The sequence below is a fragment of the Escherichia sp. KCJ4928 genome, from assembly GCF_004352695.1.
GTDB lineage: Bacteria > Pseudomonadota > Gammaproteobacteria > Enterobacterales > Enterobacteriaceae > ECMA0423.
The window spans coordinates 1-41,785 of sequence record NZ_SJWV01000021.1 but is presented as its reverse complement, the minus strand read 5'-3'; the positions used below and the strand labels follow the sequence as shown (position 1 = coordinate 41,785).

36 protein-coding genes are annotated in these 41,785 nt (G+C 52.2%); 16 read left to right on the top strand and 20 right to left on the bottom strand.

The window, feature by feature from the left end:
- Positions 1 to 246 precede the first annotated feature (246 nt).
- Both mgtA and mgtL read right to left on the bottom strand, forming a co-directional pair.
- Positions 247 to 2,943, bottom strand: coding sequence for a magnesium-translocating P-type ATPase (gene mgtA / locus E0D98_RS05625; RefSeq protein WP_000471866.1), 2,697 nt, complete (start codon positions 2,941 to 2,943; stop codon positions 247 to 249).
- A gap of 140 nt (positions 2,944 to 3,083) precedes the next feature.
- Positions 3,084 to 3,137 carry a mgtA regulatory leader peptide MgtL gene (gene mgtL / locus E0D98_RS05620; protein ID WP_001387276.1) on the bottom strand — a complete coding sequence of 18 codons (54 nt, stop codon included), beginning with the start codon at positions 3,135 to 3,137 and terminating at the stop codon, positions 3,084 to 3,086.
- 184 nt (positions 3,138 to 3,321) lie between these two features.
- Here mgtL and treR point away from each other — a divergent pair, with 184 nt between their 5' ends.
- The 5 genes from treR (at position 3,322) to nrdG (ending at position 10,669) form a co-directional block, all read left to right on the top strand.
- Positions 3,322 to 4,269 carry a trehalose operon repressor TreR gene (treR, locus tag E0D98_RS05615; RefSeq protein WP_001181332.1) on the top strand — a complete coding sequence of 316 codons (948 nt, stop codon included), beginning with the start codon at positions 3,322 to 3,324 and terminating at the stop codon, positions 4,267 to 4,269.
- Between the two features lie 118 nt (positions 4,270 to 4,387).
- The gene (treB, locus tag E0D98_RS05610) at positions 4,388 to 5,809 is read left to right on the top strand and encodes a PTS trehalose transporter subunit IIBC (protein WP_001297258.1); all 1,422 of its coding nucleotides are present in this window, start codon (positions 4,388 to 4,390) and stop codon (positions 5,807 to 5,809) included.
- A 49-nt stretch (positions 5,810 to 5,858) separates the two neighbouring features.
- Positions 5,859 to 7,514 carry an alpha,alpha-phosphotrehalase gene (gene treC / locus E0D98_RS05605; RefSeq protein WP_001298928.1) on the top strand — a complete coding sequence of 552 codons (1,656 nt, stop codon included), beginning with the start codon at positions 5,859 to 5,861 and terminating at the stop codon, positions 7,512 to 7,514.
- A gap of 393 nt (positions 7,515 to 7,907) precedes the next feature.
- A complete protein-coding gene (gene nrdD, locus E0D98_RS05600; protein WP_000187778.1) occupies positions 7,908 to 10,046 on the top strand; it encodes an anaerobic ribonucleoside-triphosphate reductase in 2,139 nt (712 codons plus the stop codon).
- Between the two features lie 158 nt (positions 10,047 to 10,204).
- Positions 10,205 to 10,669 carry an anaerobic ribonucleoside-triphosphate reductase-activating protein gene (gene nrdG / locus E0D98_RS05595; protein ID WP_001106238.1) on the top strand — a complete coding sequence of 155 codons (465 nt, stop codon included), beginning with the start codon at positions 10,205 to 10,207 and terminating at the stop codon, positions 10,667 to 10,669.
- A 44-nt stretch (positions 10,670 to 10,713) separates the two neighbouring features.
- Here nrdG and cybC read toward each other — a convergent pair whose 3' ends face one another.
- Together cybC and pmbA are read right to left on the bottom strand one after the other, a co-directional pair.
- On the bottom strand, positions 10,714 to 11,100 hold the full coding sequence (gene cybC / locus E0D98_RS05590) for a cytochrome b562 (protein WP_001232240.1): 387 nt from the start codon (positions 11,098 to 11,100) through the stop codon (positions 10,714 to 10,716).
- Between the two features lie 182 nt (positions 11,101 to 11,282).
- Positions 11,283 to 12,635 carry a metalloprotease PmbA gene (gene pmbA / locus E0D98_RS05585; protein WP_001162171.1) on the bottom strand — a complete coding sequence of 451 codons (1,353 nt, stop codon included), beginning with the start codon at positions 12,633 to 12,635 and terminating at the stop codon, positions 11,283 to 11,285.
- A gap of 93 nt (positions 12,636 to 12,728) precedes the next feature.
- Here pmbA and yjgA point away from each other — a divergent pair, with 93 nt between their 5' ends.
- Positions 12,729 to 13,280, top strand: a complete 552-nt coding sequence (gene yjgA / locus E0D98_RS05580; protein WP_000166270.1) for a ribosome biogenesis factor YjgA — start codon at positions 12,729 to 12,731, stop codon at positions 13,278 to 13,280.
- 150 nt (positions 13,281 to 13,430) lie between these two features.
- On the opposite strand, the gene mpl is transcribed toward yjgA, so the two are convergent.
- The gene (gene mpl, locus E0D98_RS05575) at positions 13,431 to 14,804 is read right to left on the bottom strand and encodes a UDP-N-acetylmuramate:L-alanyl-gamma-D-glutamyl-meso-diaminopimelate ligase (protein WP_001219792.1); all 1,374 of its coding nucleotides are present in this window, start codon (positions 14,802 to 14,804) and stop codon (positions 13,431 to 13,433) included.
- A gap of 175 nt (positions 14,805 to 14,979) precedes the next feature.
- Between mpl and fbp the strand changes: the two genes are divergently transcribed.
- Positions 14,980 to 15,978, top strand: a complete 999-nt coding sequence (gene fbp / locus E0D98_RS05570) for a class 1 fructose-bisphosphatase (protein ID WP_000853753.1) — start codon at positions 14,980 to 14,982, stop codon at positions 15,976 to 15,978.
- Positions 15,979 to 16,010: 32 nt separating this feature from the next.
- Here fbp and yjfF read toward each other — a convergent pair whose 3' ends face one another.
- From yjfF to ytfQ, 4 genes are all read right to left on the bottom strand, one after another.
- Positions 16,011 to 17,006 carry a galactofuranose ABC transporter, permease protein YjfF gene (yjfF, locus tag E0D98_RS05565; RefSeq protein ID WP_000596015.1) on the bottom strand — a complete coding sequence of 332 codons (996 nt, stop codon included), beginning with the start codon at positions 17,004 to 17,006 and terminating at the stop codon, positions 16,011 to 16,013.
- Positions 16,993 to 18,015, bottom strand: a complete 1,023-nt coding sequence (ytfT, locus tag E0D98_RS05560) for a galactofuranose ABC transporter, ATP-binding protein YtfT (protein ID WP_001296689.1) — start codon at positions 18,013 to 18,015, stop codon at positions 16,993 to 16,995. The genes yjfF and ytfT overlap by 14 nt, the downstream gene beginning before the upstream one ends.
- A gap of 13 nt (positions 18,016 to 18,028) precedes the next feature.
- Positions 18,029 to 19,531: a galactofuranose ABC transporter, ATP-binding protein YtfR gene (ytfR, locus tag E0D98_RS05555; RefSeq protein WP_000210553.1), complete on the bottom strand. Its 1,503-nt coding sequence runs from the start codon at positions 19,529 to 19,531 to the stop codon at positions 18,029 to 18,031.
- Positions 19,532 to 19,670: 139 nt separating this feature from the next.
- A complete protein-coding gene (ytfQ, locus tag E0D98_RS05550) occupies positions 19,671 to 20,627 on the bottom strand; it encodes a galactofuranose ABC transporter substrate-binding protein YtfQ (protein ID WP_000265933.1) in 957 nt (318 codons plus the stop codon).
- Between the two features lie 309 nt (positions 20,628 to 20,936).
- Here ytfQ and ppa point away from each other — a divergent pair, with 309 nt between their 5' ends.
- Positions 20,937 to 21,467 (top strand): inorganic diphosphatase, encoded by a 531-nt coding sequence (gene ppa, locus E0D98_RS05545; protein WP_000055072.1) that lies wholly within the window; start codon positions 20,937 to 20,939, stop codon positions 21,465 to 21,467.
- 79 nt (positions 21,468 to 21,546) lie between these two features.
- Here the strand turns inward: ppa and chpB are convergent, their stop codons facing one another.
- From chpB to tamA, 5 genes are all read right to left on the bottom strand, one after another.
- Positions 21,547 to 21,897: an endoribonuclease toxin ChpB gene (gene chpB / locus E0D98_RS05540; RefSeq protein ID WP_000239579.1), complete on the bottom strand. Its 351-nt coding sequence runs from the start codon at positions 21,895 to 21,897 to the stop codon at positions 21,547 to 21,549.
- The gene (gene chpS, locus E0D98_RS05535; protein WP_001223208.1) at positions 21,891 to 22,142 is read right to left on the bottom strand and encodes a type II toxin-antitoxin system antitoxin ChpS; all 252 of its coding nucleotides are present in this window, start codon (positions 22,140 to 22,142) and stop codon (positions 21,891 to 21,893) included. Before chpS ends, chpB begins: the two co-directional genes overlap by 7 nt.
- Positions 22,143 to 22,353: 211 nt before the next feature.
- Positions 22,354 to 22,695, bottom strand: a complete 342-nt coding sequence (locus E0D98_RS05530) for a gamma-glutamylcyclotransferase (protein ID WP_001219160.1) — start codon at positions 22,693 to 22,695, stop codon at positions 22,354 to 22,356.
- Positions 22,696 to 22,697: 2 nt separating this feature from the next.
- Complete coding sequence (tamB, locus tag E0D98_RS05525) at positions 22,698 to 26,477, bottom strand: autotransporter assembly complex protein TamB (RefSeq protein ID WP_000060927.1); 3,780 nt, start codon at positions 26,475 to 26,477, stop codon at positions 22,698 to 22,700.
- A complete protein-coding gene (gene tamA / locus E0D98_RS05520) occupies positions 26,474 to 28,207 on the bottom strand; it encodes an autotransporter assembly complex protein TamA (protein WP_050877177.1) in 1,734 nt (577 codons plus the stop codon). The genes tamB and tamA overlap by 4 nt, the downstream gene beginning before the upstream one ends.
- A gap of 205 nt (positions 28,208 to 28,412) precedes the next feature.
- On the opposite strand from tamA, the gene msrA reads away from it, so the two are divergent.
- Entirely contained in the window at positions 28,413 to 29,051 is a 639-nt protein-coding gene (gene msrA, locus E0D98_RS05515; protein ID WP_001295196.1) for a peptide-methionine (S)-S-oxide reductase MsrA, read from the top strand.
- A gap of 322 nt (positions 29,052 to 29,373) precedes the next feature.
- On the top strand, positions 29,374 to 30,717 hold the full coding sequence (locus E0D98_RS05510) for a hemolysin family protein (protein ID WP_000935042.1): 1,344 nt from the start codon (positions 29,374 to 29,376) through the stop codon (positions 30,715 to 30,717).
- A 78-nt stretch (positions 30,718 to 30,795) separates the two neighbouring features.
- Here the strand turns inward: E0D98_RS05510 and E0D98_RS05505 are convergent, their stop codons facing one another.
- Complete coding sequence (locus E0D98_RS05505; protein ID WP_000689228.1) at positions 30,796 to 31,002, bottom strand: DUF1107 domain-containing protein; 207 nt, start codon at positions 31,000 to 31,002, stop codon at positions 30,796 to 30,798.
- Positions 31,003 to 31,326: 324 nt separating this feature from the next.
- Here E0D98_RS05505 and E0D98_RS05500 point away from each other — a divergent pair, with 324 nt between their 5' ends.
- Positions 31,327 to 31,884, top strand: a complete 558-nt coding sequence (locus tag E0D98_RS05500) for a YtfJ family protein (protein ID WP_000175289.1) — start codon at positions 31,327 to 31,329, stop codon at positions 31,882 to 31,884.
- Here the strand turns inward: E0D98_RS05500 and cysQ are convergent.
- On the bottom strand, positions 31,874 to 32,614 hold the full coding sequence (gene cysQ / locus E0D98_RS05495) for a 3'(2'),5'-bisphosphate nucleotidase CysQ (RefSeq protein ID WP_000886909.1): 741 nt from the start codon (positions 32,612 to 32,614) through the stop codon (positions 31,874 to 31,876). The genes E0D98_RS05500 and cysQ overlap by 11 nt on opposite strands.
- Before the next feature lie 189 nt (positions 32,615 to 32,803).
- Between cysQ and cpdB the strand changes: the two genes are divergently transcribed.
- Positions 32,804 to 34,747, top strand: a complete 1,944-nt coding sequence (gene cpdB, locus E0D98_RS05490; RefSeq protein WP_050877178.1) for a 2',3'-cyclic-nucleotide 2'-phosphodiesterase — start codon at positions 32,804 to 32,806, stop codon at positions 34,745 to 34,747.
- A gap of 128 nt (positions 34,748 to 34,875) precedes the next feature.
- Here the strand turns inward: cpdB and E0D98_RS05485 are convergent, their stop codons facing one another.
- On the bottom strand, positions 34,876 to 35,256 hold the full coding sequence (locus tag E0D98_RS05485; RefSeq protein ID WP_000084622.1) for a helix-turn-helix domain-containing protein: 381 nt from the start codon (positions 35,254 to 35,256) through the stop codon (positions 34,876 to 34,878).
- 88 nt (positions 35,257 to 35,344) lie between these two features.
- On the opposite strand from E0D98_RS05485, the gene qorB reads away from it, so the two are divergent.
- The 3 genes from qorB to ytfE all read left to right on the top strand — a co-directional run bounded on the left by qorB (position 35,345) and on the right by ytfE (position 38,048).
- Positions 35,345 to 36,205, top strand: a complete 861-nt coding sequence (gene qorB / locus E0D98_RS05480; protein WP_000560563.1) for an NAD(P)H:quinone oxidoreductase — start codon at positions 35,345 to 35,347, stop codon at positions 36,203 to 36,205.
- 107 nt (positions 36,206 to 36,312) lie between these two features.
- Complete coding sequence (locus E0D98_RS05475; protein ID WP_001296686.1) at positions 36,313 to 37,278, top strand: DMT family transporter; 966 nt, start codon at positions 36,313 to 36,315, stop codon at positions 37,276 to 37,278.
- A gap of 107 nt (positions 37,279 to 37,385) precedes the next feature.
- Positions 37,386 to 38,048, top strand: a complete 663-nt coding sequence (gene ytfE / locus E0D98_RS05470; protein ID WP_050877179.1) for an iron-sulfur cluster repair protein YtfE — start codon at positions 37,386 to 37,388, stop codon at positions 38,046 to 38,048.
- Positions 38,049 to 38,092: 44 nt separating this feature from the next.
- Here the strand turns inward: ytfE and cycA are convergent, their stop codons facing one another.
- Positions 38,093 to 39,505: a D-serine/D-alanine/glycine transporter gene (gene cycA / locus E0D98_RS05465; protein ID WP_000228346.1), complete on the bottom strand. Its 1,413-nt coding sequence runs from the start codon at positions 39,503 to 39,505 to the stop codon at positions 38,093 to 38,095.
- 308 nt (positions 39,506 to 39,813) lie between these two features.
- Entirely contained in the window at positions 39,814 to 40,434 is a 621-nt protein-coding gene (gene fklB, locus E0D98_RS05460; RefSeq protein ID WP_000211225.1) for an FKBP-type peptidyl-prolyl cis-trans isomerase, read from the bottom strand.
- A 218-nt stretch (positions 40,435 to 40,652) separates the two neighbouring features.
- Between fklB and E0D98_RS05455 the strand changes: the two genes are divergently transcribed.
- Positions 40,653 to 41,282, top strand: a complete 630-nt coding sequence (locus E0D98_RS05455; protein ID WP_001119492.1) for an OapA family protein — start codon at positions 40,653 to 40,655, stop codon at positions 41,280 to 41,282.
- Here the strand turns inward: E0D98_RS05455 and E0D98_RS05450 are convergent.
- On the bottom strand, positions 41,283 to 41,785 hold a 503-nt coding region (locus E0D98_RS05450; RefSeq protein WP_131890549.1), incomplete at its 5' end, for a TetR/AcrR family transcriptional regulator.

Genomic DNA, 41,785 nt, shown 5'->3' with positions numbered 1-41,785 from the left:
TAATCCGGTAGCGGCGTAAAAATCGCGGAAGGGATGAAAAAAACAGCGCCTGACGGCGCTGTGTCTGGCATGCCTGCAATCCGGGAAACCGGACCAGGAAAAAACTTGCAGGCCATAACAGTATCTACGTGATTCCTGCAATTTATTGAATTTGTTGGCCGGATAAGGCATTTACGCCGCATCCGGCATGAACAAAACTCACTTTGTCTGCAATTCGAATCCAGGCCACCATGCCCAGTTGATTCTTTATTGCCAGCCGTAACGACGGCTATAAAATCCTTTCACCAACTGGGTTAATGTCATATACCCTGCCAGAATCGCAACCAGCCACGGGAAATAGCTTAACGGCAGCGCCTGCAGTTGCAGATAACTGGCCAGCGGTGAAAACGGCAATGCGATCCCGACAATCATCACGATCACGGTCATGATCATTAACGGCCACGATGCACAGCTCTGAATAAACGGCACACGGCGGGTGCGGATCATATGCACAATCAGCGTTTGCGACAGTAAGCCCACCACAAACCATCCCGACTGGAACAGCGTTTGCGTTTCCGGCGTGTTGGCATGGAATACCCACCACATCAGGCAAAACGTCAGAATATCGAAGATCGAGCTGATCGGTCCGAAGAAGATCATAAAGCGCCCCAGATCCGCCGGATTCCAACGCTGCGGCTTTTGAATTTGCTCGTCGTCGACGTTATCAAACGGGATCGCCACCTGTGACACATCATACAGCAGGTTCTGAATAAGCAAGTGTAACGGCAACATCGGCAGGAAGGGCAAGAAAGCACTCGCCACCAGCACGCTGAACACATTACCGAAGTTGGAGCTCGCCGTCATTTTGATGTATTTCAGCATGTTGGCGAAAGTGCGACGTCCTTCAATAACCCCCTCTTCCAGCACCATCAGGCTTTTTTCCAGCAGGATGATATCAGCCGCTTCACGGGCAATATCTACCGCGCCGTCCACAGAAATGCCGATATCCGCAGCGCGTAAGGCGGGCGCATCATTAATACCATCGCCCATAAAGCCAACCACATGCCCTTCGCGCTTCAGTAAGGTCACAATGCGTTCTTTATGCATCGGCGTCAGGCGGGCAAACAGCGTGGTGCGCTGTGCGAGATTTGCCAGTTCGTCGTCAGATAGCGTTTCAATATCACTACCAATGACCACCTCTCCCGCGTCCAGCCCCACTTCATGGCACACTTTCGCTGCAACTAACTCACTGTCGCCAGTAAGGATTTTTACGGTGATTCCACTCGCTTTTAATGCCTTCAGTGCCGGAGCGGTTGTCTCTTTTGGCGGATCAAGGAAAGCAATATATCCTTCGAGGATCAGGTCGGATTCATCCGCCCGCTGGTAATCTCCTTCACGCGCTGGCAGGTATTTCGTCGCCACCGCAACCACGCGCAGCCCCTGACGATTAAGCGTATCAGTAACCCGCTTAATCTTACGCAGCATGATGTCATCGAGCGGCACAATCTCGCCATTGTGACGCACCTGCGAACACACATTGAGGATTTCCTGCAATGCACCTTTGCAAACCAGCTGATGGTGCTCGGTATTTTCTGCCACTACCACCGACATCCGGCGACGCTCGAAATCAAACGGAATCTCATCAATTTTTTGCCAACGACTGGCCAGCGAGCGCGCTGACTCTTCATCCGTACCTTCGAGCACCGCTGTATCGAGCAGGTTTTTAAGTCCGGTCTGATAATGACTGTTCAACCACGCGCTATGCAGCACGCGTTCGCTGGTTTTACCGGAGATATCGGTATGATTCTCCAGCACAATTTTGTCCTGTGTCAGGGTGCCAGTTTTATCAGTGCACAGAATATCCATTGCGCCAAAGTTCTGAATAGCATCCAGATGTTTGACGATCACTTTCTGTTTCGACAGCTTTACTGCGCCGCGCGCCAGCGTCGAGGTAACAATCATCGGCAACATTTCCGGCGTTAAGCCTACCGCGACCGAAAGCGCAAACAGTGCCGCTTCCCACCAGTCGCCTTTGGTGTAACCATTGATTAACAGCACCACCGGAGCCATCACCAGCATAAAGCGAATCAGCAGCATACTGACGCGGCTGATCCCTTGCTGAAAGGCATTCGGCTCGCTTTCCTGCTCACTAACACGCCCCGCCAGTTGACCAAACCAGGTATTGGCACCTGTAGCAATCACCATTGCTTGTGCCGTGCCGCTCACCACGGTGGTGCCCATAAAACACAGGGTGTCACACTCCAGCGGATTGCTGTGCTCCGGCTGGCGAGTGGTAGCGGCTTTTTCTACGGGCAGAGACTCACCGGTTAACGACGCCTGAGCGACGAACAGATCCCGCGCCTGCAAGATACGTAAATCTGCCGGGATCATATCCCCCGCCGCCAGTTTTATTATATCGCCGGGCACCAGCTGGTCGATCGGGATCTCCAGCCAGCCATTTTCGCCTTTGTCGTTAATTACGCGCAGAACCGTCGCTGTATTGCTGACCATCGCTTTCAGGGCATCTGCCGCTTTAGTGGAACGTGCTTCCTGAATAAAGTTCAGCAACGTAGAAATAGCGACCATTAGCGCGATAACGCCCGCGGCAAATAAATCTTCCGTGGCGTAAGAAATAGCGCCGAGAATGGTGAGTAAAATATTAAAGGGGTTGCGATAGCAGACCCATAAATGTACCCACCACGGCGACGGTTGTTGTGCGGGTAATTTATTTTCACCATGTTGTTCGCGGGCAGATTCCACTTCCGCCTGATTTAACCCTTCCGGATGGGTGTCGAACGTTTTCCATAATTCTTCTTCGGGCATCACCGCCATTTTCAGGCAATGCGCACTTAAGGACGGCGGGACCGCCGTATTCACTGTCTGCTGCGCGCCAGGCAATGGATCGCGATGAACCAGACGGGAAGGTAAATGGCGAATGAGCCGGGTAAAAATTTCTTTAAACATAAGGAGTCCCTCCGCACTGTCTGAAACAGTACAGAAATGTCTTCAGGCGTGGCGAAGCCTTACCTGAAGGTAATAAAGCTGAGCAGGGACGTTAAAACGTCACGGCCTTACGCATCCGGTAACGCCGTGAAAAGACGGGCTTACCGGAAAAGTTTTAATCTCCGTCGAGGGAGAGGCGTGGGATCAGGTTCCATATAACCTCCGGTAAGTGAAAAAAGCGCCGCAAATAATAAGGAGAATCCAATAATATTCGTAGCATCTATGGCGATATAATACCTGCTGGCAACTAAACCAACGATAAACCAGACTTTACCCATTGCTGAATGCACGGGTAAAGTTAGGCTCAAATAATTAAACAACACGTTACAGGACAACAGGATGCAAAATCGGCTGACCATCAAAGACATCGCACGCTTAAGCGGCGTGGGGAAATCTACAGTTTCCCGGGTGCTGAATAACGAAAGCGGCGTGAGCCAGCGCACCCGCGAGCGTGTTGAAGCAGTGATGAATCAGCATGGATTTTCCCCTTCCCGCTCTGCGCGCGCTATGCGTGGGCAAAGCGATAAAGTGGTCGCCATCATTGTTACCCGCCTGGATTCGTTGTCAGAAAATCTCGCCGTTCAAACCATGCTGCCAGCGTTCTATGAACAAGGTTACGACCCAATCATGATGGAAAGTCAGTTTTCCCCGCAATTAGTTGCCGAACATTTGGGGGTGCTGAAACGGCGTAATATCGACGGCGTAGTGCTGTTCGGTTTTACTGGCATAACAGAAGAAATGTTAGCCCACTGGCAGTCATCGCTGGTTCTGCTGGCGCGTGACGCAAAAGGTTTTGCTTCGGTCTGTTATGACGACGAAGGGGCAATCAAGATCCTGATGCAACGGCTGTATGACCAGGGGCATCGTAATATCAGTTATCTCGGCGTGCCGCATAGTGACGTGACGACCGGGAAGCGACGTCACGAAGCCTACCTGGCGTTCTGCAAAGCGCATAAACTGAATCCCGTTGCCGCTCTGCCAGGCCTTGCTATGAAGCAAGGCTATGAGAACGTAGCAAAAGTGATTACGCCTGAAACTACCGCCTTACTGTGCGCAACCGACACGCTGGCACTTGGCGCAAGTAAATACCTGCAAGAGCAACGCATCGACACCTTGCAACTGGCGAGCGTCGGTAATACGCCATTAATGAAATTCCTTCATCCGGAGATCGTCACCGTAGATCCCGGTTACGCCGAAGCTGGACGCCAGGCGGCCTGCCAATTGATCGCACAGGTAACCGGGCGCAGCGAACCGCAACAAATCATCATCCCCGCCACCCTGTCCTGATCGTTTCCTGAACGATAAATTGTGATCTTCGCTGTGTTTCGGGAACGTTCCCGTTTTTAAATTTTTCCGCGCAATATATTCTGCAGCCAACCAAAAATGTCATCTGCCATGGGGCTTTATGATGAGCAAAATAAACCAAACGGATATCGATCGGTTGATTGAACTGGTCGGCGGGCGCGGCAATATTGCGACAGTGAGCCACTGTATTACTCGCCTGCGCTTTGTCCTCAACCAACCGGCCAATGCCAGACCGAAAGAAATTGAGCAACTCCCCATGGTGAAAGGCTGTTTCACCAATGCCGGGCAATTTCAGGTGGTGATTGGCACCAATGTGGGTGATTACTATCAAGCACTAATAGCGTCAACCGGACAGGCGCAGGTTGATAAAGAGCAGGTAAAAAAAGCCGCCCGGCAGAATATGAAATGGCATGAGCAGTTGATCTCTCATTTCGCGGAGATCTTCTTCCCGTTGCTGCCCGCGTTGATTAGCGGCGGTTTGATCCTCGGTTTTCGCAATGTGATCGGCGATTTGCCCATGAGCAACGGTCAAACGCTGGCGCAAATGTACCCTTCCCTGCAAACGATCTACGATTTTCTGTGGTTGATCGGTGAAGCGATCTTCTTCTACCTGCCGGTCGGGATTTGCTGGTCAGCGGTGAAAAAAATGGGCGGCACGCCGATCCTTGGTATCGTGCTTGGCGTGACACTGGTTTCCCCCCAGCTGATGAACGCTTATCTGCTCGGGCAGCAGCTGCCGGAAGTGTGGGACTTTGGCATGTTCAGCATCGCCAAAGTGGGCTATCAGGCGCAGGTGATCCCGGCACTGTTAGCCGGGCTGGCGCTGGGCGTTATTGAAACTCGCCTTAAACGCATCGTACCGGATTACCTCTATCTGGTGGTGGTGCCCGTCTGTTCGCTGATCCTCGCGGTGTTCCTCGCCCATGCGCTGATTGGTCCGTTTGGTCGCATGATTGGCGATGGCGTTGCCTTTGCGGTACGTCACCTGATGACCGGCAGCTTTGCTCCGATTGGTGCGGCATTGTTTGGCTTCCTGTACGCGCCGCTGGTGATCACCGGCGTACACCAGACCACCCTTGCTATTGATTTGCAGATGATTCAAAGCATGGGTGGCACGCCAGTGTGGCCGCTGATTGCGCTGTCGAATATCGCTCAGGGCTCCGCCGTGATAGGCATTATCATTTCCAGCCGCAAGCACAATGAACGCGAGATCTCCGTGCCTGCCGCTATCTCCGCCTGGCTTGGGGTCACTGAGCCTGCAATGTACGGCATCAACCTGAAATATCGCTTCCCGATGCTGTGCGCGATGATTGGTTCTGGTCTGGCAGGATTACTATGCGGCCTGAACGGCGTTATGGCGAATGGTATCGGCGTAGGCGGCCTGCCGGGAATTCTCTCGATTCAACCGAGCTACTGGCAGGTATTTGCGCTGGCAATGGTTATCGCCATCATCATCCCGATTGTACTCACCTCGTTTATCTATCAGCGGAAATACCGCCTGGGCACGCTGGATATTGTTTAATTTTCTTCGGGGCGCAATTGCGCCCCCTCGCATTTGCAGGAATAACGTAATGACTAATCTTCCCCACTGGTGGCAAAACGGCGTTATCTACCAGATTTATCCAAAGAGTTTTCAGGACACCACGGGTAGCGGCACCGGCGATTTACGTGGCGTTATCCAACGCCTGGACTATCTGCATAAACTGGGCGTTGATGCCATCTGGCTAACCCCCTTTTATATCTCTCCCCAGGTCGATAACGGTTACGACGTAGCGAACTATACGGCGATTGATCCCACCTACGGCACGCTGGACGATTTTGACGAACTGGTGACGCAGGCAAAATCGCGCGGGATTCGTATCATTCTCGATATGGTGTTTAACCATACCTCTACCCAACATGCCTGGTTTCGCGAGGCGCTGAACAAAGAAAGCCCTTACCGCCAGTTTTATATCTGGCGCGATGGCGAACCAGAAACGCCACCGAACAACTGGCGTTCAAAATTTGGCGGTAGTGCGTGGCGCTGGCATGCGGAAAGCGAACAGTACTATTTGCATCTCTTTGCACCAGAACAGGCGGATCTCAACTGGGAGAATCCAGCGGTACGCGCAGAGCTGAAAAAAGTCTGTGAATTCTGGGCCGATCGTGGGGTCGACGGGTTGCGCCTGGATGTGGTGAATCTGATCTCCAAAGACCCGCGTTTCCCTGAAGACCTGGATGGCGACGGGCGTCGCTTTTACACCGACGGGCCACGAGCACACGAGTTTTTGCACGAGATGAACCGCGATGTGTTTACGCCACGCGGGTTAATGACCGTAGGTGAAATGTCCTCCACCAGCCTTGAGCATTGCCAGCGATACGCGGCACTGACAGGCAGTGAATTGTCGATGACCTTTAATTTTCATCACCTGAAGGTCGATTATCCCGGTGGTGAAAAATGGACGCTGGCTAAACCTGACTTTGTGGCGTTGAAAACATTGTTCCGCCACTGGCAACAAGGAATGCACAACGTGGCATGGAATGCCTTGTTCTGGTGTAACCACGATCAGCCGCGCATTATTTCTCGCTTTGGTGATGAAGGTGAATACCGCGTGCCTGCGGCAAAAATGCTGGCGATGGTGCTGCATGGCATGCAGGGAACGCCGTATATCTACCAGGGCGAAGAGATTGGCATGACCAACCCGCATTTCACGCGCATTACTGACTATCGCGACGTGGAGAGCCTCAATATGTTTGCCGAGCTGCGCAACGATGGTCGTGATGCCGACGAGTTATTGGCAATCCTCGCCAGTAAATCCCGTGACAACAGCCGCACGCCCATGCAATGGAGCAACGGCGATAATGCCGGGTTTACGGCTGGCGAACCGTGGATTGGCCTGGGCGATAACTATCAACAAATCAACGTAGAAGCCGCGCTGGCCGATGACTCCTCGGTGTTTTACACCTACCAAAAGTTAATCGCACTGCGTAAGCAAGAAGCCATCCTGACATGGGGCAATTACCAGGATCTGCTGCCAAACAGCCCTGTATTGTGGTGCTATCGCCGTGAATGGAAGGGGCAAACCTTGCTGGTCATTGCCAACCTTAGCCGTGAGATCCAACCCTGGCAGCCAGGGCAAATGCGCGGCAACTGGCAGCTTGTGATGCATAACTACGAAGAAGCCTCACCACAACCCTGTGCCATGACTTTACGGCCTTTTGAGGCTGTCTGGTGGTTACAGAAGTAAGTATCCGCTAAGCCCCGGGAATGCCTGTCATTCCGGGGTTTTGTCTGTCAGCATGTTGTTTTTGTTGATTTTTCAACCAGCAAATTCATTAAAAAATTTACATAACGCTGTAGCGCCCGTCATCCGTACGCTCTGCTTTTTACTTTGAGCTACATCAAAAAAAGTTCAAACATCCTTGATGCAAAGCACTATATATAGACTTTAAAATGCGTCCCAACCCAATATGTTGTATTAATCGACTATAATTGCTACTACAGCTCCCCACGAAAAAGGTGCGGCGTTGTGGATAAGCGGATGGCGATTGCGGAAAGCACCGGAAAACGAAACGAAAAAACCGGAAAACGCCTTTCCCAATTTCTGTGGATAACCTGTTCTTAAAAATATGGAGCGATCATGACACCGCATGTGATGAAACGAGACGGCTGCAAAGTGCCGTTTAAATCAGAGCGCATCAAAGAAGCGATTCTGCGTGCAGCTAAAGCAGCGGAAGTCGATGATGCCGATTATTGCGCCACTGTTGCCGCGGTTGTCAGCGAGCAGATGCAGGGCCGCAACCAGGTGGATATCAACGAGATCCAGACCGCAGTTGAAAACCAGCTGATGTCGGGTCCATACAAACAACTGGCTCGTGCTTACATCGAGTACCGTCACGATCGCGACATTGAACGTGAAAAACGCGGTCGCCTGAACCAGGAGATCCGTGGTCTGGTCGAGCAGACCAACGCCTCGTTACTCAACGAAAACGCCAACAAAGACAGCAAGGTGATTCCAACCCAGCGCGACCTGCTGGCCGGGATCGTGGCTAAACACTATGCACGTCAGCACCTGCTGCCGCGTGACGTGGTGCAGGCACATGAGCGTGGCGATATTCACTATCACGATCTCGATTACTCGCCGTTCTTCCCGATGTTCAACTGCATGTTGATCGACCTGAAAGGCATGCTGACCCAGGGCTTTAAGATGGGGAACGCCGAGATTGAACCGCCGAAGTCGATCTCTACGGCAACCGCGGTAACTGCGCAGATTATTGCTCAGGTCGCCAGCCATATTTATGGCGGCACCACCATTAACCGTATCGATGAAGTGCTGGCGCCGTTTGTTACCGCCAGCTACAACAAACATCGCAAGACCGCAGAAGAGTGGAACATCCCGGACGCCGAAGGCTACGCAAACTCTCGTACCATCAAAGAGTGCTACGATGCCTTCCAGTCGCTGGAGTACGAAGTAAACACCCTGCACACCGCCAACGGTCAGACGCCGTTTGTAACCTTTGGTTTTGGTCTGGGCACCAGCTGGGAATCGCGCCTGATTCAGGAATCGATCCTGCGTAACCGTATCGCAGGCCTCGGTAAAAACCGTAAAACTGCGGTGTTCCCGAAACTGGTGTTTGCGATTCGCGATGGTCTGAACCATAAAAAAGGCGATCCGAACTACGACATCAAACAGCTGGCGCTGGAGTGCGCAAGCAAGCGCATGTATCCGGATATCCTGAACTACGATCAGGTAGTGAAAGTCACCGGTTCGTTTAAAACCCCGATGGGCTGCCGCAGCTTCCTCGGCGTGTGGGAAAATGAAAACGGCGAGCAGATCCACGATGGTCGTAACAACCTCGGCGTGATCAGCCTGAACCTGCCGCGTATTGCTCTGGAAGCAAAAGGCGATGAAGCCACCTTCTGGAAGCTGCTGGATGAACGTCTGGTGCTGGCACGTAAGGCGCTGATGACCCGTATCGCTCGTCTCGAAGGCGTGAAAGCGCGCGTGGCCCCGATCCTCTATATGGAAGGTGCTTGTGGCGTACGTCTGAATGCTGACGATGATGTTTCTGAAATCTTCAAAAACGGTCGTGCGTCTATTTCGCTGGGTTACATCGGCATCCACGAAACCATTAACGCGCTGTTCGGCGGCGAGCATGTTTACGACAACGAGCAGCTTCGCGCGAAAGGTATCGCCATTGTTGAACGTCTGCGCCAGGCAGTGGATCAGTGGAAAGAAGAAACGGGTTATGGTTTCAGTCTCTACAGCACGCCGAGTGAAAACCTGTGCGACCGCTTCTGCCGTCTCGATACTGCTGAGTTTGGCGTGGTGCCGGGCGTGACCGATAAAGGTTACTACACCAACAGTTTCCACCTCGATGTGGAGAAGAAGGTGAACCCGTACGACAAGATCGACTTTGAAGCGCCTTACCCGCCGCTGGCGAACGGTGGTTTCATTTGCTACGGCGAGTATCCAAACATTCAGCACAACCTGAAGGCGCTGGAAGATGTCTGGGATTACAGCTATCAGCATGTACCGTATTACGGCACCAATACACCGATTGATGAGTGCTACGAGTGTGGCTTTACCGGTGAGTTCGAGTGCACCAGCAAAGGCTTCACTTGCCCGAAATGTGGTAACCATGACGCCTCCCGTGTGTCGGTGACTCGCCGCGTGTGCGGATATTTAGGTAGCCCGGATGCACGTCCATTTAACGCCGGTAAGCAGGAAGAAGTTAAGCGCCGCGTTAAACATTTGGGGAATGGGCAGATAGGTTAATCTTCACTCTACGTTAAGCAAATGCCGGATGCGGCGTAAACGCCTTATCCGGCCTACATGGCAACAACGATTGTAGGTCTGATAAGACGCGACAGCGTCGCATCAGGCGTTGATTACCGGATGCATCCTATACGCGGACTGATAAGCCAGGCGAAACAATGAATTATCATCAGTACTATCCTGTCGACATCGTCAACGGCCCCGGCACTCGCTGCACCCTGTTTGTCTCCGGGTGTGTTCATGAATGCCCCGGTTGCTATAACAAAAGCACATGGCGGGTAAATTCCGGTCAGACATTTACTAAAGCAATGGAAGACCAGATTATTAACGATCTGAATGACACTCGTATCAAACGCCAGGGTATTTCCCTCTCCGGCGGCGATCCGCTGCATCCGCAAAACGTGCCGGATATTCTGAAACTGGTAAAACGCATCCGCGCCGAGTGTCCGGGTAAAGACATCTGGGTGTGGACAGGCTATAAACTCGACGAACTCAACGCTGCGCAAATGCAGGTTGTTGATTTGATTAACGTACTGGTCGACGGCAAATTTGTGCAGGATTTAAAAGACCCTTCCCTGATCTGGCGCGGCAGCAGCAATCAGGTGGTGCATCATTTGCGATGATAAGTTCCCTGTTACCTGAGTGCAGGCAACAGGGAAATGAGGAATTAACGATACTTCTGGTGATAGGCGTTGCGGGTCGTTTTCAGTTGCTCTGCAGCAGCCTGCGCTTCTTTTACTTTACCTTCATTTGCCAGCTTCAGCGCGTCGTCAATCTGACCGACCAGAATGTCGAAACCGTGGCGGAAATCTTTCATTTCCGGGCTGTCCGGTGATTTATCTTCGAGCTTCGGCGGCGTTGCTTTTTGCGCATCCAGCGCTGCGGCGCGCATCTTCGTTAACGCGTCTTTGACTTGCGCCGCGTTATCCGCTTTTTCGATCACTTTTAAATTGTCGTTGAGGGTTTCCATATTGTCTTCAAGATCAGCGGCAAACGACGCAGAACTGAATACCAACGAGGAGACTGCAAGAATAGCTAACAGGCTTTTACGCATTGCTCACTTCCTTTTTTATTTACACTTCATCCTTCACACTGCCTCATCGACGGCTACGCTCATTCGCCCGGGTCACGTACTGCGAGTACGCTCCCCGGCCCTCATTCACTTTCCGTCTCGATGCAGTGCGAATGATTTTGTGTAATTTTTTAGTTTATAGCGCGGCAGGTCGCGCCAGTTTTTTACTGCCCGGCGATTTTCATCTCCGGCAACAGCACAGAACCACACTGTATATTACTGCGTGTTTCAATATCGTTACCGACGGTGACAATATTGCGCCACATATCTTTTAAATTACCTGCGATGGTGATTTCACTAACGGGATACTGAATTTCGCCATTCTCTACCCAGAAGCCCGCTGCACCACGGGAATAATCACCGGTAATGGCACTCACGCCCTGGCCCATCAGCTCCGTCACCACCAGCCCGGTGCCCATCTCTTTGAGCATTTGTTCGAAGCTTAGCCCTTGTCCGGCAATCCGCCAGTTGTGAATACCGCCCGCATGTCCGGTGCTTTTCAGCCCCAGTTTCCGCGCCGAGTAGCTGGTCAGCAGCCACTGAGTCAGGATGCCATCTTTAATAATATCGCGACGCTCGGTGCGCACACCTTCGCTGTCGAATGGCGTCGACGCCAGCCCTTTCAGCAGATGCGGATGCTCTTCAATGGTCAGCCAGTCCGGCAGAATTTGTTTACCCAGCGAATCCAGCAGAAAGGTAGATTTACGGTAAACCGAGCCACCCGCTATCGCCCCCACCAGATGGCCAAAAAGCCCGGTTGCCACTTCATTGGCAAAAATGACTGGCGCTTTCATGGTGGAGAGTTTACGCGGTGACAGGCGCGATAAAGTACGGCGAGCACAGTCGGCCCCGACCCACTCTGGCGTTTGCAGATCGCTCATCGCGCGGCCAATGGTGTAGGCGTAATCACGCTCCATATCGCCATTTTCTTCGGCAATTACACAGCTGGAGAGCGAATGACGCGTTGAGCAGTAACCCTGCAACATGCCGTGGCTGTTGCCAAAAACTTTGACACCGTAGTGGCTGTTAAAGCTGCCACCTTCGGTATTGGTAATGCGTTTGTCCGCCTGCAATGCCGCCTGTTCTGCGCGGGCCGCCAGTTCAATGGCTTCATCCGGGGAAACTTCCGCAGGGTGGAACAAGTCGAGATCTGGTGCGTCAAAGGCCAGCAGCTCTTTGTCTGCCACGCCGGCACAGGGATCTGGCGAGGTATAACGGGCAATATCCAGCGCCGCCTGTACAGTACGGGCAATGGCCTGCGGGCTTAAATCGGTGGATGATGCGCTACCTTTGCGGTTCTGGTGATAAACAGTGATCCCCAGCGCGCCATCGCTATTGAATTCAACATTCTCCACTTCACCATAACGCGTGCTTACGCTAATGCCGGTGGTCTTGCTGACGGCAACTTCCGCACCGTCCGATTTGCCTGAGGCCAACTCCAGCGCAGTGGAAACTGCTTCTTCCAGAATCTTGCGCTGCGCTTCAACTTGAGAGATTACTTTCATTGCAAGTGCCATAATGTAGAGAGTTTCTCTGAAGTCTAACAGAGAACCGTTTTTCAGTGCGCATCTTAACTGGTAACATTAGCCTCTTTTTTTAAGGAGCCTGAGATGACTAAGCAGCCCGAAGACTGGCTCGACGACGTTCCCGGTGATGACATCGAAGACGAAGACGATGAAATTATCTGGGTCAGTAAAAGTGAAATTAAACGTGATGCCGAGGAGCTAAAACGCCTTGGCGCGGAAATTGTTGATCTGGGGAAAAACGCGCTGGATAAGATCCCGTTAGATGCGGATCTGCGCGCGGCTATTGAGCTCGCCCAGCGTATTAAGATGGAAGGTCGCCGCCGCCAGTTGCAGCTCATCGGTAAGATGCTGCGCCAGCGCGATGTAGAACCGATCCGTCAGGCGCTGGATAAGCTGAAAAACCGTCACAACCAGCAGGTGGTGCTGTTCCATAAACTGGAAAACCTGCGCGATCGTCTGATCGATCAAGGTGATGACGCCATCGCTGAGGTATTAAATCTGTGGCCCGATGCCGATCGTCAGCAGCTGCGTACTCTGATCCGCAACGCGAAGAAAGAGAAAGAAGGGAATAAGCCGCCGAAATCCGCACGCCAGATTTTCCAGTATCTGCGCGAACTGGCGGAGAATGAAGGGTAATTTTCGTTGTTGATGTGAGTATGGTTTGCCGGATGCGGTGCACCTGTAGGCCTGATAAGACGCATCAAGCGTCGCATCAGGCACTATGCTCAAATGCCGGATGCGGCGTAAACGCCTTATCCGGCAATGCTATCTCAGGCTGAGGCCGAATTACTGCGCAGCTTCCGCCTTCTTCGCCAGACCATCCAGCAGTTTCTGATGGATCCCACCAAAACCGCCGTTGCTCATGACCAGAATATGGTCGCCAGGCTGAGCGGTTTTCACCACCATATCTGCCAGCGTATCCACATCGCCACTCCAGTGTGCAGGCTGAACGCAGGCTTCTGCCACTTCTGCCACCTGCCACGGAATATGCGCCGGTTGCAGCAGGAAGACTTCATCGGCACGACCTAATGAAGGTGCCAGATCGTCTTTGCAGATCCCCATTTTCATGGTATTCGAGCGCGGCTCCAGCACAGCAATAATGCGCGCCGTACCACCAACTTTGCCACGCAGCGCCGCAAGCGTTGCCAGAATTGCCGTCGGGTGATGGGCAAAATCGTCATATACCGTCACGCCATTCGCTTCACCACGCAACTCCAGACGGCGACGAGCGTTAATAAACGAACCCAGCGCGTTAGCGGCATCTGCAGGCGCTACACCAACATGGCGAGCCGCCGCAATCGCCATCAGGCCATTGTGCATATTATGTTCGCCCACCAGCGACCATTTCACTTCGCCCACTTTTTCGCCATCCAGCAAGACTTCCCATTCAGAAGCGTCAGTGGTCAGCTTTTTCGCCTGCCAGTGACCCTGCTCACCCACCAGCTCCTGCTCGCTCCAGCAGCCCATCGCCATGGTCTGTTTCAGGTTGATGTCATTTTCCGGCCAGATAATACGGCCCTGCCCCGGAACGATACGCACCAGATGGTGGAACTGTTTCTGGATCGCTTTCAGGTCGTCAAAGATATCGGCGTGATCGAACTCAAGGTTGTTGAGGATCAGCGTACGCGGGCAGTAATGGACAAATTTAGAGCGTTTGTCGAAGAAGGCGCAGTCATACTCATCCGCTTCGATAACAAAGAAGTCGCTTTCGCCCAGACGCGCCGAAACCTCAAAGTTCCCCGGCACACCGCCGATCACAAATCCCGGTTTGTAACCGCACTGTTCCAGAATCCAGGTCGCCATTCCCGCGGTGGTAGTTTTGCCGTGTGTACCGGCAACGGCCAGCACCCAGCGGTCGCGCAGCACAAAATCGTGCAGCCACTGTGGACCTGACATATAAGGGATGTTTTTTTCCAGTACCGCTTCCACACACGGATTTCCACGGGTCATGGCGTTGCCAATAATCACCAGATCCGGCTGCGGATCGAGCTGGCTGGCATCGTAACCCTGAATCAGCTCAATGCCTTGCTTCTCAAGTAAGGTGCTCATCGGCGGATACACATTGGCGTCCGAACCCGTTACTTCATGGCCTAACTGGCGCGCCAGCATCGCCAGACCGCCCATAAATGTGCCACAAATTCCTAAAATATGAATGCGCATACGTCACTATCCTTTTTTAATCTGCCGCTCATTTTACGCATATGTCGGGCAAGTGAGAAACGCATTTCAGGATAATCCGCAATTTGCTGGCGCGATTCACCTGAGCGCAACATTGAGATTATTTGTTAAGATTGTTGCGGTCGCTTTACTCCATAAACATTGCAGGGAAAGTTTTATGAAAACGTTAGGTGAATTTATTGTCGAAAAGCAGCACGAGTTTTCTCATGCTACCGGTGAGCTCACTGCTTTGCTGTCGGCAATAAAACTGGGCGCCAAGATTATCCATCGCGATATCAACAAAGCAGGACTGGTTGATATCCTGGGTGCCAGCGGTGCTGAGAACGTGCAGGGCGAGGTTCAGCAGAAACTCGACTTGTTCGCTAATGAAAAACTGAAAGCCGCACTGAAAGCACGCGATATCGTTGCGGGCATTGCCTCTGAAGAAGAAGATGAGATTGTCGTCTTTGAAGGCTGTGAACACGCAAAATACGTGGTGCTGATGGACCCCCTGGATGGCTCGTCCAACATCGATGTTAACGTCTCTGTCGGTACCATTTTCTCCATCTACCGCCGCGTTACGCCTGTTGGCACGCCGGTAACGGAAGAAGATTTCCTCCAGCCTGGTAACAAACAGGTTGCGGCAGGTTACGTGGTATACGGCTCCTCTACCATGCTGGTTTACACCACCGGATGCGGTGTTCACGCCTTTACTTACGATCCTTCGCTGGGCGTTTTCTGCCTGTGCCAGGAACGGATGCGCTTCCCGGAGAAAGGCAAAACCTACTCCATCAACGAAGGAAACTACATTAAGTTTCCGAACGGGGTGAAGAAGTACATTAAATTCTGCCAGGAAGAAGATAAATCCACCAACCGCCCGTATACCTCACGTTATATCGGTTCACTGGTCGCGGATTTCCACCGTAACCTGCTGAAAGGCGGTATTTATCTCTACCCAAGCACCGCCAGCCACCCGGACGGCAAACTGCGTTTGCTGTATGAGTGCAACCCGATGGCATTCCTGGCGGAACAAGCGGGCGGTAAAGCGAGCGATGGCAAAGAGCGTATTCTGGATATCATCCCGGAAACTCTGCACCAGCGCCGTTCGTTCTTTGTCGGCAACGACCATATGGTTGAAGATGTCGAACGCTTTATCCGTGAATTCCCGGACGCGTAATCTCCTGCGCCTCTCCACACGGAGAGGCGTTTTTATCGCTGCGCAATATTGACTCTTGTCACTGGCGAACTCTGACGATTCTCCCACAGCACCGTTAATCCACGCTGTAAGGCAATAAAAATGAACAGCAAAATGCCGATGGCGATTTTCGTCCACCAGGAACTCAGCGTACCGTCAAAGTTGATATAAGTCTGAATTAGCCCCTGAATCGCCACGCCAAAAAGCGTCCCTAATACCGTTCCAACGCCACCGCTCAAAAGCGTACCGCCAATTACCACTGAGGCGATAGCATCCAGTTCCACACCTACGCCCGCCAGCGCATATCCGGCCTGGGTATAAATCGAGAAGACAATCCCCGCCAGCGTTGCCAGTCCGGTGGAGAGCATATAAATGCGAATAGTGGTGCTGCGGGTAGAAATCCCCATCAGGTTTGCCGACGTTGCGTTGCCGCCAATGGCGTATACCTGATTACCAAAACGGGTACGATGCGCGAGGAATATGCCGATAACCACCACCGCCAGCATCAGCAGTCCCATCGCACTTAAGCGACCGCCGCCAGGGATTTTCCACGCAAGGCTTGAGAGCGTGTCATAAATGGGATGGTTTATCGGGATCGACTCTTCTGAAACGAGATAGCTGACGCCGCGCAAAAAGAACATTCCTGCCAGGGTAATGATAAATGCCGGGATCTTCAGGGCGTCGATCAAAAGCCCCATAAATGCGCCAAAGGCACAGCCCATCACCAGCACTAGCGGAAACGCCAGCAGCGGCGAGAGGCCGAAATCGCCAATCACTTTTGCCAGAAACACGCCAGTAAAGGCGATCACCGAACCGACGGAGAGATCGATACCGCCAGAGAGGATCACAAAGGTCATGCCAACGGCGATTATCCCAAGAAAGGCGTTATCGGTCAGGATATTGCAGATCACTCTTGTGGAAGCAAAACCGGGAAACTGGGTCAGGCAGTAGAGATAGCCCAGCACAAAGACACCGATGGTGATCATCAGCGGCAAGTTACGTTTTATCATGGCTACGTACTCCTTTAATCAGACTGATAAAGCGTTGCGACTGAACAATCAGCACACAAAGCACCACCACCGCTTTTACGACCTGGTTCATCTCCGGCGGAAAGCCAGAAAGTAAAATTCCGGTGTTCATCCCCTGAATAATCAGCGCCCCCACGACTGAGAGCAGCAGGTTAAAGCGCCCGCCCATCAGCGATCCGCCGCCAATCACCACCGCAAGAATGGCGTCCAGCTCCAGCCATAACCCGGCGTTATTGGCATCGGCACCGCGAATATCCGCCGCCACGATAATGCCCGCAATCGCCGCACACAGCCCGCTCAACACGTAGGTGAGCATGACGATGATCCGCGTGTTTACCCCGGCATTTTTTGCCGCCCGAATGTTGATACCAACGGCTTCGATAAACATCCCCAGCGCCGTTTTGCGGGTCAACAGCCAGAACAGGAGAAGCGTCAGCACCGCGATAATGACCGGCGTTGGCAGGAACAACAGCGATCCGCTGCCAAACCATGAGAGATCCGGCGAGTTAAACGTGACGATCTGCCCGGCGGTGATCAGTTGCGCCACGCCGCGCCCGGCGACCATCAGGATCAGGGTGGCGACAAACGGCTGAATTTTGAGGATCGCTACCAGTATGCCGTTCCACAATCCCGCCAGGATGCCGGTGCCCAGGGCGCTTAACAAAACAATCGGCAGGCTGAATCCCGCGACCGTCATCGCAGCCGTTGTGGCTCCGGCGATAGCCATCACCGCCCCTACGGAGAGATCAATCCCACCGGTGGCGATCACCAGCGTCATACCAATCGCCAGTAACGCAACGGGAGCTGCACGGTTAAGAATGTCGATAGGGCTACCGAACAAACGCCCATCCTGAAGCACCACCTGCCAGAAATGCGGGGCTACCAGGCTATCGACCAGCAGCACCAGCAATAGCGCCGCCAGCTGCGGCATTCCCGTTGGCCAGCGAAAGCGCCTTTTCGGCGGCGTAGTGTCCGGGAGAGATTGAGGCATCACACTGTTCTCCTTACGCCGCAATGGCGTTCATGATCGCCGGAACGGAAAGCTCTGCCAGCGGGATCTCCGCCACCTGTTTGCGATCGCGCATGATAATCACCCGATCGGCATAGCCCACCAGCTCTTCCAGTTCGGAGGAGATCACCAACAGCGCCAGACCGTCAGCACACAGCGTTTCAATCAGGCGGATGATCTCGGCGTGGGCACCAACATCAATGCCGCGGGTTGGCTCGTCGAGGATCAGAAATTGCGGTCGGGTCAGTAGCCAACGTGAAAGCAACACTTTTTGCTGATTGCCGCCAGAGAGAAATTCAATCGGTTGTTCAGTTGAAGGTGTGCGAATGCCAAGCTGGCGGATAAAGCGTTCGGCAATCTCTTGCTGCTCTTTGCGGGAAATGGGTCGTAGCCAGCCGCGCTGGGCCTGGAGAGCGAGGATGATATTTTCCCGCACCGAGGCGGCAGCGATGATGCCATCGGTTTTCCTGTCTTCCGGGCAGAATCCGATGCCCAGTACTGAAGCCTGATGTGGCGATCGCAGGGTTTGCGGTTTGCCTTTGATCAACGCCGTGCCGCTGTCAGCAGGTTTGATACCGAAGATCACTTCGGCGGTTTCGGTACGTCCGGATCCCAGCAAGCCTGCCAGGCCGACGATCTCGCCGGGGCGTACTTCGAGATCAAACGGTGCGATCGTTCCTTTTTTGCCGTAATTTTTGAACGCGGCAACGGGTTTGTCGCTCAACAATGTTCGCCCGGCACGCTGTAGCGCGTGGGTATCCAGCTCGCGCCCCAGCATCATTTTTACCAGTTCGATCTGCGGTAGCTCGCGCGTTTCCCGACAGCCTACGAAACTGCCGTTGCGTAAGACGGTGATCCGATCGCTGACCTGATAGACCTGATCGAGAAAGTGAGTGACAAAGATCAGGCTGACGCCGCGATCGCGCAACTGACGCATCAGGCCAAACAGTAACTCTACTTCCTGGGTGTCGAGGCTGGCGGTGGGTTCATCGAGGATCAGCACTTTGGCGGAGAGATCGATAGCCCGGCAAATGGCGACGATTTGCTGCATCGCCACCGAAAAACGGTTAAGCGGTTCACGCACGTCGAGGGAGAAACCGTAAGATGTCATCAGTTCGGTGGCACGCTTTTCCATCTCTTTGCGGCGTAGAAAGCCGAAACGTTTGGGTTCGCGACCTATGAATAGATTATCAGCGACCGACATATTGGGTAGCAGGTTGACTTCCTGATAAACGGTTCCGATGCCGAGTTGTTGTGCATGGGCGGTATTTTTCGGTGAGATAGCCTGGCCTTCCAGCCAGATGGTGCCGCGATCGGCGTGGTATACACCGGTTAATGCTTTGATTAGCGTCGATTTTCCCGCCCCGTTTTCACCGAGCAGCGCCATGATTTCGCCACGGCGCAGGCTGAAATCAACGTTGTCTAACGCTTTGACGCCGGGGAAAAATTTACTTAATCCTTCGGTGCGGAGGATCTCCTGGTGTTGGTTAGTCGTCATGGTTTCCCCCGGTGTAAAGCGTGCTCCCAGTAGGCATGATAAGACGCGGTAAGCGTCGCATCAGGCTTCAGCGCACCACCGCCGGATGCGGCGCGAGCGCCTTATCCGGCCTACGAATCGGCATCAGGCATAGCAACCCTCAATACCCCATATTTTTCTTCTTCTCTAACTCTTCTTTTGCGGTATCAGGCAGGTAAAGGGTGGATTTGGTTAACGTCAGCTTTTCAGGCATGGTGCCGTCTTTTTTGTATTTCTCCAGCGCGTCAAAAGCGGGTCCCGCCATATTCGGCGTCAGTTCAACACTGGCGTTCGCTTCGCCATCAATCATCGCTTTGTAGATGTCCGGTACACCGTCAATGGAACCCGTGAGGATATCTTTGCCCGGTTTCAGGCCCGCTTCTTTAATTGCCTGAATTGCGCCAATCACCATGTCATCGTTATGGGCGTAAACCATGCAGATGTTTTTGCCGTTGTTTTCCGCTTTGATAAAGCTTTCCATGACTTCTTTGCCTTTACTGCGGGTAAAGTCACCTGACTGCGAGCGGATAATTTTGATATTTGGCGCATTCTTAATGGCTTCGGCAAAGCCTTTCTTGCGGTCAATGGCGACGCTGGCCCCAACGGTGCCCTGCAGCTCCACCACGTTGCATGGTTTGCCATTCACTTCTTTTACCAGCCAGTCACCGATCAACTTACCTTCGAGGATGTTGTCGGCAGTAACGGTGGTCATATAGAGAGATTTGTCTTTCACATCGATGGAACGGTCGAGCAAGAAGACCGGGATTTCGGCATCTTTCGCCTCTTTTAATACCGGTTCCCAACCCGTCGCAACCACTGGAGCGATAAAGATCGCATCCACCCCTTGTGCAACGAAGGAACGTACCGCTTTAATCTGGTTTTCCTGCTTTTGCTGACCATCGGCAATTTTCAACGTAATTCCGCGTTTTTCGGCCTCACTTTTCGCCACATTGGTTTCTGCGGCACGCCAGCCGGATTCCGATCCGACCTGCGAAAATCCTACGGTTAATGGAGCGGCCAACGCCATAGACGACATGGCTGCCGAGACTGCAGAGACTACAAGTAAGCGTTTCCACATAGGGTTGTCCTCGTCGGGGTAATTATTATTGGTGAAAAGATGTTCGCGAAAAAACTATAGACAATTCGTTATGTAACGGATTGCGTTACATCACACTTCAAAAAAGTAAATAAAACGTTAATCACAAGTTTGTAATCGCTTTCATCTCACTATGAAAAATGCGGCTACGGTTATGGATTTTCCTGCTCTGCATACCGTCTTAAAACTGGCGAAAAAGGAAAATGAAGACGAAAACAAGCGAAGACATTCGGCGCGAGTTGGCTATAATACTCGGCACTTGTTTGCCACATATTTTTAAAGGAAACAGACATGAGCTTACTCAACGTCCCTGCGGGTAAAGATCTGCCGGAAGACATCTACGTGGTTATTGAGATCCCGGCTAACGCAGATCCGATCAAATACGAAATCGACAAAGAGAGCGGCGCACTGTTCGTTGACCGCTTCATGTCCACCGCGATGTTCTATCCGTGCAACTACGGTTACATCAACCACACCCTGTCTCTGGACGGTGACCCGGTTGACGTACTGGTCCCGACTCCGTACCCGCTGCAGCCGGGTTCTGTGATCCGTTGCCGTCCGGTTGGCGTTCTGAAAATGACCGACGAAGCCGGTGAAGATGCGAAACTGATTGCTGTTCCGCACACCAAGCTGAGCAAAGAATACGATCACATTAAAGACGTTAACGATCTGCCAGAGCTGCTGAAAGCGCAGATCGCTCACTTCTTCGAGCACTACAAAGACCTCGAAAAAGGCAAGTGGGTGAAAGTTGAAGGTTGGGAAAACGCAGAAGCCGCTAAAGCTGAAATCGTTGCCTCCTTCGAGCGCGCAAAGAATAAATAAGTTCTTCTGGCGCAATAACCCTGAACACCGGGCTTCGGTTAGTAAGGGTTTTTTTATGCCCGCGATAAATAAACACACCTTATTCCACCACCGCCTGCAAGCGTAATAACGCCTCTTCCACCACCTCATCCGCAGCCAGACCAATACGCTTTGCCAGCCGGGCGCGTAGATCCATCATCCGCACCTGATTCACAAGCACCACGCCGTGCACATCGCCTTCTTCGCAATGTAAAGGAACGCTAAATCCGGCATAACGGGCAAAATTTCCGCCCTGCGTAATGGGGGCCACCAGCGTCATTCCCAGTTGATTAAAGGCTTGAACGGAGAGCACAAGCGCAGGTCGACCAGCACCTTGCTGTTCATGGCCGCTTGCTGGATCAAAGCCAACCAGCACAATGTCTCCCCGTTCAAATTCACTTTTCTTTACCATATTTCGTCACCCGCAGGGGTGGATTTACCCCAGACATCCTGCTCGCTAAGTTCCGCGGCGTTCATGTCACACTGTGCCAGCAGTTCATCAAGCGAGTAGCGCCTGGAGATGGGTGTCAGAATCAGTTGATTGTTGCTCACTTGCGCCTCCACGCTCTGCCCCGGCTGTAAGTTAAGTTCTTTCATTACGATATTGGGAATGACCATACCTGCACTGTTCCCCCATCTTTTTATGGTAATACGCATCTGCACCTCCTTAAGTTATACAAAGTATAACTCCCGGTGCTACAGGAAACGTTTTACCCCTGCGCATTTGTGAACGCCAGCAGAGTTTTTTATGCGTTAACAGATATGGAAAGCGGCTCGGAGAGAAAAGCAAAGGGTGAGGGAATTACAAAACAGAATGCGAGTCGTCTCGCAAAAAACAACGCCACCCGAAGGTGGCGTATGCATATGGTTACTTATCCCTGTCTAACCAGTCGCCGCTTTCAATTAGCTTTAATCCATCGACGGGTCGTTGATAAACGTACATCCATGCACTCCCGTACGGCGTCTGAATCAACTGGCGCGCGTATTCACCGCCCCTGGTGCGCAAGGCATCAAGTTCGGCCAGCGTGGCGTTGTCAATACGATAAACTTCACCGTGTACTGTTCCGTTCCCCGGAACTGCGCCTGGATAGTGGCCCAGGCTATACAACTGGTAGTTATCGATACTGAAATCGCCCAGTAACTGGGCATTGGTCATCCAGTGACTGTTGCCTTGTTTGTGGCGTAAACTGCCGTAGACAAATATTCGCATTGCTAAAACTCGAACTGATAGAGCAAATCCAGTGCCTGGTCTACACCAGACACGGCTTCCAGATATAGCTTAGGCATCAGGCGATAACGTAACGTGAGTGTTGCTATAGAGTCAAATATACCCACGCCGTATTTCACTTGCAGACCTGGCAATACATAGCCGCTGACCACCACCTGGGAGGAGTCGCCTACTCCCTGGGTGTCGAGCGCTAAATTGCTTACGCCAAACGTCTCGCCGATTTTACCCACAATCTGGCCACTTTGCGCAACCCCCAGACCAATCAGCATCGAGGTCATTGCCGCACTGTCGCTCTGATCGCTCTCCAGCCCTTGTCCACGTAGCAAATAAGACAATGCAGCTTGTTGCGACATCGCCGGGTCAGAGAAGATCTCCGCTTTCGGTTCGTCCGCCAGACCAGTGACGCGAACTCCGGCGATTACGTCGTCTTCTGTAGCATCCGGGTTACGAATAGCTTCAATATTAAGATACGGTTGATCCGGCGGACCAGAGAACAGTAACTCACCCTTACGCACAATCAGATCCTGACCATAGGCATGGAAGCGCCCTTCAGGGATGTTGATCTGCCCGTTCAGGCCCAGCCCTTGTTTGTCCTGAACGACGTTAAGATCGCCCGTCAGCCGCGCTTTCAGGCCAAAGGCGTCAATGCGCACATTATTGCCAACGTGGACAATCAGGTTACTGTTAATCGGAATCGACGCCGTTTTCGGCTCTTCCGGTTGCAGGTTATCGTTAAGCATCACCACATCGCTGGAGACGCCTACTGCGCTTTCCGGCAGATCGTGCACCACGATGCGCGCCCAAGGGACATCCACGCGACCATCGAGGGTAAACAGGTTTGGTGTAGCCTCGAATACAACATCTGGCGATACATCCATTCGTACCATCGGCGGCACGGTGATCCGCACTTTACTGCCTTTCGCCGTTACTCGTGCCCGCCAGTTTTCAATTTGGCTCCAGTCGGCATCACCGTTCAGGTAGATTTCACCCTGCTGGGTCCGTACTGTACCGGCAAGCGTCGAGCGCATACCGTTAAAGTTGACCGCAAGCTGGCTCGGTTGCATATCAAACGGCATAAAGTTGCCGTCGATATCCACACCCGTAACCTGAAGCTGACCAAACAACTGCGGGCTTTGCACATCACCACCCAGACGCAAGTTGGCACTCACCATCCCCGCTGCTTTTTCCCCACGGGTAAAGATTGGGTTTATCATCGCAAGGTTGAAGTTACGGATATTGACGTTGCCACCAAGATTACGGCGGCCTTGCGGATCGGTCACCTGCACCTGTCCATCAAACTGGCCGTTATTGGTCAGGCGGATGGTCCAGCCCAATTCGGCACGGTTGTTACGCAATTCCGCCGTCAGATTCAGTGTCTGAAACGCCACCGGCAGCGCCGCATCGTTGACGGTTTGCGTTACCTGCACGTTACGCCCCGAAAGGGTGATACTGCCCTGCGGCAGCCCCTCTTTCGTGGTGTCCCAGGCAACATCCGCTTTACCCGTGAAGATACCGCTGGCCTGAGTGGTTTCTGGCATAAACGGTTTCAGCATGGCGAGGTCGAAGCGGTTGAGATTCACCACCGCACGCCCTTCGGCCCCCGCATCGATAGTTTGCGGCACGCACAGTTCCGCATTCGGGTTAAGCCAGCAGTGTGGCCCGATGCTGATTTTTTGCTCCTTATTGCGGTAATCCAGCGCAATATCGCGGGTCAGCGACCACGGGCCGACCGGCGTCTGGAAGCGGGTATTGCTAAGAGTTCCCTTCCAGCGTTCTTCTTTGCGATCAAAACTTCCTGCCAGATTAAGCTGCCCGGAGACAGGCTCGCCCTGAATCCGCAACTGTAGCTCGTGCTGCTTTTCGCTGCCTTTGGCATTCAGGGTGACGAGGTTGATATTTACATCCGGCTGCGAAATTTGCTCAACGCGTACGTCGAGTTTCCCGGCGATCTGATCGGTGGATTTAATGTCGCCTTCCACGCGAACCTGCGCCACGGAAAGTTCCTGCCAGCGCAGGCCGCGCGCGGTGATATCTGCCAGTAGTTGTGGCGCTTCCACCGTGCCGCGTACTTTCACCAGCCCTTTCGCTGTACCGCCAAGCCCCGGCAGCGCGTTATCCAGCCCCGGCGCGTTGATGGTGGCATCAAGATTGAGATCTTTTACCCCCAGCTCGCCTTTCACTTCGGCACTGTTTGGCCCGAGTTCCAGATGAAGCCCAGGGATCATCCACTGCATATAACTGTTGCCTTTCAGCGTGCCGTCAACGTTCACTTTGTTCTGTTTGACGTTACCGGTCAGCTTCAGTTCTGGCACCTCCATCTGCCAGGTGCCGCCGTACAGGCTACCGCGGGTTTTAATCAAGCCATTGAGTTTCGACGGCCACTCCGGGAACTCTTTGGCGGTGTTAATGCCATTAAGCGTTAGCTCACCGCGCCAACTAATGGCCTGCTGCCAGTCGAGCAACGCCTTGAGTTCAGTTTTCCCTTCCAGCGCCGCGACGGTGAGTTTGTCGAGATTGACCTGCTGTTCATTACCTTTGGCATCAAGGGTAATGGTGGCTGGCGGGATCTCCTGTCCCTTCACTGCCGTACGCATAGAGAGCGTGTAATCGGTCATTTTGCCGGTAAGTTTCAGTTTCAGATCATCCGCCTGATACTGCTTCTCACCAGTGAACGGCCAGTAAAGCTGTTTGCTGTTCACTTCCACGTTGAGCGGCAATCCGGCTTCCGCCAGTCGCGTCTGGGCGCGTAAATCCATATCCACCGGACCGGAAAGATTAACGCCAATCTCCAGCTGTTCGCGCAGCGCGCCGCCCACTTTTAGCTTCACTTTTTCACCTTTCAACGGCTCCACGTTCAGTGTGCTGTTGAGGGTGATATCCACCGGCCAGTTGTCTGACAGCTGCGCCGTGCCGCTGGCGTTGACGATCCCTTGACTGGAATCGATATCCAGGGCGTCCAGTTTAGTATTGCCGTCAATGCTGCTCACTTTCAGCAGCATGGTGCGCACGGTGATGTCCGTGTCGCCCGTCACGCGTAACTGCTCGCCTTTAAACTCTTCAATGTTCAGGTTAAGCGGCAAATGCAAGTCGGTCATTTCCGGCAATACCGGGCGAGAAAAGAGATCTTTCAGCGTTTCGCCGAGCGGCTTTTCCTCCGGCTGCGGATTTTCAATTTTCGGTTCGACCACTTCTTCCTGCGCCACTTCCGCCACTTTCGGCAGAGCAATCAGCAGGCCTTTCAGCGACGTCGGTTTCAGGGTCAGGGTTTTTTCCTGCCAGTTCAGGCCGGAGGTGAAGTCCATCACCGACACCGTGGTGTCATCAATCTTGATGTTGACGTTATCCAGCGCCACCCGTGTCAGGGTGATGGGATACGGCGTGGAGAGATCCAGCGGACCGCTATCTTCCTCTTCTTCAACCTGTTCAGAAGGAGGCATTTTTTTACTGTCGATGTTGACCTGAATGTCTTTCAGCGCCAGGTCATTAATACAAACGCTACTGTTCCACAGGCACTCAAGACCGACCGCCAGATGCAGATTACCCGCTTTTACCGCCACGCCTGGCTGCTCATAACGAACGTCAGACAAGGTGAGATCGCGCCAGCCGCCGGTGACCTTGCCAATATCCAGTCCTGGCACCCAGCGATCCGCCGCTTTAAATACAAGATGCAGGCCGCTGGTGGTGCCCACCAGAAACGCCACCGATCCCAGCAACAGTAAGATAACGATAACCACGCCGAGGCTGATTTTTTTCCATAAACTCATAATTCTGGCCCCAGACCGATGTAAAACTGTAACCCGTGTTCGTCTTTATCCGCGACCGGTACGGCAAAATCGAGTTTGATTGGCCCGACCGGCGATTCCCAGCGTACGCCGACCCCGGTACCGGTTTTAAAGTCGCTGCGGCGAATATCGCTTACCGCTTCGCCACTATCGACAAACACCGCGCCCCACCATTTTCCGGTCACGTTGTACTGGTACTCCAGCGATCCGGTTATCAACTTCGAGGCCCCTTTCAGGTCACCGTTGGCGTATTTCGGAGCGATAGATTTGTATTTGTAGCCACGAATACTGCGGTCGCCCCCGGCGAAAAAACGCAGATCCGGCGGTACTTTGTCGAAATCACCGGTTTCAATCCAGCCCAGCGTGCCGCGTGTCACAAAACGATGGCGATCGTACAGTGTGCGGATCCAGACGTTTTGTGCCTGGAAAACGGAGAAATCGACATCTGAGCCCCAGGCAGTGTTGGAGTAGTCGATAGAGTAGCGTTGCGAGTCGGCCCAGGTTGGCATCAGGCCACCACGAGAACGCGTGCGGCTAATCATCACCCCAGGATAAAACAGCATCGTGGTGTTGGTAATTTCACCCTGGGTAAAGTGGTCGAGACTCCAGCGCAGGTTAATGGCACGCTGCCAGCCGCTGGAGAGATCCCAGTAGCGAGAAGCCACCAGCGTAGTGGAGTCAGATTCGGTATCGTTCAGGTCAGTGCGCTTAAAACCGCCCTGCACCAAATAATATTGTTCCAGTGGATTCTTCAGCAGCGGCATTTTATAGCTGAAGTCGAGGATCTGTTCCGGCGCGGAAATACTGGTACTGGTGGTCAGACTGTGACCGTATGAGTTCATCCACGGTTTTTTCCACGTCGCTTTCACGCGCGGTCCCACGTCCGTAGAGTAACCGACCCCGGTTTCGATGGTGTTTTCTGTTCGCGGCGAAACCACGCCCGTCAATGGTAATACTTTCGTTTCGCGCGCTTTATCAAATTGTGGAGCCACCACCACCGAGTTAAACCAGCCGGTAGCAGAAAGTCGGCGGTTCAGTTCCGCCAGATCTTTCGATTCGTACTCATCGCCCTCTTTAAACGGCACCAGATTTTGCAGGTATTCATCGCGGATTTGTGATCCTTCAAAGGTCACATGCCCAAAGCGGTAACGTTCGCCACTGTTATAATCAATATCCCAGAAGGCTTTATGCAGGCCGAGCGCAATGCCCAGCTGCGCTTTGGTAAATTCGCTATCGAAATAACCTTTACGCAACGCAATGCTGGTTAAGGACTTTTTGAAATTTTCATAATCGCCCTGGTTCAGCACCGTGCCAATAGCCGGGCGAGTATCGAGCAATTTCAAATAGTCTTTATCGGTCCGCGCGCCGCCGCGCAATACCACATCGGTGCCGCCAATTAACACCGGCACGCCTGGCGTGACTTTGGCGATCAATACCTGCCGCCCTTTCTTTGGCGGTGGACGGAGATCAAATTCAATGGTCGGCTGGTAATAACCCAGCGCTTTCAGACCTTCGCGGATGGCATCATCGACGCGTGCGCGAAAGCGACGGTCTGGCGTCACTTCATCACTTTCAATCGTAGAAAGCTGCGCACGAACGTTCTTTTCCAGCTGTCCCGATAACCCCTCGACCTGTAGACGGACGTTCGCGGCGACGGCAGATCCGCTTAAGCAGAGTAAGCTTACACAGCATAACTGTCGGATATAGCGCACATTTTCTCCTGAATATCCTTTTTTCCTGCCCCTGGAACGCCGTTAAACGGCTTAACAAAAATCCAGTAATATGGATTAAAAAGCAGACTAAACCCCAAATATTTCTTATGTTTTACTTTAGACCTATTCACGGTGGTTATTGTGTGCAAATACGCCTCTTGTTACAACCTTAACCCCAATGACCGATTTTCGGGAGAGCGACACCATGAGTTTATTTGATAAAAAGCATCTGGTTTCCCCCGCCGATGCCCTGCCTGGACGTAACACCCCGATGCCCGTAGCCACGCTGCATGCGGTCAACGGTCACTCAATGACCAATGTACCTGACGGAATGGAGATTGCCATTTTTGCGATGGGTTGTTTCTGGGGAGTGGAGCGTCTGTTCTGGCAGTTACCCGGCGTTTACAGCACCGCCGCAGGCTATACCGGAGGCTATACGCCAAATCCGACTTATCGGGAAGTGTGCTCCGGTGATACGGGTCATGCCGAAGCGGTACGCATTGTTTACGATCCTTCCGTCATCAGCTATGAGCAGTTGCTACAGGTATTTTGGGAGAATCACGATCCCGCCCAGGGAATGCGTCAGGGCAATGACCACGGCACGCAGTATCGTTCAGCGATTTATCCGCTGACCCCAGAACAGGATGCCGCAGCTCGCGCCAGTCTGGAACGTTTTCAGGCGGCGATGCTTGCCGCCGATGACGATCGTCACATCACCACGGAAATCGCTAACGCCACACCGTTTTATTATGCCGAAGATGACCACCAGCAATATCTGCATAAAAACCCGTATGGTTACTGTGGAATTGGCGGAATTGGCGTCTGTCTGCCACCGGAAGCATAGCGTTACGGGTACAAATGTAGATTGTTGATAAAGTGCTCTTTGTCTATGCCGGATGCGGCGTGAATGCCTTACCAGGCCTACAAAATCGTCCAAATTCAATATATTGCAGGGACTGCGTAGGCCTGATCGGCATAGCGCATCAGGCAGTATTGCATTTATCAGCAGTCTGAATTTTAACCCTCTGGCGACTTTACAGTACCTTACGCTATACTAGCCACTGAAAATGCCGGTTCACTTTCTTCGAATCGGCTTTCAATGTGTATTTCACACAAATTAATCAACTTCCCCTTCCGAGGATCTGGCCTGAAAGGTCGGATAAGATATGTTAAACAGTATTTTAGTCATACTCTGCTTGATCGCTGTAAGTGCGTTCTTCTCGATGTCTGAGATCTCACTTGCCGCCTCACGCAAAATCAAACTTAAACTGCTGGCTGATGAAGGCAATATAAATGCCCAACGCGTTCTGAATATGCAGGAAAATCCCGGCATGTTCTTTACGGTGGTCCAAATCGGTCTGAACGCAGTTGCGATTCTCGGCGGTATCGTCGGTGATGCGGCATTTTCTCCAGCTTTTCACAGCCTGTTCTCCCGCTATATGTCGGCAGAACTCTCTGAGCAACTGAGCTTTATTCTCTCTTTCTCGTTAGTGACTGGCATGTTTATCCTGTTTGCGGATTTAACCCCGAAACGCATCGGTATGATTGCGCCAGAAGCGGTGGCTTTGCGTATCATCAACCCGATGCGCTTCTGCCTGTACGTTTGCACCCCGCTGGTGTGGTTCTTCAACGGCCTGGCGAACATGATCTTCCGTATTTTCAAACTGCCAATGGTACGTAAAGATGACATCACTTCTGATGACATCTACGCGGTAGTGGAAGCCGGTGCGCTGGCGGGCGTGTTACGTAAACAGGAACACGAGCTGATTGAAAACGTCTTTGAGCTGGAATCCCGTACCGTTCCGTCTTCAATGACACCGCGTGAAAACGTGATTTGGTTTGATCTCCACGAAGATGAGCAAAGCCTGAAGAATAAGGTGGCGGAACATCCGCACTCTAAGTTCCTCGTCTGTAATGAAGATATTGACCACATCATCGGTTATGTCGATTCTAAAGACCTGCTGAACCGCGTGCTGGCTAACCAAAGCCTGGCACTGAACAGCGGCGTACAAATTCGCAACACGCTGATTGTGCCGGATACGTTAACCCTTTCAGAGGCGTTGGAAAGTTTTAAAACCGCAGGTGAAGACTTCGCGGTGATCATGAACGAGTACGCGCTGGTGGTGGGGATCATCACCCTCAATGACGTGATGACCACGCTGATGGGCGATCTGGTCGGTCAGGGGCTGGAAGAGCAGATTGTCGCCCGTGATGAGAACTCATGGCTGATTGACGGCGGCACCCCGATTGACGACGTCATGCGCGTACTGGATATTGACGAGTTCCCGCAGTCGGGCAACTACGAAACCATCGGCGGCTTTATGATGTTTATGCTGCGTAAGATCCCGAAACGCACCGATTCGGTGAAATTCGCCGGCTACAAATTTGAAGTGGTGGATATCGATAACTACCGCATCGACCAGCTGCTGGTGACCCGGATCGACAGCAAGGCCACCGCCCTTTCGCCAAAACTGCCTGACGCTAAAGATAAAGAAGAAAGCGTCGCGTAACCCCCAGAAACATCAACGGCTCCTGAATCAGGAGCCGTCTTATTACTGCATAGCACTTTTTACTGCATAGCACTTTGGTTAAGCCATCTCTGTTTGCAGACGCATAACCTGACGGTTAACTTCGGACATCACTGACAAATGCAGCTTATCCTTCACTTTTGGGATAAGAATCTTACCCTTATCAAATTCAAAAGCGCCAACGTCCTTGATGTATAACCGTCCACGGAACAGGATCTTTACGTACTTCGCCACCTGAAGTGGGTTGTACCGTTGGAAAATTTTCATTGTTATCTCCTGCTGAGTATTACGCCTGTGCGGTGCCACAATCGGCCCAACTATTATGAGGCGCAAATTTTAATGCCTAGTGACTATAGACTATCCGGGCAATGTTTCCACCGCGTATAACTTTTTTTACCTAAAGGTTACAATTATTCAGAATTATCTTTTTACCGAAGCGCGGTCTTCAGTATAAGCATTCATTTTTCATATGATTTGTGCGCTTGACCGCAAACTGGCATCACACTTGCGGGAAATTCGATAAATAGCACATATGATTAAAACTCAGACCCAAGTGGTCGGATCACCTGCATATCATAAGAAGGAAACACCATGACCCTACGCAAGATTCTGGCACTCACCTGCCTGCTGTTGCCGATGATGGCTTCCGCACATCAGTTCGAAACCGGTCAGCGAGTGCCGCCGATTGGCATTACCGATCGAGGCGAGTTGGTGCTTGATAAAGATCAGTTTAGCTACAAAACCTGGAACAGCGCGCAGTTAGTGGGAAAAGTGCGAGTACTGCAACATATTGCTGGTCGCACCTCTGCAAAAGAGAAAAACGCGACGCTGATTGAAGCGATTAAATCAGCGAAGTTACCGCACGATCGCTACCAGACCACCACTATTGTTAACACCGACGACGCGATTCCGGGTTCAGGGATGTTTGTGCGCAGCAGTCTGGAGAGTAATAAAAAGCTTTATCCCTGGTCGCAGTTTATTGTTGATAGCAATGGCGTCGCACGCGGTGCCTGGCAGCTGGATGAAAAAAGTTCCGCTGTAGTGGTGCTGGATAAAGACGGTCGCGTGCAATGGGCCAAAGACGGGGCGCTTACTCAGGAAGAGGTGCAGCAAGTGATGGACCTGCTGCATAAATTAATTAATAAATAGACACTCTGAACCCCGGATTCAGGAACGACTCGCGCGGAGTGTAATCCAGCGGTTTACCCTGCCAGTCGTGAACGTGCGCTCCGGCAGCTGCGGCCACAGCATGTCCAGCGGCGGTGTCCCAAATATTCGTTGGTCCGAAGCGCGGGTACAGCTGCGCCTGTCCTTCCGCCACCAGGCAGAATTTCAGCGAAGAGCCGATGGACGTGGTCTGATGTTCGCCAAGCTGTTGCAGATACTCTTTCAGCTCCGCATCTGCATGGGAACGGCTGATAACCACCAGCGGCGGGCGCGCATCGCGGACCTGAATCTGCTTGCGCACACCGCACTCTTCTTTCCAGGCCTTGCCTTCTGCCGCGCTGTACATTACGTTCATTACCGGCGCATACACCACACCTAAAATCGGTTTGCCATGGTCAATGAGCGCAATGTTAACGGTGAATTCGCCATTGCGTTTAATAAACTCTTTAGTACCATCCAGCGGGTCTACCAGCCAGTAACGCTGCCAGTGCTGACGGACTTCCCAACCGGGAGGATCTTCTTCAGAAAGGACCGGAATATCCGGTGTCAGCGTACGTAAACCGTCCATGATAACGGTGTGTGCGGCAATATCCGCTGCCGTTACCGGAGAATTGTCCGCTTTGCTGACGACGTCCATCGGTTTCGTCCCGTCGTAGACCTGCATAATGGCATCGCCTGCATTCCGTGCAAGCTGGCATACTTGATCTAACATTTCTCCACCTCGTCTCTGTGAGCGGTGTTAACTTATTGTTTTACTTATACCCTATCGTTAATGAATGCGCCAACTGTGATAGTGTCATCATTTTCAAAGCGTAAAATTGTGGCATTCTTCACTGTTCTATAAGTAAGACGTTTATTCTCCCTTTTCTTTCGTATTCCCGATAATAAAAGGATGTCCCTGATGATTAAGTTTAGCGCAACGCTCCTGGCCACGCTGATTGCCGCCAGTGTGAATGCAGCGACGGTCGATCTGCGTATCATGGAAACCACTGATCTGCATAGCAACATGATGGATTTCGATTATTACAAAGACACCGCCACGGAAAAGTTCGGACTGGTACGCACCGCAAGCCTGATTAACGATGCCCGCAATGAAGTCAAAAATAGCGTACTGGTCGATAACGGCGATTTGATTCAGGGGAGTCCGCTGGCAGATTACATGTCGGCGAAAGGATTAAAAGCAGGTGATATTCACCCAGTGTATAAGGCATTAAATACGCTGGACTATACCGTCGGCACGCTTGGCAACCATGAGTTTAACTACGGTCTGGATTACCTGAAAAATGCGCTGGCGGGAGCGAAATTCCCTTATGTAAATGCCAACGTCATTGACGCCAGAACCAAACAGCCAATGTTTACACCGTATTTAATTAAAGACACCGAAGTGGTCGATAAAGACGGAAAAAAACAGACGCTGAAGATTGGCTATATTGGCGTCGTACCGCCGCAAATCATGGGCTGGGATAAAGCTAATTTATCCGGGAAAGTGACGGTGAATGATATTACCGAAACCGTGCGCAAATACGTGCCTGAAATGCGCGAGAAAGGTGCCGATCTCGTTGTCGTTCTGGCGCATTCCGGGCTGTCTGCCGATCCGTATAAAGTGATGGCGGAAAACTCAGTTTATTATCTCAGTGAAATTCCGGGTGTTGACGCCATTATGTTTGGCCATGCTCACGCCGTTTTCCCAAGTAAAGATTTTGCTGATATCGAAGGAGCTGATATCGCGAAAGGCACGCTGAATGGTGTTCCGGCGGTAATGCCAGGCATGTGGGGCGATCATCTTGGTGTGGTCGACTTACAACTCAGTAATGACAGCGGTAAATGGCAGGTGACGCAGGCGAAAGCGGAAGCTCGGCCGATTTACGACATCGCCAATAAAAAATCCCTCGCGGCGGAAGACAGCAAGCTGGTAGAAACACTCAAAGCCGATCACGATGCCACACGCCAGTTCGTCAGCAAGCCAATCGGTAAATCTGCCGACAATATGTATAGCTATCTGGCGCTGGTGCAGGACGATCCGACCGTGCAAGTAGTGAACAACGCGCAAAAAGCGTATGTCGAACATTACATTCAGGGCGATCCGGATCTGGCAAAACTGCCGGTGCTTTCAGCTGCCGCACCGTTTAAAGTTGGTGGTCGCAAAAATGACCCGGCAAGCTATGTGGAGGTGGAAAAAGGCCAGTTGACCTTCCGTAATGCCGCCGATCTTTATCTCTACCCCAATACGCTGATTGTAGTGAAAGCCAGCGGTAAAGAGGTGAAAGAGTGGCTGGAGTGCTCCGCCGGACAGTTTAACCAGATTGATCCTAACAGCACGAAACCGCAATCACTCATCAACTGGGATGGTTTCCGCACCTATAACTTTGATGTGATTGATGGTGTGAATTATCAGATTGATGTTACCCAGCCTGCCCGTTATGACGGCGAGTGCCAGATGATTAATGCCAATACGGAAAGGATTAAGAACCTGACCTTTAATGGCAAGCCGATTGATCCGAACGCCATGTTCCTCGTTGCCACCAATAACTATCGCGCTTACGGCGGCAAATTTGCCGGTACGGGCGACAGCCATATCGCTTTTGCTTCACCGGATGAGAACCGCTCGGTGCTGGCAGCGTGGATTGCTGATGAGTCGAAACGTGCGGGGGAAATTCACCCGGCGGCAGATAACAACTGGCGTTTAGCACCGATTGCTGGCGATAAGAAACTGGATATCCGTTTCGAAACTTCCCCGTCAGATAAAGCCGCAGCGTTTATTAAAGAGAAAGGGCAATATCCGATGAATAAAGTCGCGACCGATGATATCGGGTTTGCGATTTATCAGGTGGATTTGAGTAAGTAAAACACTTCTTTTTCGGCCTATAAATCATCAACCGCATCCGGCATTTATTGGCGGATGCGATGCTGGCGCATCTTATCCGCCCTACAAGCCATGCACCGTAGACCAGATAAGCTCAGCGCATCCGGCAGTTATGCCGCACGTTCATCCCGCACCGCCAACACCTCGGGCAAATTCAACTCAATCCAGTCCGCCAGTGCAGCAACCTTTTCGCTCACCTGCTCGCCCAGCGGCGTGAGGCTGTATTCCACATGCGGCGGCACCACCGGATACGCGATACGGTTAAGAAAACCATCCTGTTCTAACGCCTGTAACGACTGCGCAAGCATCTTTTCACTCACCCCACCGATTTTGCGCCGCAGGTCGCTAAAGCGATGAGTACCTTCGCGTAGCGCCACCAGAATCAATACCCCCCAACGGCTGGTGACGTGTTTCAACACCTCGCGCGACGGGCACTGTTCCGCAAAGAGATTACCCTCTTTCAGTTGTTGCGACAGGCTAACCTGACTCATTTCATACTTACCTTTTTGTACGTACTTACTAAAAGTAAGTTTAGGTGTTAGCGTATTTAAACACAAGACAAAACGATGGAGACTTCCCATGATCGCTATTACTGGTGCCACTGGCCAACTTGGTCACTATGTTATTGAATCCTTGATGAAAACGGTTCCTGCCAGCCAAATAGTGGCTATCGTTCGTAATCCGGCAAAAGCCCAGGCCCTGGCAGCACAAGGCATTACCGTGCGTCAGGCTGACTACGGCGATGAAGCCGCACTGACATCTGCACTTCAGGGAGTGGAAAAACTACTGCTGATCTCTTCCAGCGAAGTGGGTCAACGTGCCCCGCAGCATCGTAATGTTATTAATGCCGCAAAGGCGGCTGGCGTGAAATTTATCGCTTATACCAGCCTGCTACATGCAGATACCTCCCCGCTCGGCCTCGCCGATGAGCACATCGAGACGGAGAAAATGCTGGCTGATTCTGGCATCGTTTACACCCTGCTGCGCAACGGCTGGTACACCGAAAACTACCTCGCCAGCGCCCCGGCAGCACTGGAACACGGCGTATTTATCGGTGCGGCGGGCGATGGCAAAATCGCCTCAGCAACGCGGGCAGATTATGCGGCAGCTGCGGCACGCGTGATTAGCGAAGCCGGTCACGAAGGCAAGGTTTACGAACTGGCGGGCGATAGTGCCTGGACGTTGACACAGTTAGCGGCAGAGCTGACCAAACAGAGCGGAAAATCCGTTACCTATCAAAATCTGAGCGAAGCCGATTTCGCCGCGGCACTGAAAAGCGTCGGACTGCCCGACGGACTGGCGGATATGCTGGCGGATTCTGACGTTGGCGCATCGAAAGGTGGTCTGTTTGATAACAGCAAAACGCTTAGCAAATTGATTGGCCGCCCAACGACAACGTTGGCCGAAAGCGTAAGCCATCTTTTTAATGTTAATAACTAGTTAATTAAAGTGGCATCCTCCCGCATCCTCTCTGATAATGACGGGATGCCGGGAGCAATCATGTCTGCTTCCTGAACTTTCTTCTGACAGACCAATGGATGCCAGTAATGATTAGCGGCGTGCTGTACGCCCTGTTAGCAGGGTTGATGTGGGGGCTTATTTTTGTCGGGCCGTTGATCGTACCGGAATACCCGGCGATGTTGCAGTCGATGGGGCGTTATCTGGCGTTAGGGTTAATTGCGCTGCCCATTGCCTGGCTGGGACGCGTGCGTCTGCGTCAGTTGGCGCGTCGGGACTGGCTTACCGCCTTGATGCTCACTATGATGGGCAACCTCATTTATTACTTCTGCCTTGCCAGTGCCATTCAACGTACTGGCGCGCCTGTTTCCACGATGATTATCGGCACCCTGCCGGTGGTCATTCCTGTCTTTGCCAATCTGCTTTATAGCCAGCGCGACGGCAAACTCGCGTGGGGAAAACTCGCCCCGGCACTGATTTGTATTGGCATCGGCCTGGCGAGTGTGAATATTGCTGAGTTAAACCACGGACTCCCCGATTTTGACTGGGCACGTTATACCTCTGGCATCGTGCTAGCGTTAGTTTCCGTGGTCTGCTGGGCATGGTATGCCCTGCGCAACGCCCGCTGGCTGCGGGAAAATCCCGACAAACATCCGATGATGTGGGCGACGGCGCAGGCGCTGGTCACGCTGCCGGTTTCTCTCATCGGCTATCTCGTCGCCTGTTACTGGCTGAATATACAAACGCCGGACTTCTCCTTACCTTTTGGCCCCCGTCCGCTGGTGTTTATTAGTCTGATGGTTGCGATAGCCGTGCTTTGCTCATGGGTTGGCGCACTCTGCTGGAACGTCGCCAGCCAGCGATTACCGACAGTGATTCTCGGGCCGCTGATTGTTTTCGAAACGCTGGCAGGTTTGCTGTACACCTTTTTACTCCGCCAGCAAATGCCGCCGCTAATGACGCTGAGCGGTATCGCGCTGTTAGTGATTGGCGTGGTCATTGCGGTCAGAGCAAAACCAGAAAAACCTTTAACTGAATCTGTCTCAGAAAGTTGACACGCTGGCAGTGAGTTAAATAAGCCTCTGCTACGTAAGGGTTATAGCTTTTGCCTTAAAGATGCATTTAAAATACATCTTATCTTATTAAGAATGAGGTATCAGCTATGGCTTATCGCGACCAACCTTTAGGTGAACTGGCGCTCTCTATCCCTCGCGCTTCGGCTCTGTTTCGTAAATATGATATGGATTACTGCTGTGGCGGTAAGCAGACGCTGGCGCGCGCGGCGGCACGTAAAGAACTGGATGTTGAGGTCATTGAAGCTGAACTGGCAAAGCTTGCTGAACAACCGATTGAGAAAGACTGGCGTAGCGCCCCGCTGGCAGAAATCATTGACCATATCATCGTGCGCTACCACGATCGTCACCGCGAGCAGCTGCCGGAGCTGATCCTGCAAGCGACTAAAGTCGAGCGCGTTCACGCCGACAAACCGAGCGTGCCAAAAGGGCTGACAAAATACCTGACTATGCTGCATGAAGAGCTTTCCAGCCACATGATGAAAGAAGAGCAGATCCTCTTCCCGATGATCAAACAAGGCATGGGCAGCCAGGCAATGGGGCCAATCAGCGTAATGGAAAGCGAGCACGATGAAGCGGGCGAACTGCTGGAAGTGATCAAATACACTACCAATAACGTCACACCGCCGCCAGAAGCCTGCACCACCTGGAAAGCGATGTATAACGGCATTAATGAACTGATTGATGACCTGATGGATCACATCAGCCTGGAAAACAATGTACTGTTCCCACGCGCGCTGGCGGGTGAGTAATCTAAAAGCTGGATGGCATTGCGCCATCCAGCATGATAATGCGGTTATTTCCGCAGTTCAGCAGCCCGCTTCTTACCAATAAACAACCAGCCCAGCCCCAGTGCGATAAACCACAGCGGGGTGACCAACAGCGCCTGGCGAGTGTCATCTTCCAGTGTCAGCAACACGACCACGAACACAAAGAACGCCATACATACCCAGCACATCAGCTTGCCGAGCGGCATCTTATAGATCGACTTCTCATGCAGATGAGGACGCTGTTTGCGGTACACCAGGTACGAGCAAAGGATAATCGTCCAGACGAACATAAACAGAATCGCGGAAACGGTCGTGATCATCGTGAACGCGCCAATCACGCTGGGATTCACATACAGCATCACCACGCCGCCGAGCAGACAGATACACGAGAAGGTCAACCCTTTCGCGGGTACTGCGCGCTTAGAAAGTTTAGCGAACGCTTTCGGTGCCACACCTTCCTGCGCCAGACCAAACAGCATACGGCTGGTAGAGAAGACGCCGCTGTTAGCGGAAGACGCCGCAGAGGTCAGCACCACAAAGTTGATCACGCTGGCAGCCGCAGGCAAACCTACCAACACAAACAGTTCAACAAACGGGCTCTTCTCCGGGACTACCGAACTCCACGGCGTCACGGACATAATCACAATCAGCGCGAAGACGTAGAACATAATGATACGGATCGGAATGGAGTTAATCGCGCGTGGCAGTGATTTCTCCGGATCTTTGGTTTCCGCAGCTGTTGTACCTACCAGCTCAATCCCCACGAAAGCGAAAACCGCTATCTGGAATCCGGCAAAGAAGCCACTTAAACCTTTCGGGAACCAGCCGCCGTCATTCCACAAATGCGCGAATGACGCTTCCACACCGGTCGGTGACTGAAAGTGCATCGCCACCATGACCAGGCCGACGACAATCAGCGACACGATGGCGACGATTTTGATCATCGCAAACCAGAACTCCATCTCACCGAACATTTTCACGGTGGCAAGGTTGAGCGTCAGCAGCAGCACTATCACCGCCAGCGAGGCGACCCAGTCGGAGAGATCGGGGAACCAGAACTGAGCATAAGCCGTGATCGCCACCACGTCTGCCATACCGGTTACAACCCAGCAGAACCAGTAAGTCCAGCCAGTGAAATATCCTGCCCACGGCCCGAGTAAATCGGAAGCGAAGTCACTAAAAGATTTGTATTCCAGATTCGAAAGCAGCAATTCCCCCATTGCCCGCATCACGAAAAAGAGCATAAAACCAATGATCATATAAACGAAAATGATCGACGGCCCGGCAAGGCTAATCGTTTTGCCAGACCCCATAAACAACCCCGTACCAATGGCACCGCCAATGGCAATAAGCTGAATATGTCGGTTTGTGAGATTGCGCCGTAGCGACTGTTCAGCCGGAGCCTGATCATCGGCAACGACTTTTACCTGATCTACCATGTTTTTTTCTTCCTGTACCTGTCTGTGTTGTTCAGGCTCTACGGCCTTTAGTCAGTCTATGATACGACGAATCTGTATCGGGACTCATCGATATTAGGTAACAATACGCGGGATGAATACTAAGATTTAGATCTAATGTTAATTTTATGTTTAAAGTGAGTGTCATATCACGGTGATAACGCGAAACAGCTCACAAAAATACACGCTTACGGGGTCTTTGCAACACAAAATAGCGCCGTTTGGCAAACTGAAGGGTTTATTGCTGAATGCCTGCTCCCCTCTGGTTCGAGGGGAACAGAATGCGCTGATTAGAGGATTTCCAGCAGTTCGACTTCAAACACCAGGGTGCTGAACGGAGGGATGGATGCGCCTGCGCCGCGCTCGCCATATGCCAGTTCCTGCGGGATAGTCAGTTCCCATTTAGAACCTACCGGCATCAGAGTCAGTGCTTCAATCCAGCCAGGGATCACGCCATTAACCGGAAATTCAGCGGGTTCACCACGAGCAACGGAGCTGTCAAACACGGTGCCGTCGATCAGTTTACCGGTGTAATGAACACGAACGCGGTCGGTACGTGCCGGAATTGCGCCTTCACCCTGGTTGATCACGCGGAATTGCAGGCCAGATTCGGTGCTATTCACACCTTCTTTTTTGGCGTTTTCTTCCAGGTATTTCACACCTTCAGCAGCCATCGCCTGGAAACGCTGACGACGAACGGCATCGGCGCGCTCGTGGATTTCACGCAGCGCGCGATGCACCACATCAACCGGAACAGCCGGATGTTTGCCTTCCAGCGCATCGGCAATACCTGCAACCAGTGCTTCTGGCAGCAGCCCTTCCAGGCCAGATTCACTCAGTTGTTGCCCTACCTGCAAACCAATGCCGTAGCTTGCTTGCGCTTCGATGGTGTCAAAAGTTGGGGTGGTCATCGTATTTCCTTTCTTAGGGTATAAAGTAGCGGGCAGGATATCAGCCACGCTTCTTCTGGTAAAACTTTGTCGCGGGATGAGTGACAAATCCCAGGGAAACAGAAACAATAGGGATAATTCGCATGAATACAAAAACAGCGGTAATACCACGGACATCATAGCGTTAGCTTATTACTGCGCTATGATTGAGGAACACGACGCGGAGCTGGAGGAAAACCATGCCTGGGCGCTTTGAACTAAAACCAACTCTGGTGAAAATCTGGCACGCACCAGATAACTTTCGCCTCATGGACCCGTTGCCGCCGATGCATCGCCGGGGAATCATTATTGCGGCAATAGTGCTGATTATCGGTATTCTTCTGCCTGGAGATGAAACACGCCAGATGCCTGTTGTCACCCGCGAAGCGCAGTTAGATATGCAATCACCCCCCCCAGGTGAAGCACAGCTACAGGCACATTTAGTGACGCCGCAAAACGATCCGGATCAGGTCGCCCCGGTCGCGCCGGAACCTATTCAGGAAGGTCAACCTGAAGAGCCACCTGTTGCAGAGACACAATCTTTCCAACCGGAAAGTGGTATCGATCAACAGTGGCGGACATATCGCGTAGAACCAGGCAAGACCCTTGCCCAGCTGTTCCGCGACCATAATTTGCCGCCTACAGATGTGTACGCTATGGCCCAGGTCGAGGGCGCGGATAAACCGCTCAGTAACCTGCAAAATGGTCAGATTGTTAAAATCCGTCAAAATGCGAATGGGGTGGTTACCGGCTTAACCATTGATACGGGAAATAATCAGCAAGTACTGTTCACCCGCCAACCTGATGGTAATTTCATCCGCGCACGCTGATTACCCACGGGCAGGGTTCACCAAAAGCCAGCTCAGGATGGTCTCTTTGATCACTCTGCGTCTGGCTTCCAAAGCCTCAGGTGAAACCATGCTAATGTGATAAACCATCCCCAGTGTGTACTGGTTTATTAAATAATATGCACCCAGTGCGGCGATATTAATATTGATTTGTAAGGGATCAATATCTTTCTTAAAGGTTTTCTGTCGCTGCCCTTCTTCTAATAACGAAGCCATTGACTGCAAATGTGCATGGTTAATTTCAGCGAGGCGTTTTGATTTTTTATAATGCACACCCTTACTTTGGTTTTCACTATGGACAATTTTTAAAAACCACGGATTATTGATGTAATAATCCCAAGTAAAATCAATTATTTTCTCGATCGCAATAACCGGAGAAAGCCCTGAAATGTCAAGCTCTCTCTCTTTTTCGCGAATATCGTTCCAGGTATATTCCAGTACTTCAATAAACAAATTTTCTTTATTACCAAAGTGGTGATAAACCG

What these genes read in the sequence shown, in the direction of transcription:
- mgtA (WP_000471866.1), bottom strand. Translation starts at nt 2,943, where the DNA reads ATGTTTAAAGAAATTTTTACCCGGCTCATTCGCCATTTACCTTCCCGT.
- treR (WP_001181332.1), top strand. Translation starts at nt 3,322, where the DNA reads ATGCAAAATCGGCTGACCATCAAAGACATCGCACGCTTAAGCGGCGTG.
- treB (WP_001297258.1), top strand. Translation starts at nt 4,388, where the DNA reads ATGATGAGCAAAATAAACCAAACGGATATCGATCGGTTGATTGAACTG.
- treC (WP_001298928.1), top strand. Translation starts at nt 5,859, where the DNA reads ATGACTAATCTTCCCCACTGGTGGCAAAACGGCGTTATCTACCAGATT.
- nrdD (WP_000187778.1), top strand. Translation starts at nt 7,908, where the DNA reads ATGACACCGCATGTGATGAAACGAGACGGCTGCAAAGTGCCGTTTAAA.
- nrdG (WP_001106238.1), top strand. Translation starts at nt 10,205, where the DNA reads ATGAATTATCATCAGTACTATCCTGTCGACATCGTCAACGGCCCCGGC.
- cybC (WP_001232240.1), bottom strand. Translation starts at nt 11,100, where the DNA reads ATGCGTAAAAGCCTGTTAGCTATTCTTGCAGTCTCCTCGTTGGTATTC.
- pmbA (WP_001162171.1), bottom strand. Translation starts at nt 12,635, where the DNA reads ATGGCACTTGCAATGAAAGTAATCTCTCAAGTTGAAGCGCAGCGCAAG.
- yjgA (WP_000166270.1), top strand. Translation starts at nt 12,729, where the DNA reads ATGACTAAGCAGCCCGAAGACTGGCTCGACGACGTTCCCGGTGATGAC.
- mpl (WP_001219792.1), bottom strand. Translation starts at nt 14,804, where the DNA reads ATGCGCATTCATATTTTAGGAATTTGTGGCACATTTATGGGCGGTCTG.
- fbp (WP_000853753.1), top strand. Translation starts at nt 14,980, where the DNA reads ATGAAAACGTTAGGTGAATTTATTGTCGAAAAGCAGCACGAGTTTTCT.
- yjfF (WP_000596015.1), bottom strand. Translation starts at nt 17,006, where the DNA reads ATGATAAAACGTAACTTGCCGCTGATGATCACCATCGGTGTCTTTGTG.
- ytfT (WP_001296689.1), bottom strand. Translation starts at nt 18,015, where the DNA reads ATGCCTCAATCTCTCCCGGACACTACGCCGCCGAAAAGGCGCTTTCGC.
- ytfR (WP_000210553.1), bottom strand. Translation starts at nt 19,531, where the DNA reads ATGACGACTAACCAACACCAGGAGATCCTCCGCACCGAAGGATTAAGT.
- ytfQ (WP_000265933.1), bottom strand. Translation starts at nt 20,627, where the DNA reads ATGTGGAAACGCTTACTTGTAGTCTCTGCAGTCTCGGCAGCCATGTCG.
- ppa (WP_000055072.1), top strand. Translation starts at nt 20,937, where the DNA reads ATGAGCTTACTCAACGTCCCTGCGGGTAAAGATCTGCCGGAAGACATC.
- chpB (WP_000239579.1), bottom strand. Translation starts at nt 21,897, where the DNA reads ATGGTAAAGAAAAGTGAATTTGAACGGGGAGACATTGTGCTGGTTGGC.
- chpS (WP_001223208.1), bottom strand. Translation starts at nt 22,142, where the DNA reads ATGCGTATTACCATAAAAAGATGGGGGAACAGTGCAGGTATGGTCATT.
- E0D98_RS05530 (WP_001219160.1), bottom strand. Translation starts at nt 22,695, where the DNA reads ATGCGAATATTTGTCTACGGCAGTTTACGCCACAAACAAGGCAACAGT.
- tamB (WP_000060927.1), bottom strand. Translation starts at nt 26,477, where the DNA reads ATGAGTTTATGGAAAAAAATCAGCCTCGGCGTGGTTATCGTTATCTTA.
- msrA (WP_001295196.1), top strand. Translation starts at nt 28,413, where the DNA reads ATGAGTTTATTTGATAAAAAGCATCTGGTTTCCCCCGCCGATGCCCTG.
- E0D98_RS05510 (WP_000935042.1), top strand. Translation starts at nt 29,374, where the DNA reads ATGTTAAACAGTATTTTAGTCATACTCTGCTTGATCGCTGTAAGTGCG.
- E0D98_RS05505 (WP_000689228.1), bottom strand. Translation starts at nt 31,002, where the DNA reads ATGAAAATTTTCCAACGGTACAACCCACTTCAGGTGGCGAAGTACGTA.
- E0D98_RS05500 (WP_000175289.1), top strand. Translation starts at nt 31,327, where the DNA reads ATGACCCTACGCAAGATTCTGGCACTCACCTGCCTGCTGTTGCCGATG.
- cysQ (WP_000886909.1), bottom strand. Translation starts at nt 32,614, where the DNA reads ATGTTAGATCAAGTATGCCAGCTTGCACGGAATGCAGGCGATGCCATT.
- cpdB (WP_050877178.1), top strand. Translation starts at nt 32,804, where the DNA reads ATGATTAAGTTTAGCGCAACGCTCCTGGCCACGCTGATTGCCGCCAGT.
- E0D98_RS05485 (WP_000084622.1), bottom strand. Translation starts at nt 35,256, where the DNA reads ATGAGTCAGGTTAGCCTGTCGCAACAACTGAAAGAGGGTAATCTCTTT.
- qorB (WP_000560563.1), top strand. Translation starts at nt 35,345, where the DNA reads ATGATCGCTATTACTGGTGCCACTGGCCAACTTGGTCACTATGTTATT.
- E0D98_RS05475 (WP_001296686.1), top strand. Translation starts at nt 36,313, where the DNA reads ATGATTAGCGGCGTGCTGTACGCCCTGTTAGCAGGGTTGATGTGGGGG.
- ytfE (WP_050877179.1), top strand. Translation starts at nt 37,386, where the DNA reads ATGGCTTATCGCGACCAACCTTTAGGTGAACTGGCGCTCTCTATCCCT.
- cycA (WP_000228346.1), bottom strand. Translation starts at nt 39,505, where the DNA reads ATGGTAGATCAGGTAAAAGTCGTTGCCGATGATCAGGCTCCGGCTGAA.
- fklB (WP_000211225.1), bottom strand. Translation starts at nt 40,434, where the DNA reads ATGACCACCCCAACTTTTGACACCATCGAAGCGCAAGCAAGCTACGGC.
- E0D98_RS05455 (WP_001119492.1), top strand. Translation starts at nt 40,653, where the DNA reads ATGCCTGGGCGCTTTGAACTAAAACCAACTCTGGTGAAAATCTGGCAC.